This window comes from Pilimelia terevasa, assembly GCF_014647915.1.
Taxonomy (GTDB): Bacteria; Actinomycetota; Actinomycetes; order Mycobacteriales; family Micromonosporaceae; genus Pilimelia; species Pilimelia terevasa.
In genome coordinates this window covers 283894-340674 of sequence record NZ_BMQC01000003.1, presented here as the reverse complement: position 1 = coordinate 340674, position 56781 = coordinate 283894, and the positions used below count along the sequence as shown (strand labels likewise).

The 56781-nt window shown below is 73.3% G+C and carries 54 protein-coding genes, 1 tRNA gene and 1 pseudogene (2 of these 56 cut by a window edge); 30 read left to right on the top strand and 26 right to left on the bottom strand.

What is annotated here, in order from left to right:
- On the bottom strand, positions 1-225 hold the start of the coding sequence (locus IEY75_RS06770; RefSeq protein WP_189113322.1) for a putative bifunctional diguanylate cyclase/phosphodiesterase. 2514 nt of this gene lie to the left of the window's left edge; only the first 225 of its 2739 coding nucleotides appear in the window; the start codon lies at positions 223-225; its stop codon lies beyond the left edge, outside the window.
- A gap of 259 nt (positions 226-484) precedes the next feature.
- Between IEY75_RS06770 and IEY75_RS06765 the strand changes: the two genes are divergently transcribed.
- Positions 485-1435, top strand: a complete 951-nt coding sequence (locus IEY75_RS06765) for a TolB family protein (protein ID WP_189113321.1) — start codon at positions 485-487, stop codon at positions 1433-1435.
- 84 nt (positions 1436-1519) lie between these two features.
- The gene (locus tag IEY75_RS06760; protein ID WP_189113320.1) at positions 1520-2686 is read left to right on the top strand and encodes a YihY/virulence factor BrkB family protein; all 1167 of its coding nucleotides are present in this window, start codon (positions 1520-1522) and stop codon (positions 2684-2686) included.
- A 10-nt stretch (positions 2687-2696) separates the two neighbouring features.
- Here the strand turns inward: IEY75_RS06760 and IEY75_RS06755 are convergent, their stop codons facing one another.
- Positions 2697-3485 carry a hypothetical protein gene (locus IEY75_RS06755; RefSeq protein WP_229789403.1) on the bottom strand — a complete coding sequence of 263 codons (789 nt, stop codon included), beginning with the start codon at positions 3483-3485 and terminating at the stop codon, positions 2697-2699.
- Between the two features lie 587 nt (positions 3486-4072).
- Between IEY75_RS06755 and IEY75_RS06750 the strand changes: the two genes are divergently transcribed.
- Together IEY75_RS06750 and IEY75_RS06745 are read left to right on the top strand one after the other, a co-directional pair.
- Positions 4073-4300, top strand: a complete 228-nt coding sequence (locus tag IEY75_RS06750; RefSeq protein ID WP_189113318.1) for a hypothetical protein — start codon at positions 4073-4075, stop codon at positions 4298-4300.
- A gap of 364 nt (positions 4301-4664) precedes the next feature.
- A complete protein-coding gene (locus IEY75_RS06745; protein WP_189113411.1) occupies positions 4665-6170 on the top strand; it encodes a fused MFS/spermidine synthase in 1506 nt (501 codons plus the stop codon).
- On the opposite strand, the gene IEY75_RS06740 is transcribed toward IEY75_RS06745, so the two are convergent.
- From IEY75_RS06740 to IEY75_RS06730, 3 genes are read right to left on the bottom strand one after another with little or no spacing between them, the layout of a single operon-like run.
- On the bottom strand, positions 6167-7672 hold the full coding sequence (locus tag IEY75_RS06740) for an SDR family oxidoreductase (protein WP_189113410.1): 1506 nt from the start codon (positions 7670-7672) through the stop codon (positions 6167-6169). The two genes, IEY75_RS06745 and IEY75_RS06740, sit on opposite strands and share 4 nt — an antisense overlap.
- Positions 7672-8160: a TspO/MBR family protein gene (locus tag IEY75_RS06735; RefSeq protein ID WP_189113317.1), complete on the bottom strand. Its 489-nt coding sequence runs from the start codon at positions 8158-8160 to the stop codon at positions 7672-7674. The genes IEY75_RS06740 and IEY75_RS06735 overlap by 1 nt, the downstream gene beginning before the upstream one ends.
- Positions 8161-8189: 29 nt before the next feature.
- Positions 8190-9368 carry a cryptochrome/photolyase family protein gene (locus IEY75_RS06730; RefSeq protein WP_189113316.1) on the bottom strand — a complete coding sequence of 393 codons (1179 nt, stop codon included), beginning with the start codon at positions 9366-9368 and terminating at the stop codon, positions 8190-8192.
- 344 nt (positions 9369-9712) lie between these two features.
- On the opposite strand from IEY75_RS06730, the gene IEY75_RS06725 reads away from it, so the two are divergent.
- Positions 9713-10309 carry a hypothetical protein gene (locus tag IEY75_RS06725; RefSeq protein ID WP_189113315.1) on the top strand — a complete coding sequence of 199 codons (597 nt, stop codon included), beginning with the start codon at positions 9713-9715 and terminating at the stop codon, positions 10307-10309.
- Between the two features lie 104 nt (positions 10310-10413).
- On the opposite strand, the gene IEY75_RS06720 is transcribed toward IEY75_RS06725, so the two are convergent.
- Entirely contained in the window at positions 10414-11343 is a 930-nt protein-coding gene (locus IEY75_RS06720) for a M28 family peptidase (RefSeq protein WP_189113314.1), read from the bottom strand.
- A gap of 541 nt (positions 11344-11884) precedes the next feature.
- On the opposite strand from IEY75_RS06720, the gene IEY75_RS06715 reads away from it, so the two are divergent.
- The 6 genes from IEY75_RS06715 to IEY75_RS06690 all read left to right on the top strand — a co-directional run bounded on the left by IEY75_RS06715 (position 11885) and on the right by IEY75_RS06690 (position 20481).
- A complete protein-coding gene (locus IEY75_RS06715) occupies positions 11885-13546 on the top strand; it encodes a sensor histidine kinase (protein WP_373290220.1) in 1662 nt (553 codons plus the stop codon).
- Between the two features lie 519 nt (positions 13547-14065).
- Positions 14066-15373: a nucleotide sugar dehydrogenase gene (locus tag IEY75_RS06710; RefSeq protein ID WP_189113313.1), complete on the top strand. Its 1308-nt coding sequence runs from the start codon at positions 14066-14068 to the stop codon at positions 15371-15373.
- Between the two features lie 10 nt (positions 15374-15383).
- On the top strand, positions 15384-16802 hold the full coding sequence (locus tag IEY75_RS06705; protein WP_189113312.1) for a glycosyltransferase family 2 protein: 1419 nt from the start codon (positions 15384-15386) through the stop codon (positions 16800-16802).
- Positions 16795-18303 (top strand): polysaccharide deacetylase family protein, encoded by a 1509-nt coding sequence (locus IEY75_RS06700; protein ID WP_189113311.1) that lies wholly within the window; start codon positions 16795-16797, stop codon positions 18301-18303. The genes IEY75_RS06705 and IEY75_RS06700 overlap by 8 nt, the downstream gene beginning before the upstream one ends.
- A gap of 64 nt (positions 18304-18367) precedes the next feature.
- Positions 18368-19714 carry a polysaccharide deacetylase family protein gene (locus IEY75_RS06695; protein ID WP_189113310.1) on the top strand — a complete coding sequence of 449 codons (1347 nt, stop codon included), beginning with the start codon at positions 18368-18370 and terminating at the stop codon, positions 19712-19714.
- Positions 19711-20481, top strand: coding sequence for a polysaccharide deacetylase family protein (locus tag IEY75_RS06690; protein WP_189113309.1), 771 nt, complete (start codon positions 19711-19713; stop codon positions 20479-20481). The genes IEY75_RS06695 and IEY75_RS06690 overlap by 4 nt, the downstream gene beginning before the upstream one ends.
- A gap of 62 nt (positions 20482-20543) precedes the next feature.
- Here the strand turns inward: IEY75_RS06690 and IEY75_RS06685 are convergent, their stop codons facing one another.
- Positions 20544-21371 (bottom strand): hypothetical protein, encoded by an 828-nt coding sequence (locus tag IEY75_RS06685; RefSeq protein WP_189113308.1) that lies wholly within the window; start codon positions 21369-21371, stop codon positions 20544-20546.
- Positions 21372-21603: 232 nt separating this feature from the next.
- Between IEY75_RS06685 and IEY75_RS06680 the strand changes: the two genes are divergently transcribed.
- The gene (locus tag IEY75_RS06680; protein ID WP_189113307.1) at positions 21604-22398 is read left to right on the top strand and encodes a hypothetical protein; all 795 of its coding nucleotides are present in this window, start codon (positions 21604-21606) and stop codon (positions 22396-22398) included.
- A 65-nt stretch (positions 22399-22463) separates the two neighbouring features.
- On the opposite strand, the pseudogene IEY75_RS06675 reads toward IEY75_RS06680, so the two are convergent.
- The 3 genes and pseudogenes from IEY75_RS06675 to IEY75_RS06665 form a co-directional block, all read right to left on the bottom strand.
- Positions 22464-23087 (bottom strand): annotated as a pseudogene (locus IEY75_RS06675) (response regulator); the annotation flags it as partial.
- Between the two features lie 79 nt (positions 23088-23166).
- Positions 23167-23376 carry a ferredoxin gene (locus IEY75_RS06670; protein WP_189113408.1) on the bottom strand — a complete coding sequence of 70 codons (210 nt, stop codon included), beginning with the start codon at positions 23374-23376 and terminating at the stop codon, positions 23167-23169.
- Between the two features lie 17 nt (positions 23377-23393).
- Positions 23394-24602 (bottom strand): cytochrome P450, encoded by a 1209-nt coding sequence (locus IEY75_RS06665; protein WP_229789402.1) that lies wholly within the window; start codon positions 24600-24602, stop codon positions 23394-23396.
- A gap of 497 nt (positions 24603-25099) precedes the next feature.
- Between IEY75_RS06665 and IEY75_RS06660 the strand changes: the two genes are divergently transcribed.
- From IEY75_RS06660 to IEY75_RS06650, 3 genes are all read left to right on the top strand, one after another.
- Entirely contained in the window at positions 25100-26254 is a 1155-nt protein-coding gene (locus IEY75_RS06660) for a fatty acid desaturase (RefSeq protein WP_229789401.1), read from the top strand.
- 69 nt (positions 26255-26323) lie between these two features.
- A complete protein-coding gene (locus IEY75_RS06655; protein WP_229789400.1) occupies positions 26324-26770 on the top strand; it encodes a cobalamin-dependent protein in 447 nt (148 codons plus the stop codon).
- Complete coding sequence (locus tag IEY75_RS06650; RefSeq protein ID WP_189113304.1) at positions 26767-28167, top strand: methylaspartate mutase; 1401 nt, start codon at positions 26767-26769, stop codon at positions 28165-28167. The genes IEY75_RS06655 and IEY75_RS06650 overlap by 4 nt, the downstream gene beginning before the upstream one ends.
- A gap of 10 nt (positions 28168-28177) precedes the next feature.
- On the opposite strand, the gene IEY75_RS06645 is transcribed toward IEY75_RS06650, so the two are convergent.
- Positions 28178-29263, bottom strand: coding sequence for a helix-turn-helix transcriptional regulator (locus tag IEY75_RS06645; protein ID WP_189113303.1), 1086 nt, complete (start codon positions 29261-29263; stop codon positions 28178-28180).
- Between the two features lie 141 nt (positions 29264-29404).
- Here IEY75_RS06645 and IEY75_RS06640 point away from each other — a divergent pair, with 141 nt between their 5' ends.
- From IEY75_RS06640 to IEY75_RS06575, 14 genes are all read left to right on the top strand, one after another.
- Entirely contained in the window at positions 29405-30484 is a 1080-nt protein-coding gene (locus IEY75_RS06640; protein WP_229789399.1) for an N-acetylneuraminate synthase family protein, read from the top strand.
- A gap of 5 nt (positions 30485-30489) precedes the next feature.
- A complete protein-coding gene (locus IEY75_RS06635; protein WP_189113301.1) occupies positions 30490-31290 on the top strand; it encodes an SDR family oxidoreductase in 801 nt (266 codons plus the stop codon).
- A gap of 25 nt (positions 31291-31315) precedes the next feature.
- Positions 31316-33226, top strand: coding sequence for a thiamine pyrophosphate-binding protein (locus IEY75_RS06630; RefSeq protein WP_189113300.1), 1911 nt, complete (start codon positions 31316-31318; stop codon positions 33224-33226).
- A gap of 9 nt (positions 33227-33235) precedes the next feature.
- On the top strand, positions 33236-33910 hold the full coding sequence (locus IEY75_RS06625; RefSeq protein WP_189113299.1) for an RraA family protein: 675 nt from the start codon (positions 33236-33238) through the stop codon (positions 33908-33910).
- Positions 33907-34827, top strand: coding sequence for a dTDP-4-dehydrorhamnose reductase (rfbD, locus tag IEY75_RS06620; RefSeq protein WP_229789398.1), 921 nt, complete (start codon positions 33907-33909; stop codon positions 34825-34827). The genes IEY75_RS06625 and rfbD overlap by 4 nt, the downstream gene beginning before the upstream one ends.
- A 35-nt stretch (positions 34828-34862) precedes the next feature.
- A complete protein-coding gene (locus IEY75_RS06615) occupies positions 34863-36188 on the top strand; it encodes a D-arabinono-1,4-lactone oxidase (protein WP_189113298.1) in 1326 nt (441 codons plus the stop codon).
- Positions 36185-36901: an HAD family hydrolase gene (locus IEY75_RS06610; RefSeq protein ID WP_189113297.1), complete on the top strand. Its 717-nt coding sequence runs from the start codon at positions 36185-36187 to the stop codon at positions 36899-36901. The genes IEY75_RS06615 and IEY75_RS06610 overlap by 4 nt, the downstream gene beginning before the upstream one ends.
- Positions 36898-37869 (top strand): branched-chain amino acid transaminase, encoded by a 972-nt coding sequence (locus IEY75_RS06605; protein ID WP_189113296.1) that lies wholly within the window; start codon positions 36898-36900, stop codon positions 37867-37869. The genes IEY75_RS06610 and IEY75_RS06605 overlap by 4 nt, the downstream gene beginning before the upstream one ends.
- The gene (locus IEY75_RS06600; protein WP_189113295.1) at positions 37866-38876 is read left to right on the top strand and encodes a quinone oxidoreductase family protein; all 1011 of its coding nucleotides are present in this window, start codon (positions 37866-37868) and stop codon (positions 38874-38876) included. The genes IEY75_RS06605 and IEY75_RS06600 overlap by 4 nt, the downstream gene beginning before the upstream one ends.
- Positions 38873-39718, top strand: a complete 846-nt coding sequence (locus tag IEY75_RS06595) for an aldo/keto reductase (protein ID WP_189113294.1) — start codon at positions 38873-38875, stop codon at positions 39716-39718. The genes IEY75_RS06600 and IEY75_RS06595 overlap by 4 nt, the downstream gene beginning before the upstream one ends.
- A gap of 18 nt (positions 39719-39736) precedes the next feature.
- The gene (locus IEY75_RS06590) at positions 39737-40996 is read left to right on the top strand and encodes an ATP-grasp domain-containing protein (RefSeq protein ID WP_189113293.1); all 1260 of its coding nucleotides are present in this window, start codon (positions 39737-39739) and stop codon (positions 40994-40996) included.
- On the top strand, positions 40993-42264 hold the full coding sequence (locus IEY75_RS06585; RefSeq protein WP_229789397.1) for an ATP-grasp domain-containing protein: 1272 nt from the start codon (positions 40993-40995) through the stop codon (positions 42262-42264). Before IEY75_RS06590 ends, IEY75_RS06585 begins: the two co-directional genes overlap by 4 nt.
- Positions 42261-43517, top strand: a complete 1257-nt coding sequence (locus tag IEY75_RS06580; protein WP_229789396.1) for an MFS transporter — start codon at positions 42261-42263, stop codon at positions 43515-43517. The genes IEY75_RS06585 and IEY75_RS06580 overlap by 4 nt, the downstream gene beginning before the upstream one ends.
- Positions 43518-43594: 77 nt before the next feature.
- Complete coding sequence (locus IEY75_RS06575) at positions 43595-44935, top strand: glutathionylspermidine synthase family protein (RefSeq protein ID WP_189113292.1); 1341 nt, start codon at positions 43595-43597, stop codon at positions 44933-44935.
- On the opposite strand, the gene IEY75_RS06570 is transcribed toward IEY75_RS06575, so the two are convergent.
- The gene (locus IEY75_RS06570; RefSeq protein ID WP_189113291.1) at positions 44936-45664 is read right to left on the bottom strand and encodes a S1 family peptidase; all 729 of its coding nucleotides are present in this window, start codon (positions 45662-45664) and stop codon (positions 44936-44938) included.
- A 400-nt stretch (positions 45665-46064) separates the two neighbouring features.
- Between IEY75_RS06570 and IEY75_RS06565 the strand changes: the two genes are divergently transcribed.
- Positions 46065-46139 (top strand) — tRNA-Lys (locus IEY75_RS06565).
- A gap of 98 nt (positions 46140-46237) precedes the next feature.
- On the opposite strand, the gene IEY75_RS06560 is transcribed toward IEY75_RS06565, so the two are convergent.
- The 14 genes from IEY75_RS06560 to IEY75_RS06495 all read right to left on the bottom strand — a co-directional run.
- On the bottom strand, positions 46238-46858 hold the full coding sequence (locus tag IEY75_RS06560; RefSeq protein WP_189113290.1) for a DUF4360 domain-containing protein: 621 nt from the start codon (positions 46856-46858) through the stop codon (positions 46238-46240).
- 309 nt (positions 46859-47167) lie between these two features.
- Entirely contained in the window at positions 47168-47809 is a 642-nt protein-coding gene (locus tag IEY75_RS06555; protein ID WP_189113289.1) for a DUF4360 domain-containing protein, read from the bottom strand.
- Between the two features lie 4 nt (positions 47810-47813).
- On the bottom strand, positions 47814-48443 hold the full coding sequence (locus IEY75_RS06550) for a DUF4360 domain-containing protein (RefSeq protein ID WP_189113288.1): 630 nt from the start codon (positions 48441-48443) through the stop codon (positions 47814-47816).
- Positions 48444-48579: 136 nt separating this feature from the next.
- Positions 48580-49209, bottom strand: a complete 630-nt coding sequence (locus IEY75_RS06545) for a hypothetical protein (RefSeq protein ID WP_189113287.1) — start codon at positions 49207-49209, stop codon at positions 48580-48582.
- A gap of 64 nt (positions 49210-49273) precedes the next feature.
- Entirely contained in the window at positions 49274-49912 is a 639-nt protein-coding gene (locus tag IEY75_RS06540; RefSeq protein WP_189113286.1) for a DUF4360 domain-containing protein, read from the bottom strand.
- Between the two features lie 46 nt (positions 49913-49958).
- Entirely contained in the window at positions 49959-50486 is a 528-nt protein-coding gene (locus IEY75_RS06535) for a hypothetical protein (protein WP_189113285.1), read from the bottom strand.
- Between the two features lie 51 nt (positions 50487-50537).
- Positions 50538-50729: a hypothetical protein gene (locus IEY75_RS06530; RefSeq protein WP_189113284.1), complete on the bottom strand. Its 192-nt coding sequence runs from the start codon at positions 50727-50729 to the stop codon at positions 50538-50540.
- A gap of 3 nt (positions 50730-50732) precedes the next feature.
- Positions 50733-51353 carry a hypothetical protein gene (locus IEY75_RS06525; protein ID WP_189113283.1) on the bottom strand — a complete coding sequence of 207 codons (621 nt, stop codon included), beginning with the start codon at positions 51351-51353 and terminating at the stop codon, positions 50733-50735.
- 10 nt (positions 51354-51363) lie between these two features.
- Positions 51364-51864 carry a hypothetical protein gene (locus tag IEY75_RS06520; RefSeq protein WP_189113282.1) on the bottom strand — a complete coding sequence of 167 codons (501 nt, stop codon included), beginning with the start codon at positions 51862-51864 and terminating at the stop codon, positions 51364-51366.
- A 14-nt stretch (positions 51865-51878) separates the two neighbouring features.
- The gene (locus tag IEY75_RS06515; protein ID WP_189113281.1) at positions 51879-52508 is read right to left on the bottom strand and encodes a hypothetical protein; all 630 of its coding nucleotides are present in this window, start codon (positions 52506-52508) and stop codon (positions 51879-51881) included.
- Between the two features lie 413 nt (positions 52509-52921).
- Entirely contained in the window at positions 52922-53848 is a 927-nt protein-coding gene (locus IEY75_RS06510; RefSeq protein WP_229789395.1) for an outer membrane protein assembly factor BamB family protein, read from the bottom strand.
- A gap of 455 nt (positions 53849-54303) precedes the next feature.
- Positions 54304-55530, bottom strand: a complete 1227-nt coding sequence (locus tag IEY75_RS06505) for an amidohydrolase family protein (RefSeq protein WP_189113279.1) — start codon at positions 55528-55530, stop codon at positions 54304-54306.
- Between the two features lie 8 nt (positions 55531-55538).
- On the bottom strand, positions 55539-56759 hold the full coding sequence (locus IEY75_RS06500; RefSeq protein WP_189113278.1) for an MAB_1171c family putative transporter: 1221 nt from the start codon (positions 56757-56759) through the stop codon (positions 55539-55541).
- Positions 56753-56781 carry the 3' portion of a toxin gene (locus tag IEY75_RS06495; RefSeq protein WP_189113277.1) on the bottom strand. It continues 535 nt past the right edge of the window, so only the last 29 of its 564 coding nucleotides appear in the window; its start codon lies beyond the right edge, outside the window — the gene reads right to left on this strand; it ends in the stop codon at positions 56753-56755. The genes IEY75_RS06500 and IEY75_RS06495 overlap by 7 nt, the downstream gene beginning before the upstream one ends.

Here is a 56781-nt window from a genome sequence, read left to right as displayed (position 1 = left end):
GCGCCAGTACCGGCGCAGCAGCGCGGGCCCCTCGGCGTACGCGCCGGCCTGCCCGAACAGGCGGGCGGCGAGCAGGGCCGCGAGCGCGGCGACGAGCCAGCCGCCGAGCGCCCGGTAGGGCGCGGGCAGCCCGGGCACGGCGGCCACGCCGCCGGCGAGCGCGGGAAGGACCGCGCTCAGCACGACGGGCAGGCGCCGTCGCTCCAGTTGGGTCGCCACTGACACGGGTACCGCCAACCCCCATCGCGTACGGACAGTGCTCCAGTGCACTGCCCTTCGGCGGTCCCGGCCCGGACATGAGTGCACCCGGAACACCGCCCCTGTGGAGGTGTACCCGCCCGCGGGGGTCGCCGGCCGGGCTTCGGGAGAAGTCGGCCGTGTCCCCAGGAGAAAGTCGGACAGTTGCCGTCGGGGAAGAACTCAGGTGCACGCCGGTTGCGACGATGGGTCCTGGTACAGGTGCAGTAGGTCGGGGAGGCACGTCATGGTCGGAGCTCTTCGCGGCGGCTCCGGGGCCGTCCTCACCGCGGCGGCGGTGGCGGCCGGCCTGCTCGGCGCGCCCGCACCGGCCCGGGCCGCGATGCCGGTGTTCGACAAGCTCGTGGCGTATGTCCGCGACGGCGACGTCTGGGTGTCCCGGGGCCCGACCGAGCGCCGCGTCACCACCGGCGGCGGCCACCGGCGCCCCCGCTGGTCGCCGGACCACACGCGGCTGGTGGTCCTGCGGGGTGACCAGGTGTACGTGATGAAGGCCGACGGCACGGCCCGCACCCGGGTCACCGCCCGCCCGGTCGGCGGCGCCGCCTGGGCGCCCGACGGGCGGTCGCTGGCGCTGGTGTCGGCGGCCTGCCTGGGCGGGCCGGGCGTCTACCGCGCCCCCGCCACCGGCGGCGCCCTCACCGCCCTGTTCCCGGCGGCGTGCCGGGACCGGGAGATCCCGCCGGCCCCCGCGCCCGAGGCGGCCGGCGGCTCGCTGACCGCGCGGCTGCGCCACGACGACGGGGTCGCGTGGTCGCCCGACGGCGCCCGGATCGCCTTCCGGGGCGGCGACTGCGAGGCGGTCCTCGACGACTGCCTGACGCTGGGCAACGTCGCCACCGGCGGCGAGCGGCTGGTCGCCGGGTACGGCGGCGGCGGCAGCGCGCTGACCGGCTTCGCCGTGGTGCCCTCGTTCCGGCCCGACGGCGCGGCGCTGACCTACTCCGCGTACGCCGAGGGGCCGACGGCCGCCCAGGACCAGCCGCTGCACGTGGAGGAGCAGGACCTCGCCACGGGCGCGACCCGCACGCGGGGCGAACCCCTGGACCGCGAGTCGACCTACGTCGACGGCACCCGGCTGCTGGCCACGACGCAGTACCGGTCCTCGTCCTGGATCGTGCTGCTGGCCCCGGCCGGCCGCACCCTCGTGCGCAAGGGCTCCCAGCCGGCGTACTGACCCCACCGGAGCGCGGCCGCGGGATTTCCGCGGTTTTTCGGGGCCGCCCGCGGGAAAACCCCTGATTGCGGGTAAGGGGAATGCATGAGCCAGGGAGTGCGGAACAATCCGCGGCACGGCGACCGGGACGCACGGCACCTCGCGGCGGTCGCCGACGACGGGCCGGACGCGGCGGCGGCCGGGGGGCGCCGGCTGCCCGGGCCGGACGACGGGCCGGCGAGCCCGACCGAGCTGAGCGGCCGGTCGTGGTGGCTGGCCGCCAAGCGCGCCGGCCTGTCGATCTCCCGCCTCCAGCTCACCGACCGGGCCGCCGCCCTGACCTACTACGGCGTCCTCTCCCTGTTCCCGGCTCTGCTGATCATGGTGTCGACCCTGGGGCTGCTCGGCGACTCGACCGCCGACGAGGTGATCGGCCAGGTCGTCGCCGTCGCGCCCCCCGAGGTCCGCACCCTGGTCTTCGACGCGATGCGCGACCTGAGCGGCAGCCAGGCCGCCGGGCTGGCCGCCGTCGTCGGTCTGCTCGGTGCCGTCTGGGCCGCCTCCGGGTACGTCGGCGCGTTCATCCGCGCCGCCAACGCGATCTACCAGGTACCCGAGGGCCGGCCGCTGTGGAAGACGATCCCGCTCCAGGTCGGCGTGACGCTGCTGACCGGGGTGATGCTCGCGGCGAGCGTCCTCATCGTCGTGGTCAGCGGGCCGGTCGCCCGCTGGGTCGGGGAGCTGGTGGGCGTCGGGGGCGGGGCGGTGACCGTCTGGGCGGTCGTGAAGTGGCCGATCCTGGCCGTCCTCGTCAGCCTCGTCGTGGCGACCCTCTACCGGGCGACCCCGAACGCGCGCCAGGGCGGGCTGCGCTGGGTGTCGCCGGGCGGCCTGCTGGCGGTCGTACTGTGGGTGGTCACGTCGGTGGCGTTCTCGCTGTACGCGTCCACGTTCGGCAACTACAGCAAGACGTACGGGGCCATCGCCGGGGTGATCGTGTTCCTGGTGTGGCTGTGGATCTCGAACATCGTGCTGCTGCTGGGCGCGACCTTCGACGCCGAACTGGAGCGCACCCGCGTGGCGTCGGCCGGGTTCGACCCGACCCGGGAGCCGTTCCTGGCGATGCGCGACGACCGCGCGGTACCGGCCGCGCCGGCCTTCGACGACCCGGACGCCCGCGCCGCCGGGGATCCGGACCCCGCTGACGCGCCCGCCGCGGCCGACCGCGGCGCCAGCGCCGACTCCGACCGGTCCGGGCCGGCGTCCGGGTGAGGCGGCCCGATCAGGCGAGGGCGGCGACGATCTTGCGGGCCTTGGTCTCGTGCTTGGCGTAGGCGCTGGGGAACGCCGACCGCTGGACCGTCTGCGCCGCCCGGGTCAGCGGCAGCTTCTCCCAGCCCGGGGTGCGCTCCAGCCTGCCGAAGAAGGCGCCGGCCGCGTAGTGCGGGTCCATCAGCTCCGCCACCGAACCCCAGCCCTGGCTCGGCCGCTGCTGGAACACCCCGACGGAGTCGTGGTCGGTGCCGGTCCCGTCGTTCTGGTGGCGCAGCGACGCCGGTACACCCGGATTGGCGAGGTTGCGCAGGTTCGTCTCCTGCATGGCCGTCATCAGCCCCACCAGCATCGCCCGAGAGGGGAGCTTGCGCTTGCGGGCCGCCAGGACGATCACCTGCGCGTTGGCCATCTGCGTGCTGCTGAGGCCGGCGACCGGCCGGACCGGTTTGGCCGCCGGTTTGCCCGACAGCGCAGGGGCCGCCCGGCGCTGGCCCCGCGACGCCTCGGGGTTGTCCCGGCGACTGTCGTCCTGGCGGTTGCGGTCGATGATCGCTGCCTCGTCGGCGTTGGCGGCGAGGTCCCGCCCGGCGACGGTGGTGCCGGGAACGACACCGGCCAGCACCACGGCGACCACCAGGCCGAACGCGCACGCCAGCATGGTGCCGAGGACGAGCGGGCGGCGCCGCCGCCGGCCGGCGACCCGGTGTCGGCTGCTCGTACCCGGCGGGCGGGCGCCGGTGTGCCGCGGTAGCGGACGGTCAGGTGGACCCCAGTCACCGGAGGGCCGGTCGTGCACCTGTCCACCCGCCGTGCTGTTTCGCGACATGCGCACAGACGGGCGGCGCTCGGCGGTTTCGGCCGGACGCTCACGCGTGAGGGGGGCGTGTTCGCGGGACATGACGGCCACGCTATGCAGCGAGAAGACGACGGCCAATGGTTCGCATGGTCAGTAAAGGATCGACCATTCACCGTACTCATCCGGTTCAATACCTATTGTGGTTCCTCCCTTCGGGGTGTCGATAGCCTGTCAATTGCGGGTAATGCGGACAGAATTGCGCGCGGATTTGTCCGACTCGGTACCGCAGGCCGTCAGCATCGTGGCGATCCGGCCGACCGGGCGACGACCTCTCGTTGCGGATGGTGTCCGGAGGGACCACTAGTAGTGGGGTTCCAGGTATCTGTTGCTTCTCGCATAACCACGCCTACCGCCCACGCGGCCGGGAACCGGGACGATATTTCGGCAGTACCGGCGTCGTGGGGGAGTGTGCGCCGGCCGTTCGGTGACGGTACGTCATCGGATGAGCCCGGGTCGGGGTCACCCGACCCGGGAGACATTTCGCTGAACCCGCCACAGTGGATCCGCGGGTGACTACGGTCCGGGTCATGACCGCGCACCCGCCGCCCCGTCCGCGCGCCGCCTCCGCCACGACGCTGGTCGTCACCCTCGCCATGGTCACCGCCGCGGGCGGCGGCGTCCTGGCCGCCATGCTCCTCGGCGGCGGCCCGACGTCCGGCGTCACGGCCGGCCGGGCCCTGCTCCTGGCCGCCGCGGTCGCGCTCACCGCGGTGGCCCCGGTCGTCCTGGGCTGGCTCCTCCTTCGCCGCCGCTGACCCGGCCCGACCCCCGCCGCCGCTGACCCGGCCTGACCCCCGCCGCCGCGACCGCCGCGGGCACCCGCCACCCCACGGCTGCCACGCGGAGGAACCACGAACCCACGGGACACGCGGCCCGGCGCGGCGGTTGAGGGATCCGGCGGGCGCGGGGCGGCAGGATGGCGGCGTGGACAACCCAGCCGGCCCCGACGCCCGCCAGCCCGACCCCGCCACACCCTCCGGCGCCGCCGGACCCGCGCACGGCGCGGGATCGCCCGCCGCCCCCGGCCCCCCGGGACCCTCCGGCGCCGGGGGAACCGCCGCCCCGCCGCCCGCCGCGTCCCCCGCGGAGCGGGTCGCCGTCGCCGCGGCCGGCCGGGCGCTGCCGACCTGGCTGGCCGGCACGCTGGTGTTCCTCGCCAGCGGCGCCGTCCTCGTGCTGGAGGTCGTCGCGCTGCGCCTGATCGGCCCGTACGTCGGCGTCACCCTCCAGACCAGCAGCGCCGTCATCGGCCTGGCCCTGGCCGCCATCGCCTACGGCGCGTGGACCGGCGGCTGGTTCGCCGACCGCCGGGACCCGCGCCGCCTGCTCGCCCCCACCCTCGTGCTGGCCGGCGTCGCCACCGGCCTCACCCTGCCGATCGTCCGGTACGCCGGGGAGGCGCTGCGCGGCAGCAGCGCCCCGGGCGTCCTGGCCCTCACCGCCGCCGCCGTGTTCGCCCCGGCGGCCCTGCTCTCCGCCGTCACCCCGCTGGTCGTCAAGCTGCAACTGGCCGACCTGCGCCGGACCGGGCACGTCGTCGGGCGGCTGTCCAGCGTCGGCACGCTCGGCGCCGTGACCGCGACCCTCGGTACCGGGTTCGTGTTAGTCGCCGCGCTGCCCAGCAGCGTGATCATGCTGGTCCTGGCCGCCGCGCTCGGCCTGGCGGGCGTCGGGCTGGGGCTGTACCTGCACCGGGCGGACCGCGGCGCGAGCGACCCGGCCGTGACCGCGCGCGGCGTGACCAGCCTGGGGCTGGCCGTGGCCGCCGTCGGCGGCGCGGCGCTGACCGCGGTCGCGCCCAACCCGTGTACCCGGGAGACGGCGTACCACTGCGCCGAGGTGGTCGTCGACCCGCAGCGCGCGCAGGGCCGGACGCTGGTCCTGAACTCGGCCGCCCACTCGTACGTCGACCTCGCCGACCCGACCTACCTGCGGTACGGGTACGTGCAGTGGATCGCGGCGCTGACCGAGGCCGCCGCGCCGCCCGGTACCCCGGTGCAGGCCCTGCACCTGGGCGGCGGCGGGTTCACCCTGCCCCGGTTCCTGGAGGCCAACCGGCCGGGCAGCGACAGCCTGGTCCTCGAACTCGACGACCGGCTCGTCGCCCTGGACCGCGAGCGGCTGGGCCTGCGCACCGGGCCGCGGCTGCGGGTGCGCACGGGCGACGCGCGGGTGCACCTGGCCGCTGAGCCCGACGCCAGCCGCGACCTGCTGATCGGCGACGCGTTCGGGCACCTGGTGGTGCCGTGGCACCTGGCGACCCGCGAGCTGGTCGCCGACGTGCGCCGGGTGCTGCGGCCCGGCGGCCGGTACGCGCAGAACGTCATCGACCACCCGCCGTACCGCTTCGTCCGGGCCGAGGTCGCCACCGTCGCGGCGGTCTTCCCGTACGTCGCGCTGGCCTCCACGCCGGCGGCGGCGGCCGGCCGGGCCGGCGCGAACTTCGTCATCGTCGCGTCGACGGCGCCCCTGCCGATGGCCGACTGGACGCGCCGCCTGGCCGGCCTGGCGCCGGGCTCGGTGCGGGTGCTGGACGGCGCGCAGGCGCGGGCCTTCGCCGGCGGCGCGCGCGTGCTGACCGACGACTACGCGCCGGTGGACCAGCTCCTCCTGGCGGGCGGCTAGGTGGCCGCGTCCGCGGCGGCCGGCCGGTCCGGCCGGTCCGGGTGGCCGGCGGCCCGCCGGTCGTGGCGGCGGGCCGCGCGGGCGATGTTGCGGGCCATCCCCCCGAACACCACGGCGTGGAACGGCGACACCGCGTACCAGTAGAGGTGCCCGGCCAGGCCGCGCGGCCGGAACACGGCCCGCTGGGCGTAGCGGGTGCGGCCGCCGTCGGTGCGGACCCGCAGCTCCAGCCACGCCCGGCCGGGCAGCCGCATCTCCGCGCGCAGCCGCAGCAGCCGTCCGCGCTCGATCTCCTCGACGCGCCAGAAGTCCAGCGCCTCGCCCAGGTGCAGCCGGTCGGGGTCGCGCCGGCCGCGGCGCAGCCCGACGCCCCCGGCGAGCGTGTCCAGCCAGCCGCGCACGGCCCAGGCCAGCGGGAACGAGTACCACCCGCGCTCGCCGCCGACGGCCTCGATGACCCGCCACAGCCCGCCGGCCGACGCGTCGACCTCGGCGACCCGCACGTCGGTGTACAGCGAGCCGCCGGCCCAGTCCGGGTCGGTGGGCAGCGGGTCCGACGGCGCGGCCGCGCTGGACCAGCGGGTCTCCACCGCGCCGGCCCGGATCCGGGACAGCGCCAGGCCGATCGCGGCGTCCACGCCGGTGCGCCCGCCGGGCGGGGGCGGGACGAGGTCGGAGATCCGGTCGTCCCGGCACACCGCCTCGTGGACGAGGCTGGCCACCAGCGGCCGGGCCAGCGCGCCGGGCACGGGCGTGACCAGGCCGACCCAGTACGCGGACAGCCGGGGGGTCAGGACGCGGACCGGGACGATCACCCGCGGCGGCAGGCCCGCCACCCGCGCGTACCGCTGCATCATCTCGGCGAACGTCAGGACGTCGGGTCCGCCGATGTCGAAGTCCCCGTGCGTGCCGGCGGGCAGCCGCGCCGCGGCGAGCAGGTAGTGCAGGACGTCGCGGACCGCGATCGGCTGGATCCGGTTCTCCACCCAGCGCGGCGTGACCATCGCCGGCAGCCGCTCGGTGAGGTAGCGCAGCATCTCGAACGACGCGGACCCGGAGCCCAGGATCACGGCGGCCCGCAGGACGACCGTGGGCACGCCGCTGTCCAGCAGGATCCGGGCGACCTCGTCGCGCGAGCGCAGGTGCGCGGAGCTGCGCCCGCCCTCGGGCGCCGGCCCGCCGAGGTAGATGATCCGGCGTACCCCGGCGGCCCGCGCGGCGGCGGCGAACGCGGCCGCCCCGGCGCGGTCGGCGGCCTCGAAGTCGGCGCTGCCCAGGGCGTGGACGAGGTAGTACGCGACGTCGACGCCGGCCAGCGCCGGGCCGAGCGTGTCGGGGCGGGTCACGTCCCCCTCGGCGACCTCCATCCCGGCCGCCCAGGGCACGTCGGCGAGCCGCCGCGGCGACCGGGACAGGCAGCGCACCGCGTACCCGGCCTGGGCCAGGCGCGGCGCGAGCCGCCCCCCGATGTAGCCGGTCGCGCCGGTCACCAGGACGCGCATCAGCGGTTCAGCCACCAGATCGCGAGGTTGAGCGCACCGGCGAAGGTCACCCACGCCCAGTAGGGCAGGAGCAGCAGCGCCGCGCCCCGGTCGTGCCGCCGGAAGGCGTGCACGTTGGCGCCGATGGCCAGCCACAGCGCGGCGATGACCGCGACCGCGGCGCCGTAGGCGTCGGCGGCGAAGAAGACGGGCGTCCACGCGGCGTTGAGCGCCAGTTGGACGCCGTAGGGCCAGAAGGCGTTGCCGAAGCCGATCCGCCGCCAGACCAGCCAGCCGGAGACGGCGATCGAGGCGTACAGGACGGTCCAGACCGGGCCGAACAGCCACGAGGGCGGGGCCCACGAGGGGCGCTGGAGGGCGGCGTAGGTGGCGCCGGAGTCGGCGGCCGCCAGGGCGCCGCCGGCCGCGACGGCGGCGCAGACGGCGACGAAGGCGGCGAGTGCGACGATCCCGGTGCCGCGGGGCGCGCGGCGGGCGAGTGCGGTCATGGGGTCCCGGGTACCCCGCGCGCGCGACATCACACCCGATCCAGCCATCGCTGTCGATATCCGCCGCTGGGGTCGTAGCGCTCGGCCTGCCGGTGCGGGTTGAACTTGCGGTACGGCCGGGTGTCGTTGCCGGTGCCGGCCACCCACTGCCAGTTGCCGTAGTTGTTGGCGACGTCCCCGTCGACCAGCGCCGCCATGAAGTGGGCGGCGCCGCGGCGCCAGTCGACGCCGAGGTCCTTGGTCAGGTACGAGGCGGTGACCAGGCGCGCCCGGTTGTGCATCCAGCCCTGCGCGGCGAGCTGGCGCATCCCGGCGTCCACCAGCGGCACGCCGGTCTCGCCGGCCGCCCACCGGTCGAAGTCGGCGTCGGAGCCGCGCCACTCGTCGTGCGCGCCCGGGCGGTACGGGGTGTCGACGATCTGCGGGAAGGCGGCGCACACCTGGGCGTAGAAGTCCCGCCAGCAGACCTGCCGGACGAACTCCTCGGGCACGCCGGCCTTGCCGATCAGCTCGACCGGCGACAGGCAGCCGAAGTGCAGGTACGGCGACAGCCGCGACGTCCGGTCCCCGGCCAGGTCGTCGTGGCCCTCGACGTAGTCGCTGCCGTCCCAGCGGCGCATCCGCTCGCGGGCGGCCCGCTCCCCGCCGGGGACCGGGGCGCGGTCGGCGCCGCCGGGCAGCCGGCCGACCGCCACGCCCGCGGGCAGCTCCACCTTCGACGGCGCCGGCAGGACGGCGCGGTGCGGCAGCTCCCGCCAGCGGCGCCAGTACGGGCTGAACACCTTGTAGTGGTCGCCGCCGGCCGGCCTGAGCGCGAACGGCGCGACGACGGTCACCGAGTCGAACCCCTTGAGGGCGATCCGGTGCGCTCCGCACGCCTCGGCCAGCCGGTCGTACCGCCGCTGCGCGAACCGGGACACGTCGCGCGCCACCGCCACCCCTTCGGCGCCGACCTCGCGGGCCAGCCGGAGGGTCTCGGCCACCGGGTCGCCCTCCCGGACCACCAGGTCGCCACCGCGCTCCCGCAGCGACCCGCGCAGGTCGGCCAGCGCCCCGGCCAGAAACGCCTGCCGCGGGTCCCCGGCCCGGACCGCCCGGTCGCGGACGAACAGCGGGACGACGCGCCGCGCGAGCTGGCAGGCCGCCGCCAGGGCGGGGTTGTCGTGCACGCGGAGATCGCGGGTGAAGAGCACGATCGCGGTGTCCATGCCGGAGCCCTTTCCGTAATCGGCGGGTACGTCCGCCATCCTCCCGCGCCGCGCGGCCGCCGCCCGGTCGCCGCGCCGAGAGATCGTTATCCATGTCACTCGCCGGTTTCGCGGCGGAAACGCTCGGGAAGGGAGTGCAGGCACGGGACGACGCCCGTCATTCTCGCCCGCAGAGGTTGCTCGGGGCGGGATATCTGCTGGGAAAGTCGTCCAATTCGGTCGGTACCGCTTGTGGACTATGGCAAAGGCCGTGAAAACTAGTAGCCCACCGGCCTCTTGTGTCATATCGACGACATTCGTAATGTCGGCGATCGCAACCGCAACCTCAGAGGGGACCACACTTCATGAAGCTCCTGACCTGGCAGCGCGCGGCGCTCGTCGTCGCCGTTCCGGCCATCGGCCTCGGTCTCGCCACCCCGGCGCTCGCGGTCACCCCCGCGGCCCCGGTCGCGGTGACCGACCCGGCGGGCGACGTCTACAACGACGACGACGAGCTCGTCGACGCGCCGTACGCCGACATCACCAACGGGGACGTGAAGAAGTCCGGTGCCAACCTGGTGCTGACCTACAAGACCGCCAAGCAGCTCAGCCCGGCCGAGGACCCGAACTGGGAGAGCGAGTCCTCGCTCACCGACTTCCTGATCGACACCAACGGTGACAACAAGGAGGACTTCGACGTCGAGTACGGCCTGGACGAGGACGGCGACATCTACGCCGACGTCTACAAGCTCCCGGCCTCCGACACCGACGCCCCGGCCTGCACCGGCAACGGCGACTTCGTCAACGGGGTGCACACCATCACCATCCCGCTGAGCTGCATCGGTAACCCGGCCAAGGCCGGCTACCGCGTCGAGACCATGTACGACCTCGACGTCAACAACACCGAGTCGCTCGCCGGGTACGACAGCGTTCCCGACGAGGGCTTCGCCCAGGTCGGCTGACCCGCCGCACCGCCGCACACGAGAAGGCCCGCCCTACCCCCTCGGTAGGACGGGCCTTCTCTCGTCGGTGGGAACCGGCCCTCCCGTGGGCCGGGGACCGCGCCTCAGGAGCGGGCGGCCACCTTGGCGCCGGAGAGCTTCCACATCACGCCGGCGATCATGTTCGTCGCCAGGCCCAGGGCGTCGGGGCTCAGGCTGGTCTGGGTGTCACACGCCTTGTGGTAGCACGGGTCCAGGTTGCTGAGGCTGTCCTCGGAGATGACGCCGCTGGCGGCGATGCCGGCGCGGGTGAACGCCGCGTGGTCGGAGCGGCCGTTGATGTCCAGCGGGACGGTGGGGACGTTGCGCGCGTCGTACCACGCCTTGATCTCGGCGGCCAGGGCCTTGTCGCCGTCGCTGTAGACGCCCCACTTCTTGACCTTCTTGGTCGCCACCATGTCGAAGTTCAGGTACGACTTGATCTTCGACTTCTCGGCGGCGGGCAGGGCGCGCACGTACGCCGACGAACCGATCAGGCCGATCTCCTCGGCGCCCCACCACGCGAAGCGCAGGTGCCGGGTGGGCTTCAGGTTGGCCTTCGCGACCTGGAGGGCGACCTCCAGGATGGCGGAGGTGCCGGAGCCGTTGTCGTTGAGGCCGGGGCCCGCGGTGACGCTGTCGATGTGCGCGCCGACCATCAGGATGTTGTTCTCGTCGCCGCCCGTCCAGTCGGCGATGAGGTTCCAGCCCTGCGCGCCCGCGTGGTTGAACGGCACGACCTGGGTCTTGAAGCCGACCGCGTCGAGCTTGGCCTTGACCGCCTCGACGGACGCCTTGTGCCCCGGGCGGCCGTGGGCGCGGGTGCCGCCGTTGGCGTCGGCGATCTTCTGGAGGTCCCCGATGTGCACGAGCGGGGCGCTGGTCGGGATGGTCGGCGGGTCGGCGGCGACCAGCCGGACGGGTGTGGTGTCCGCCTGCGCCATGGTGGCGGTGAGGACGGCCGTCGCGCTGAGCGCGGCGACCAGGCCGGCGACGACGAGCGGGCGGTGGCGCATGGGCACTCCCAGGGTGTCGGAGCGGGATGGGTCGGGGTGTCGGGGCCGCCGACGACATGACTATGAGTGCCGTCGATGCGACTGTCCTCGACAGTAGGTCCCATGCGGGGGCGTGTATAGATGGAAATCCATAAATGGCGTACCGTGCTCGCGGCTTATAGTCCGCTTGGTCCGGGTTGTCGGCCCCGCCCGGCGGCCGCTCCGCGTGTCGTCGGCCGCCCGCCGGTACCGGCCGCGGGCGGCGCCGGGGACGACTCCGCCGCGGTGCCGGCGGGAGCCGGCGGGGTGCGTCGATCCGATCCGTTGTGGACCGCGGCACCGCGGTGATTGCGCCGTGGAAAGTCGGCGCGCGGTGGCGTCGCGCCCCCCCCCGGTACACCCGTCGGCCCGGGCAACCGGCCATGCGGCCCGGGCCACATGGCCGGTTGCCCCCGCGGGGTATGTGTCGACAGTGGTACCTGCCCAGGTGGGGGTGCGTCTAACCGGTGACTCGACGGGTGCGCGCGAGGCCCGCGGGTAATAGCATCGCTACGATCCGTGCGTGAACGTCGAGCCCAGAGTTCTCGGCGCCAGCGCGCTGTCGCTCGCGCTGACCCCGCTGTCCCGCGCGCGGACGGACGCGCTGCTGCACGGGATGTTGAGCCGGGTGGGCGACGTGCGGCTCAGTCGGGACTGCCTGCGTTCGCTGCTGGACGCGGTGGTGGCCAGTATCAGCTCGCGATTGGATCTTCGGATGACGCTGCGGCGGATCACCGAAGCGGCCTGCGACCTGGTGGACGCCCGGTACGGGGCGTTCGCCGTCCTCGGGGCGCCCGGCCAGCCGGTCCACCTCGTCACGTACGCCACCGACGGGTCCGCCCACCCGGGCTTCGACAGCCCCCCGGCGGCGGGCGGCCCCGCCGCCGGGGGGATCCTGCCGGTCCTGGGCGTGCCGGTCTGGGTGGGCGGCGCCCTCTACGGCAACCTCTACCTGGGCGAGAAGCGCGGCGGCGCGGGCTTCACCGACGACGACGAGGAGGTACTGGTCGCGCTCGCCGCCGCGGCCGGAGTCGCCATCGAGAACGCCCGCCTGTACGCCGCGGCCAGCCGCCGGGAGCGGTGGCTGGCGGCCACCGCCGAGATCACCTCGCTGCTGCTGGGCACGGTCCGCCGGACCGACGCGCTGACGCTCGTGGCGCGGCGCGCCCGGGAGGTGGCCGAGGCCGAGTGGGCGATCGTGCTGCTCTACGACGAGGACGGCGGCCAGTTCACCGTCGAGGTGGCCGACCACCCCGGGGGCGTGGTCGCCGGACTGACCGGCGCCGTGCTGCCCGCCGCGGGCACCGCCGTCGCCGACGTGGTGATCAGCCGTCGCCAGGTCGTCGTCGAGGACCTGGGTCGGGCGGCGCCGTGGCCGGTCCCCGTGGGCTCCTGCCCGGCGGTGGTGTCGCCGCTGGCGGCCGGCGACACGCTGCACGGCGTGCTGGTGGTCGCCCGGGCGGCGGACGCCGCCGCCCAGCCGCCGGAGGACCTGCCCCTGCTGGCCAGCTTCGCGGCGCAGGCGGCGCTCGCGATGGAGCGGGTCCGGGCGCAGGAGGAGCGGGAGCTGCTCGCCGTCCTGGAGGACCGCGGACGGATCGCCCGCGACCTGCACGACGTGGTGATCCAGCGGCTGTTCGCCACCGGCCTGCAGTTGCAGAGCGCGGGCCTGCTGGCCGCCCGGACCGTGCGCCAGCGCATCGACGCCGCGGTGGACGACCTGGATGCCACCATCCGCGACATCCGGCGGACGATCTTCGAGCTGCGCCGGCCGCCGTGCGGCGCGCTGCGCGGCGAGCTGTACGAGATCATCCGCGCGGCCGCCGCGAGCCTGGGGTTCGCCCCGCGGATCGAGATCCGCGGGCCGGTCGACAGCGCGGTCCCCGACGCCGTCCGGGCGGACCTGCTCGCGGTGCTCCAGGAGGCCCTGTCGAACGTGACCCGGCACGCCGGCTGCGGCGCCGTCGAGGTGGTCGTCGAGGTCGCGGACCGGGTCAGCCTGACCGTCACCGACGACGGCGTGGGCATCGACCCGGCGGACGCCCGCAGCGGCCTGGTGAACCTGGCCGAGCGCGCCGACCGGCACGGCGGCGGGTTCGTCGTCGCCCGGACGCGGCCCCGCGGCACCCGGCTGTACTGGTGGACCCCGCTGCACGCCTGCGTCGCCGCCGCCGCGGCGCGGTGACGGGCGGGGCCGGGGCGGGACCTCCGGCACTGGCGCCGTCCGGCGCATCCGGCAGGGTGGGGCCGGGTCGGCCCGGTCCGCAGTGGACGTCGACCGGACGGCCGCCCCGACGCCGGCCGGGCGGCCCGCGCGCGGGGCCGGACGTGCCGGGGTCGTGGGCCTTCAGGGCACCGTCCCGCGCGGCCGCCACGGGTGAATTCGCTTCCCCCGTCCGGGGTCGTCGCCTCCCTCGTCCGTGCGGTTCCCGTAACCGATGGGCCAGAGGGCGTCTGACCAGGCCAGGAGGTGTCGATATGGCCCGTTCGGTGACTGTTTGTACGACGTTCGGGCGCACGGTTCGGTAACGAAGCGGCGACCCTGATTGACCTAGCTCCGAAGTTGCTTTGTGTCGCCGATCCGTGCCACTTCCGTCCTCCTCGCGTTAGTCCACCGCATGGACAATTCGGGCATTTGCCGATATCGGTCAATGGGTGCCCTTGCTTGTCTCCAATCTGGACTCCTTCTGGAAGGGCTGCGGCCATGAAGTGCACACCACCCTCGCTGTCCCGGGTCGCCGTGGTCGGCCAGGGCTACGTCGGCCTCCCGGCCGCCCGGGCCGCCGTCGAGGCCGGGCACACCGTCGTCGGGTACGACATCGACGTCGCGAAGATCGAGGCGCTGCGCTCCGGCGTCTCGCCGATCGACGACCTCACCGACGGGGACGTCAGCGGCCTGCTCGGCACGGGCCGGTACCTGCCCACGCGCGACGCCCGCGACCTGGCCGGCTTCGACGTCGCGCTGGTGACGGTGCCGACGCCGCTGCGCGAGGACCGCCCCGACCTGACCGCGGTCCTGGCCGCCGCGGGGGACCTCGCCGCGCACCTGCGCCCCGGCTGCCTCGTGGTCCTGGAGTCGACCGTCGCCCCGGGCACCACCGACGGCGAGTTCCGCGAGGCCCTGGAGCGCAACGCGGCCGGCATCACCGTGGAGGACGGCGACCTGCTCGTCGGGTTCTCGCCGGAGCGGATCGACCCGGGCAACGCCACCTGGCACTTCGGCAACACCCCGAAGCTGGTCTCCGGCGTGAACTCGGCCAGCCGCCGGGCCACCGAGAGCTTCTACTCGGGCATCTGCGACACCGTCGTCGCCTGCCCCAGCGCCGCCACCGCGGAGATGGCCAAGCTGCTGGAGAACACCTACCGGCACGTCAACATCGCCCTGGTCAACGAGCTGAGCCGGCACGCGCACGCGCTGCACGTCTCCATCTGGGACGTGCTGGACGCCGCCGCCAGCAAGCCGTACGGCTACCAGCGGTTCAACCCCGGCCCGGGGGTCGGCGGCCACTGCCTGCCCGTCGACCCGGCGTACCTGTCGGACCGGATCGAGCGCACGCTCGGCCGCCGGTTCGACTTCGTGGACCTTGCCATGCGGGTCAACGCCGACCAGCCGCGGTACGTCTACCAGCGCATCGTCGAGCAGCTCAACGACGGGCGGATGGCCGTCAACGGGGCGCACGTGCTGGTGCTGGGCCTGGCGTACAAGCCGAACAGCGGCGACACCCGGGAGACGCCCACCACCGGGCTGATCGAGCAGCTCGTCCGGGGCGGGGCCGCCGTCTCGGTCGCCGACCCGCTGGTGCGGGACCTGCCGGTGCGGCTCGCCCGCGAGTTCCCCGGCGTCAAGCCGGTCGCCCCGGGCGACATCGTCGCCGCCGCCGCCCGCGCCGACCTCTGCGTGCTCGTGACCGACCACGACGCGTTCGACTACCCGGCCATCAGCGCCGCCGCGACGCGGCTGCTCGACACCCGGAACCGCTTCGCCCCAGCCCCGCACGTCTCCACACTGTAAGGGCGCCACCGTGTATCAACGCTCCTCCGACGGGCCGCCCACTCCGGTCGCCCGCGACCCCCACCCCGAATCCCTCCCCTTCGGCGCCCCGCGCGCCCGCGGCGACGGGCGACCGGACCGCACCGGCCCGGTCGCCGTCGCCGCGCTCCTGGCGGTCGGCGGCATCTGCGCGCTGATCGCCTGGCACCTCGGCGTCAAGGTCGCGTACCTGCGCGGCGACCTGTTCGCCGCCGGGTACACGATCGTCGTCACCGGGTACGTGCTCAGCCGCTTCGGGCTGGCGCTGTTCTACCGGCCGCCGCGCAACGTCGGCCTGGAGCCCGCCGTGGCGATCGTGGTGCCCGCGTTCAACGAGGGGGAGGCCGTCGCGCGGACGATCCACTCCTGCCGCCAGCTCGACTACCCCGGCCACAAGCTGGAGCTGGTCGTGGTCAACGACGGCTCGTCCGACGACACGTGGCAGCAGATGAACGCCGCCGCGCAGCTCTACCCCGCCGGGGCGGTCCGCTGCATCGACCTGGGCAGCAACCAGGGCAAGCGGGCCGCCATGGCGGCCGGGATCCGGGCCACCACGGCCGAGATCCTGGTGTTCGTCGACTCCGACTCGATGCCGGAGCCCGACGCGATCCGGCACCTCGTGCAGGGCTTCGACGACCGCCGGGTCGGGGCGATCTCCGGCCTGACCTTCGTCCGCAACGCGTTCGCCAACACCCTGACCCGGATGCAGGCCACCCGGTACTACATCTCGTTCCAGCTCCTCAAGAGCGCCGAGTCGGTGCTCGGGGCGGTCACCTGCTGCTCGGGCTGCTTCGCCGCGTACCGCCGCGAGGCCGTCCTGCCGCTGCTGGAGGAGTGGGAGCACCAGCGGTTCCTGGGCGTGGAGTGCACGTACGGGGACGACCGGGCGCTGACCAACCGGATCCTCAAGGCCGGCTGGACCGCCAAGTACGACTCGCGCGCCAAGGCCCACACCGACGCGCCCGAGGAGTACGGCAAGTTCTTCCGCCAGCAGCTTCGCTGGAAGAAGTCCTGGTCGCGGGAGGGTCCGCTGCTGCTGGGGCACATCTGGCGGTCGCGCACCCGGGCGCTGCCGGCGGTCGCCGTGCAGACGCTGGCCGGGCTGCTCAGCCCGCTGGTGCTGCTGTACAGCCTCATCCAGCCGCTCACGCACGGGCGTTTTCCGGTCGTGTACTTCGTCGGGTTGTACCTCATTTCGGGGGCTTACTCGTTGTTGTACCGGGCGCTGCGCAACGACGGGCTGTGGCCGTACGCGTTTCTCGGCGCGTTCTTCTACATCGCCTTCTCGCCGCAGCTTCTCTGGGCACTCCTACGCATCCGCGACGGCAAGTGGGGCACCCGCGACGCCGTACCGACCTCCGTGCCGTCCCCGCGGCCGGCCAGCACCCACCGGGCGGTGAGCCATGTCTGAGCGCAACAACAACGTCGTCGGCGGCCTGTTCCGCGTGCTGACCGCGGGGCTGGCCGTGGTCACCCTCGCCGTGGCCGTGGACGCCTGGGTGAAGCTGAGCAAGCCGTTCGACCCGCCGCAGTTGGCGGCGCTGTCGGCCGCGCCGGCGGCCCCGGCGCGCGCGGTGCCGATCGTCCCGGACACCGTGACCGTCCTGACGTACCACAGCATCACCGACAAGCCGCGGGAGTCCAGCGCGATCAGCCGGGACACCTTCGCGGCGCACCTGGCCGCGCTGGCCGGCGCGGGGTACCGCAGCGTCCGGCTCGCCGACGTCCGGGCCATGCTGGACGGCGGCCAGGTCGACCTGCCGCCGCGGGCGGTCCTGATCACCTTCGACGGAGGCTCGATCACCGACTGGACGACCGCCGACCCGATGCTGGCCCGGCACGGCTTCACGGCCGCGGCGTTCCTCACCACCGGGCGCCTGGTCAGCGCCGGCACCCCGTCGAAGTACCTGTCCCACCGCCAGCTCGGCGACCTGCGCGACACGGGCCGCTGGGAGTTCGGCGCGCGCACCCACGCGCTGGACACGATGGTCCCGGTACCGGGCAACCTGCGCCCGGGGCTGTCGCACCTGAAGCTGCGCGACGGCCGGGTCGAGTCGCTGGACGAGTGGAAGGACCGCGTCCGCGCGGACCTCGCCGCGAGCCAGGGGTACTTCAGGAAGCGCCTGGGCGGGCCGGCGGCGGCCTTCGCCTACCCGTTCGGCGACGCCGGCCAGGACGACGAGCAGCCGGAGCTGCGCAAGGCGCTGCCCGAGCTGCTGGCCGAGGCCGGGTACGGCCTGGCGTTCCTCGGCGAGGGAGTGCCCACCGGCCACATCGACGCGGTCCGCGCGCGGTCGCCGCGCTGGCACCTGCCGCGGATCGGCGTGCGCACGACGCTCGGCGCCGGCCGCCTCATGGAGCTGATCTACGGCGCCCAGCCGGTCACCCCGCCCGCGGACCTGGCCGACCTGGACCTCCAGCCGGACCCGACGAACCCGGTGCGCTGCCGCCGCTCGCCGCAGCTCATCGTCCTGGACGCGCGCCGCTCCGGCCTCTGCGAGGACCCGGACGTCAACACCACCCGCTGGCTGGACTACACCGTCTCCGCCGACGTCTCCGGCACCAACCCGCGGTGCACCGCGGTGATCGGCGTCCGGACCGGCACCGGCACCGGCCACTACGGCCGCGTGGAGGTCGCCCTCGGCAACGCGCGGGTCGCCATCCGGCAGCAGATCCTCAACGGCCCGCGGCGGACCCTGGCCGAGCGCGCGGTGCCGGCCGGCATCCGGCGGACCGTGCAGGTGCGGGTGCAGGGGCGCCGCGCCTGGGTCCAGGTGGCCGGGGGCGCGCCGCTGACCGCGGCCGTCGACCACCGCCTCGCCGCGGGCGGGGTCGCCTTCGGCGCCGAGACCACCGGCGGCTGTGTGCTTTCGCTCAACCGGGCCCGCATGACGGGGGTGACCACCGGCTGACCGGGAGGAGCAAGTGAGAGAGCCGGCCGGACACCTCCGGCCCCGAGTGATGGCAGGGACATTGATGCGAAAATTCCCCCGACTGCGAAAGGCCGTCTGGCCGGTCTCCATCGCGGTCGCCGCGAGCGTGGCGCTCATCGCGAGCGCCAGCTCGTACGCCCAGGAGGAGACGATGCCCACCGTGGTGTCGCTGACCTTCGACGACGGTGTGAAGAACCACCTCACCGAGGCGGCGCCGCTGCTGAACGCGCGCGGCATGAAGGGCACCTTCTACGTCAACTCCGGGCGGGTCGGCGCGGCCGGCTTCCTCTCCCAGGACGACCTGGAGGCCCTGGTCGCGCAGGGCCACGAGATCGGCGGCCACACCACCGACCACGTGGACCTCCCGACGCTGGTGACCGACGACCAGAAGCGCGAGATCTGCGACGACCGGGTCAACCTGATCCAGCGCGGTTTCCAGGTCAAGAGCCTGGCGTACCCGTACGGCGACGCCGACGGCACCACCCAGGCGGTCGCGGCCAAGTGCGGCTACAACAGCGCCCGCACCGTCGGCGGGATCGTGTCGCCGAACACGTGCGCGACGTGCCCGAAGTCGGAGAAGATGCCGGCGCAGAACGCGTTCATGACGCGCGCCAGCGACTCGATCAAGGACACCACGACGCTGGCCGAACTCAAGTCCTACGTCACCAACGCGGAGCAGGACGGGGGCGGCTGGGTCCAGCTCGTCCTGCACCACGTCTGCGCGAACGTGTGCGGCGGCACGTACACCATCAGCCCGACCCTGTTCGGCCAGTTCCTGGACTGGCTGAACGCGCGCAAGGGCTCCGGCACCGTCGTGCGCACCGTCGACGAGGTCGTCGGCGGCAACGCCCAGCCCGGGGTCAACGGGCCCAAGCTGCCGACGCAGCCCGGCAACCTGGTCGTCAACCCGAGCCTGGAGGCCGTCGGCGCGGTCAGCACCCCGAGCTGCTTCCAGAAGGGCGGCTTCGGCACCAACTCGGTCGTCTGGTCCCGGGTCACCGGCGGCCACACCGGCTCGTACGCCCAGCAGGTCCAGGTCACCAGCTACACCTCCGGCGACCGCAAGCTGATCACGCACCAGGCCGAGGCCGCGTGCGCCCCGGAGGTCACCCCCGGCAGGACCTACCGGGCGCAGGTCTGGCACAAGGGCTCCTGGGGTCCGACCACCAGCGTGCGGATGGTCCTCTACTACAAGGACGCCGAGGGCGCGTGGAAGTACTGGCGCACCGGGCCGGTGCGGGCCGACGGCCAGACCTGGTCGATGGCCGAGCTGGTCTCGCCCGCGGTCCCGGCGGGCGCCACGGCGCTCAGCTTCGGCCTCGCGCTGACCGGCCTGGGCACCGTGATCACGGACGACTACCACCTCGCCGAGGTCGGTGGCGCCGCGTGAGTCGTCGGGTCCGCCGCCAGAACGACACCCGCCCGGCCCGCCGGTCGGTCGTGCGCTCCGTCGCCGAGCTGGGGGTGACCGCCGCGGCGCTCGCGGTGGCCGCGGTCCTGCTGGTCCGCCCGGCCACCACGGTCGACGCGGCACCGGCGGCCTCGCCGGCCACCACCCCGCGGCTGGACCCGCCCGCGTCGGCCCTGGCCAACCCGTGCACCCGCGGGCAGGTGGCGCTGACGTTCGACGACGGCCCGGGTCCGTACACCGGCCCGGTCCTGGCGGTGCTGCGGGCGTACCAGGCGCAGGCGACCTTCTTCGTCCTCGGCGAGAAGGCGCGGGCCGACGCGACCACGGTGCGGGCGATGGTCGCCGACGGGCACACCGTCGGTAACCACAGCTGGGACCACCCGCACCTCGCGGACCTCGACGCCGCGGTCGTCCGGGACCAGCTCGTCCGCACCCAGGAGGCCATCACCGCCGCCGGGGCCCCCGCCCCGGTGCTGGTCCGGCCGCCGTTCGGCAGCGGCGGGCGCACCGTCGACACCGTCGCCAACGAGCTGGGGCTGCGGCCGTCCTCGTGGACGTTCGACAGCGAGGACTGGCGCGGCCGCCGGCCGGCCGACCTGGCCAACGCGGTGGTGCAGAACGCCCAGCCGGGCATGTCGGTCCTGCTGCACGACGGTACGGCCGACGCGCAGAACACCGTCGAGGCGCTGCCGGCGATCATCGAGGGGCTGCGTTCGCGCGGCTACTGCACCGCGGCGCTGCGCTAGCCGGGAGCACGACGAAGGAGGGGGTGGGCCGCGGCCCACCCCCTCCTTCGTCGCGTGCGGGCTCACTCGCCCGGTTCGGACTCCCAGGGGTCGACCTCGAAGTCGGCGAACGCGAACTCGGTGTTGTCGCCGCGGATGCCGACCTGGCCCGGCGACGTGATCGGCTCGCAGCCCACCCCGTCGTCGACCGCCCGCAGGACGAGCTTGTCCAGCCGGTACACGCCGATGGTGACGGAGCCGGAGGAGTTGTTGCGGATGGTGACGGTGAACCGCTTCCACTCGTCCTCGTAGATCGGGAAGCCGTCGATCTCGTCGCTCAGCTCGTAGTACCGGCCGCCGTTGATCCGGCCGCCGGGACACTTCTTCTTGATCACCATGCGGCCGTCGCGCCGGGCGAGGCTGGCGTAGTAGGTGTGCGTCTCGCTCTGGTGGCGCAGCCACAGGTGCACGCCGTCCCAGTCCGAGCGGGGCGTGGACCGGGTGCTGCGCTGGTCCGTGACCCGGATCTTGAGCCGGACGGTGTTGTTGCGGAAGTCGTCGCGCCGGCTGACCATGCGGAAGATGGCGGAGTTGGTGCTCCGGGCCGACAGCGCGTCGGGCTCCCGGTCGTCCACGTGGCCGCTGTAGTAGGCGGGGCCGTACGGCGAGTGGACGGCAAAGAGCGATCCGCTGCTCATCACCCAGTCCGGGGAGTACCGGGAGATCGAGAGCAGCGGGTTGTACGTGGCGAATTCGTTGGTTACCAGACCTTCGTCGATCGACGGGGTGGACCTCCACAGCGGCAGATTGATGAGGGCCGCCGAGGCGGGCGTCGGAGCCGGTACGGAAAGCGTGCCGACCAGCAGCGCCGCGGTCGCCAGCGCTGTGCGCGGGAAGTGCGGAAGGGACATCTACGCCTCTGGTTGATGCGGGGTTCCCGTGACAAACGGGATAAACATGACAGAACTCCCATTGTACCTCATAAGACCTTTTAAAAGCCTTATCTCTCATTTAGCGTTCGCTACCCGGCGTGCACCCGAGCTGCACTCCTTCCCCACTCGTCCGGTCCTGCGGCACCGCCGATGGGTCTGTTGACGCCGACGACCGCCACCGTTCGGCGCACGACCATGGGAGTCCCGCAGGATGCAGCACCGGATCAAGACCCTCGCCGTCACCGCCGCCCTCGCCTTCGGTGCAGCAGTCATGCCGACCCCGGCCGCCGCGGCCGTCACGACGCTCTACGCGCCGACGCCGGCTGCGGACACGCGCCTCGTCACCAACGAGTACGCGTACTGGAACCAGGGTGCGCGCGACGCGGTGCAGTCCCCCGACTGGCAGATGGACAGCGGCTCGCTGTTCACCCGCCCCACGGCGGAGGGCCCGGCCTACTGGAGCGGTCCGGTCAACGACCGGGTCCCCGACGGCGACTCCAACCCCGGCACCAACTCGGCGATCTTCCGCCTCACCACCAAGCGCGCCGACTTCGGCGACGTCCAGGTGCGGATGAAGCTCCTGATCAACAGCCAGACCGCCACCCGCAGCACCCCCGTCGTGGACTGGGACGGCCTGCACATCTTCCTGCGCTACCAGCACGAGGCGTCGCTGTACTACGTCTCGGTCGCCCGCCGCGACGGCGCGATCGTCGCCAAGAAGAAGTGCCCCGGCGGCCCCTCCAACGGCGGCACCTACTACACCCTCGGCACCGGCGCGGTGAAGTACAAGCCCACCCCGGGCCAGTGGAAGTGGTACTCCGCCAACGTCCAGAACAACAAGGACGGCTCGGTCACGATCGGGGTCAACCGCGCCGACGTGCCGGTCTTCTCGATCACCGACAAGGGCACCGGCTGCGCGCCGATCACCAAGCCCGGCCGGGTGGGCCTGCGCGGCGACAACACGGACTTCAACTTCTCGAACTACAAGGTCAGCACGCTGTCCTGACCCGCACCCCCGACGGCCGGTGGCCGGGACGCCTGACGCGTCCCGGCCACCGCCCGTTGGGCGCACAACTGGGTGGCCAGCACGGCGGCCTGGGTGCGGCGCTCCAGGCCCAGCTTGGCCAGCACACTGGACACGTAGTTCTTCACCGTCTTCTCGGCCAGGAACATCTCCGCCGCGATCTCGCGGTTGGTCATGCCCTGCGCCACGTACTCCAGGATCCGGCGCTCCTGCACGGTCAGCGAGGCCAGCTCGTCGGGCTCGGCCGCCGCGCCGCGCCGGATCCGCTCCATCACCCGCGCCGTGACCAGCGGGTCGAGCAGGGACTGGCCGGCGGCCACCCGCCGCACCGCGTCGAGCAGGTCGGTGCCCCGGACCTGCTTGAGCACGTACCCCGCCGCCCCGGCCATGATCGCGGCGAACAGCGCCTCGTCGTCCTCGTACGAGGTGAGGATCAGCGCCCGGATCGTGGGGTCGACCGCGCGGACCTCCCGGCAGGTGTCGATCCCGCTGCCGTCGGGCAGGCGCGCGTCGAGGATCGCCACGTCGGGCCGGAGGGCGGGGATGCGCCGGACGGCCTCCTGCGCGGACCCGGATTCGCCGACGACCTCGATTCCGCAGTCGGCTGCCAGCAGGTCGGTGATGCCCCGGCGGACCACCTCGTGGTCGTCGAGCAGGAAAACCCGAATCATAAGGACCTTTTTACTCTAAATCGGTCAGTCCGGGCAGGGGCGAAAGTCCCCCGTCCTTCCGCCGCGACCTCACGCTCCCTTAAGGTGCGCGCTCCTCCGGGACGAGCGCGAGGGCCTGGCCGGGGCAGAGCGCGACCGCCTCCGCCGCGGCCGCCTGCGCCGCCGCCGGCACCGTGTCGACCCGCAGGACGACCGTCCCGTCGGCGTCGTCCTGGTCGAACATCGCGGCGTCGGTCAGCACGCACTGGCCCGCGCCGACGCAGCGGGTCACGTCGGCGACGAGTCGCATGGCCACCCCGCCCGCGCTCACCACGTGACCGGCACCTCGTGCAGGCCGTAGACGAACGCGTCGTCCTTGAACGGCAGCTCCGCCATCGGCACCGCCAGCCGCAGCCCGGGGAACCGGCGGAACAGCGTGTCGAAGACGACCTGCAGCTCCAGCCGGGCCAGGTTCTGGCCGAGGCACTGGTGGATCCCGTACCCGAAGGCGACGTGGTGCCGGGCGCCGCGGTCGATGTCGAACTCGTGCGGCTCGGCGAACACCTCCGGGTCGCGGTTGGCGGCGTTGCCCAGCGCGAGCACGCCCTCGCCGGCCCGGATGAGCACCCCGCCGACCTCGACGTCGGCGACCGCGACCCGCGAGGTGGCGAGGTCGGCGATGGTGCAGTACCGCAGCAGCTCCTCCACCGCGGGCAGCGTCCGCTCCGGGTCGCGGCGCAGCCGGTCGAGCTGCCCGGGGTTCTCCAGCAGCAGGACCGTGCCGAGGGAGATCATGTTGGCGGTGGTCTCGTGCCCGGCCACCAGCAGCAGGAACGCGAGGCTGACCAGCCCCGCGTGGTCCACCTCGCCGGTCTCCCGCTGCCGCAGGATCTGGCGGCCGAGCAGGTCGTCGCCCGGCGCCGCCTCCTTCGCGGTGACCAGCGTGCCGAGGAAGTCGTTCAGCTCGCCGAACGCCTGCATCCGCTCCTCGTGCGGGGTGGCGCGGGCGATCATCAGGCTGGTCCGGCTCTGGAAGAAGTCGTGGTCGGCGTACGAGACCCCGAGCAGCTCGCAGATGACCAGCGACGGGACCGGCAGCGACACGTGCCGGACCAGGTCCGCCGGCCGCGGGGCGGCCAGCAGGTCGTCGAGGCAGCCGTCCACGATCTGCTGGATCCGCGGGCGCATGGCCTGCATCCGCTTGACGGTGAACTCGCCGACGACCGCGCGGCGGGCCGGGCCGTGCTCCGGCGGGTCCATGTTGATCAGTGAGGGCGCGGCGTCGGTGCTCACCCGCTCGCCCTTGACCAGGCGCGGGAAGAGCGGGTTGGTCCGGTCGGAGCTGAACCGGGAGTCGGTCAGCACCGACCGCACGTCCTCGTGCCGGCTCACCGCCCACGCCCAGTCGCCGTTGGGCAGCGGCACCCGGGCGACCGGCTCCGTCGCGCGCAGCCGGTCGTACTCGGCGGGCGGGGCGAACGGACAGGTGCGCGGCAGCGGAAAAACGGGTGTCGACTGTGTGGTCACATCGGTCACGGGGTCCCCCATCCTCACCCCGCGCCCAGGGCACGCGGGCCTGCCATCCACTCGCCGACCGCCACGCTACCCACGCGTAGGTCGGCCGTCCATGCCTGCCGCGCCGCCGACTTCCCGGCCCCGGTCGCCGACCCCGCGGCCGGCGGCCCGGAACGGATGTCCGGGAGTATCAGAATTGTCTGTCCGATGTAGACGATGATCCCATTCTTCGCCAGTTGTTTTTGTGTACCGGCGGCGCCGGAAGATCGGATGCCCTGTCCAGTTCCGGCCTGTCATATTGCGGCCATCGAGCCGCCGCCCGCCGACTCGACACCACAGTGCATCCTGTACCCGGTGCGGCCCGCGTGACTGCCGATCTGCGACAACCACACATGGGGGATCTCGGATGTTCACGGACAGGATGCATAACTGCGCACAGAACAGCACCCGCAGCGGCGACACCGGGTGGGATTAGTGATCGGCCACCGGAGATCCGCGCGAAAGTGGACGTAGGTGCGATGGAGATCGAGCCGCGGGAGACGATGCGGGCGCTGCCCGGATTCCTCCAGACTTCGCTCACCCTGCTCACCGGAAAACCACTGAGCGGCCAGCGGCCGCCGCGCTGGTCGCCCACCTACCACCTGGTCGCCGCTGTCACGGCGATGCTCGTGGGGACCGGCGGCGCCGCGGCCGCCTGGACGGCGGGCGCGTGGTGGCTGCTGGCGGTACCGCCGGGCTGGTGCGTCACCCTGCACGGGATGCGCAACCTGCGCATGATGGTGTTCCACCAGTGCTCGCACCGCAACATGTACCGGCACCGGCGCACCGACACCGCCATCGGGCGGGCCGTCGCGGCCCTCCTGGTGATCCAGAACTTCCAGCGGTACGGCCGCGAGCACGTCGCCGACCACCACGCGGTGCACCACATGACGCTGCGCGACCCGACGGTGCAGGCGTTCCTTATCGGACTCGGCCTGCGGGCGGGGATGACCCGCGCGCAGATGTGGCGCCGGGTCCTGGGGCGCATCGTGTCGCCGGTCTTCCACGCCCGCTTCGCCGTGTCGCGCGCCCGGTCGTTCTGGAGCCGGGCCGCGCCCGGCGAGCGCGCCACCGCGGTGGCCCTCTACGGCGGCGCGCTGGCGGCCACCGGCGCGACCGGGACCTGGGCGGCGTTCCTCGTCGCCTGGTGCGTGCCGCTGGTCCCGCTGTTCCAGGTCAGCAACACGCTGCGGCTGTGCGTCAAGCACACCTTCCCGCCGGCCGGGCTGGAGCCGCGGCGCGGCCGGGACTACTTCGCCGGCCTCACCAACGCGATCTTCATCGGGGAGGCGGCACCGGTCGGCGGCCGGCCGCGCGACTGGTGCCGGTGGGCCGCGCGGATGCTGTGCGTGCACGTGCCGAGCCGGTACCTGGTGCTCACCGGCGACACCGTGGTGCACGACTACCACCACCGGTACCCGACGGCGCGCGACTGGTACGACTACCTGTTCGCGCGGCAGCGCGACCTCGACGCGGGGCACCGGGGCTGGCCGCCGTACCGGCACGTCTGGGGCCTCGTCCCGGCCATCGACCTCGTCTTCGACTCCCTGCGCGCCGCGGACCCCGACGAGTACCACGTCGGCCGGATCGCCGCGGTCAGCAGCCGGGAGATCTTCGCCGCGTTCGACGACTGACGCGGACCAGCTACCCGGACCGCGGACCCGGACCCGGACCGCGGACCAGCTACCAGGACGGAGAGAGCTGTGCAGCAGCACGACGCAGCACCGCGGGTCGTCATCCTCGGGGTGACCGCCAGCGACGCCCACGCGGTGGCCAACCACCTCATCGCCCACGCCCTGCGCGGCCACGGCTTCACCGTGGTCAACCTCGGCACCTGTACCCCGGTCAGCGAGTTCGCCGCCGCCTGCGCCGCGCACCCGGCGGCCGAAGCCGTGATCATCGGCAGCGTCAACGGGCACGCCCTGGAGGACCTGCGCGACCTGCGCGACGCGAAGGCCACCGGCGCGATCGGCTGCCCCGTGATCCTCGGCGGCAACCTGTCGGTGGGCAGCACCAAGGACGAGGGCGTCCACAGCCGGCTGTACGACCTGGGGGTGGACCGGATCCTGGAGGACCCGGCCGAGCTGCCCGGCCTGCTGGACGAGTGGCGGGCCCGCCGGTCGGCCGTCTGGTCGCGCGCCGCCTCATGACCACCGAGCCCGCGCCGCCGCCGCTGGCCGAGTCCGTCGACTACATCCGGTCGCTGGGCAAGGAGTCGGCGGCGGACGTCCTGCGGCGGGCCGCGGCCACCGGCCGGGTGGCGGTCCAGCCGCGGTGCGGCGTCGGCGGGCACGACGCGATGCGCGCGCTGCTGGGGACGCTGGCCGACCAGGCCCGCCCGGACCTGCTCACGATCACCATCGACTCGCACACCCGGCTGGGGCACTTCGCCCAGGCCCGCCGGCTGGCCCACCTCAGCCCCCGCGAGCTGAACGGCTACCCGCTGGTGGCGCACGGCTGGCGCCGGGGCCGGGAGCTGAACGAACTGGTCGGCGTCCCGGTCCAGATCCGGCACGGCTCGCCGGACGCGCGGCTCATGTTCGAGGTGGCCGTGGCCTCGGGCATCACCTCGTTCGAGGGCGGGGGGATCTCCTACAACCTGCCGTACTCCAAGGACGTGCCGCTGGCGGACTCCCTGGCCGCGTGGGCCGAGGTGGACCGGCGGTGCGGCGAGCTGGCCGCGCTGGGGGTGACCGTCGACCGCGAGCTGTTCGGCACGCTGACCGCGGTCCTGGTGCCGCCGTCGGTGAGCCTGGCCGTCAGCGTCCTGGAGGGGGTCCTCGCCGCGCGGGCGGGCGTGCGCTGCCTGTCCGTGGCGTACCCGCAGGGCGGGCACCTGGCGCAGGACGTCGCCGCCCTGCGGGCCGTGCCGGTGCTGGCCCGGCGGTACCTGCCGGCGGGTGTCGAGGTGCACCCGGTGCTGCACGAGTTCATGGGGGTGTTTCCGCGCGAGCGCGGCAACGCCGAGGACCTGATCCTGTACGGCGCGCTGGTGGCCCGGCTCGGCGGCGCGTCCAAGCTGCTCACCAAGACCTACCAGGAGGCGTTCGGCATCCCGGACGCCGCCGCCAACGCCGAGGGGCTGCGGCTGGCGCAGCGGGCCAACTCGCCGCTGCTGGGGTTCCTCGCGGTGGACGAGGGAGCCGCCGCCGAGGAGCTGGCCTGGGTCCTGGCCGAGGTCGCCGAGCTGGTGGAGCCGGTCCTGGCCGAACGGGACACCGCGGGGGCGGTCGTGCGGGCATTCGCCGCGGGCCGGCTCGACATCCCGTTCAGCGCAAGCCGGCACGCCCGGTCGGAGGTCATCCCGCGCCGGGACCCGACCGGGGCGATCCGCATCCTCGCGCCGGGGCGGCTGCCGCTGTCGCCGGAGACGGTCCGCCGCCACCGCGCGCAGCTCCGCCTGGGCGACGGCCCGCCGGACCTCACCGCCCTGCACCTGGAGCTGACGGCGGACATCAACTACTTCCCGCTGCTGTTCGGCGAGCACCGGCCGGCACCGGCGCCGCGGGCCGCCGCGCCCGAGGCCGGCGTGCGCGCCTCGGCCTGAGCCGCGCGGCTCAGGCGGCCGCGCCCGCCCGCGCCGCCCCGGCGTGCTCCCGCCCGAGCTGCTGCCGGACCGGGGCGCGCGGTGCGTCCTCGCGGGGCAGCAGGCCCCGCTCCGCGGCCCGGACCCCGGCCTGGAACCGGCTCGTGGCGCCCAGCTCCTCCATGATCCCGGCCATGTACCGCCGGCAGGTCCGGGTCGCCATGCCCAGCCGCCGCGCGATGACGTCGTCCTTGAGCCCGGTGGCCATCAGCCGCAGGATCGAGTGCCGGATCTCCACCGAGGTGGTGCTGTACTCGGTGTCCTCCGGGTCGTACCGCTGGGCCGCCGACCACACCCGGTCGTGCAGGTGGCAGAGGAAGCCGACGACCGTCGGGTCGGTCACGACCGCCGCGCCGGGGGACCGCCCGGCGACCCGCTGCTGCGGCACGAAGGCCACCGACCCGTCGAAGATGATCAGGCGTTCGTGGATCTCGTCCGTGGTGCGGACCTCGGCGCCGAGCGCGGTCACCCGCCGCGCGTACGTGCGGGTGGTGAGGTTGGCGCGGGCCGTGTGCTGGTACAGGATCCGCATCGTCACCCCCCGCTCCAGCATGGCGACGTCCCGGCCGACCGCCTGGTTGAGCGCCGCCGGGCTGCGCGCGCCGCCGGGCTGGATCGTGAAGACGCTGCGCGCGCAGTGCCGCGCGGCGGCGTTCAGCTCGCGGCGCACCTCGGCCGGGTCGTCGATCAGGCGGACGGCGGCGGCGTCGTGCGCGTGCTGGCGGTGCTCGGCGTAGACGGGGGCGAGCGGGCGCAGGCGCTCGTGGATCTGCGTCAGCCGGTGCCGGCGGGCGGTGATGCCCGCCTCCAGCTCCGCCGACAGCTCGCCCTCGGCGATCTCCGGGTCGGCGGGCAGGTACACCCCGTCGTCCAGGCCGGGGGCCAGCAGCCGCATCCGGAGCAGGACCGCGCGGATCCGCAGCGCCTCGTCCTCGCCGCACGCCAGCTCCGCCGCGACATTCTCGGGGACGAAACCGCCACTGCGGACCGCCACCTGGTAGGCGGCCACGCAGGAGTCGTCCAGGTCGATCGGGTCCGTGGTGTTCAGTGTGGTCATAACCACCGATCCGTCCGTGTCCACTTTGGGCATGTCCATCATAGGACAGCGGATCGCGCACAACGACCGGCTTCTTCGCGCGGCATCATCGACGTGCAGCACACGTAGCGATTTCGAACGCATATGAAGGTCGGGGGCACTGTGCGCGAACTCCACATTTCTGACCGACGGATCGCCGATGACACTGCCGCTTATGTCATCGCGGAAATCGGCCACAACCACGAGGGAAAGCTGGAAAAGGCGGAGGAGCTGTTTCGGCAGGCCGCCGCCGCGGGAGCGTCCGCCGCGAAGTTGCAGAAACGGGACAACAAGGCGCTGTTCACCAAGCAGATGTACGACCAGCCGTACACCGGCCGCAACTCCTACGGCCCCACCTACGGGGCGCACCGCGAGTTCCTGGAGTTCGGCCGCGCGGAGTACGCCCACCTCGCCGCGCTGGCCCGGGAGCTGGGCATCGACTTCTTCTCCACCGCGTTCGACCTGCCGTCGGTGGACTTCCTGATGGACCTCGACCTGCCGGCCATCAAGATCGCGTCCGCGGACCTCACCAACACGCCGCTGCTGGCGTACGCGGCGAAGACCGGCAAGGCGCTGGTGGTCAGCACCGGCGGCGCCACGATGGACGAGGTCCGGCGCGCCGTCGACACCATTCTGCCGATCAACGACCGGCTGGCCCTGCTCCAGTGCACGGCCGTCTACCCCGCGGGCCCGGAGGACCTGCACCTGTCGGTCATCGGGACCTACCGCCGCGAGTTCCCCGGCGTCGTCGTCGGCTTCTCCGGCCACGACCTCGGCAACGAGGCGAGCTGCCTCGCCTACACCCTCGGCGCCCGGGTCGTCGAGAAGCACTTCACGCTCGACCAGTCCCGCCCCGGCAGCGACCACCACTTCTCGCTCGACCCGCCGCTGCTCGGCGAGCTGGTCGCGTCCCTGGCCCGCACCCGGCAGGCGCTGGGCGCGCCGGCCAAGGTGTGCAGCGACAAGGAGGCGCCGGCCGTCCGCAAGATGGGCAAGAAGCTGGTGGCCGCCCGGGACCTGCCCGCGGGCCACCTGGTCACCGCCGAGGACGTGGCCTGCAAGTCGCCGGGCGACGGCATGAAGCCGTACCAGCTCGACGAGGTCGTCGGCCTGCGGCTGCGTACGCCGCTGCCGGCCGACGGCGCCTTCGACGCCGACCTGCTCGTGACCCCGGCGCCGGTCGGCGCCCTGAGCGCGGGCTGAGCACCGTGCCGAGCGACCTCGCCGCCGCGACCGTCGTCGTCACCGGGGTGGCCGGTCGACTCGGCCAGGTGTGGGCCGGCGCCTTCCTGCGGGCGGGCGCCCACGTCTTCGGGCTCGACCGGGTCGAGCCCGAGGACGCCGCCCTCCGCGCGGCGGCGGCGCAGGGGGGCGGGCGGTTCGTGTACCACCACGGGGACGTGACGCACCTGCCCGGGCTGCGCGAGGCGCTCGCCGCGTGCCTCGTGGAGTGCGGCCCGCCGCACGTGCTGGTCAACAACGCGGGCATCGACCAGCCGCCGTCGGCCAGCGCCGCCGGCTACCTGTTCGAGGACCTGCCCGAGGAGCTGTCCGCCGCGGTGCTGGACGTCAACGCCGCCGGAGTGCTGCGGATGTGCCAGGTCTTCGGCGCGGAGATGGTCCGGCACCGGCGGGGGGCGATCGTCAACGTCGGCTCGCTGTACGCGACGGTGGCGCCCGACGTCCGGTTCTACGACCACATCGAGATGGACCCGCCGTTCCTCAAGCCGCCCGCCTACGGCATGTCCAAGGCCGGGGTGGCGGCGCTGACCCGGTACCTGGCGACGCTGTGGGGCCCCTACGGCGTGCGGGTCAACGTCCTGTCGCCCGGCGGCGTGCTCGGCGACCAGGACCCGCTGTTCCTGCGCAAGTTCGTCGACCGCGTACCCCTGGGCCGGCTGGCGCGGGCCGAGGACCTGATCGGCCCGATGCTGTTCCTGGCCTCGGACCAGAGCCGGTACGTCACCGGCACTGAACTCCTCGTAGACGGGGGCTTCGTGTGCTGGTGACGCCCACGAGCAACGGAGGCTGCACATGACCGACCCCCTTCAGTGGGTGGAGGCATCGGAGTTCGCCCGCGTCCGCGACGGCGTCGCCGACCCGGGCGACCGGGTCCGCGCGGTCGCCACGCTGAGCCGGATCAACACCCTCTACATGGTCATGCGGGCGGGCTCGGGGCACCTGGGCTCCAGCTTCAGCGCCGCCGACCTGGTCAGCCACCTGTACCTGCGGGAGCTGCGCCGGCCCTTCGAGGACGGCGGCGACGTCTACTTCTCCTCCAAGGGCCACGACGCGCCCGGCCTGTACGCCACCCTGATCGGCCTCGGCGCGCTGCCGGAGGCCGACGTGCACCGGCTGCGCCGCATCGACGGGCTGCCGGGCCACCCCGACGTGCGCACGCCGCACATGCCGTTCAACACCGGCTCGCTGGGCATGGGGATCTCCAAGGCCAAGGGCCTGGTCCTCGCCGACCGCCGGGCCGGCCGCGACCGGCGGGTGTACGTGCTGCTCGGCGACGGGGAGCTGCAGGAGGGCCAGAACTGGGAGGCGCTGGCCGGCGCCGTGCGGCACGGGATGCGCGAGCTGACCGTGATCGTGGACCACAACAAGATCCAGTCGGACACCTGGGTCCGCGACGTCAGCGACCTCGGCGACCTGGAGGCCAAGTTCCGGGCGTTCGGCTGGGGCGTCGTGCGCTGCGACGGCAACGACCCGGCCGACATCGAGGCGGCGTTCCGCAAGCGGGCCGGCGGGCTGGCCGGCCTGCCGGTGGTGATCATCGCCGACACCGTCAAGGGTGCCGGCTGCGCCACCTTCGCGGCGACGACCTCGATGCGCGAGGGCGACACCCTGTACCGCTTCCACAGCGGCGCCCCCTCGGCCGCGGACCACCGCAGCGCCCGCGCCGAACTCCTCGACGCGGCCGCGACGCTGCTGCGCCGCCACGGGCTGGACCCGCTGCGCCTGCGCGAGGAGACCCCGCCGGCCCCGGCCCCGGCCGACACGGTGCCGACCCGGCTCCCGCAGGTGTACGGCGAGGCGCTGCTGGACCTGGCCCGCCGCGACGCGCGGGTCATGGCCCTCGACGCCGACCTCGTGCTGGACACCGGCCTCATCCCGTTCGCCGCCGCGCTGCCGGAGCGGTTCATCGAGTGCGGCATCGCCGAGCAGGACATGGTGTCGGTCGCCGGGGGCATGGCCGCCGGGGGGCTGCTGCCGTTCGTGCACTCCTTCTCCTGCTTCCTGCACGCCCGGCCCAACGAGCAGATCTACAACAACGCCAGCGAGGGCCGCCGCGTCGTGTACGTCGGCTCCCTGGCCGGCCTGCTGCCGGCGGCGCCCGGCCACTCGCACCAGGCGGTCCGGGACGTCAGCGCCGTCGGCGGCGTGCCCGGCCTGCTCGTCCTCGAACCGGCGAACGCCGCCGAGGTCCGCGCCGCCGTGGACCTGTGCGCCGCGCTGCCCGACAGCGTGTACCTGCGCCTGGTGTCCGCCCCGGTGCGGGCCGCCGTGGACGCGCTGCCCGCCGGCCCGCTGGAGGTCGGCTGGGGCCGGACCGTGCGCCCCGGCGGCCGGACCGTGGCCGTGGGCGCCGGCCCGGTCGTCCTCGCCCAGCTCCTGGCCGCCGCGGACCTGCTCGCCGCCGACGGGATCGACCTCACGGTCGTCAACCTGCCGTGGCTCAACCGGGTCGACCCGCAGTGGCTCGGCGCGCTGGCCGACGCCGCCGACGCCCTCGCCGTGGTGGAGAACCACTACACCCACGGCGGCCAGGCCGACACCGTCGCCCGGGCGCTGCTGGAGCGGCCCGCGGACCGCCGGCCGCGGTTCCGGGGCATCGGCCTGACCGCGCTGCCCCGGTGTGGCACCGAGGCCGAGGCGCTCGCCGCCCACGGCCTCGACGCCCCCACGCTCGCCACCGCCCTGCGATCGCTCACCGCCTGAGGAGACCCGATGGAAACCGTGTACCACGACCTCGTCCGGCCCGAGCCCAAGCTCGTCGCCGCCTTCCAGGAGGTGCTGGCGGAGTACAGCCCGAGCTGCCTGGTCACCGACGCGCGCCGCCGCGTCGGTGCGATCGGCGGCTTCCAGACCGTCCGGCCGCAGCACAAGGTCGCCGGGCCGGCGCTGACCGTCAACCTGTCCATCGACGACCTGGTCGACTGCATGCCGGTGCTCTCCCGCGCCGAGCCCGGCGACATCATCGTCGTGGCCTGCCACGGCACGGCGATCACCGCGATGTGGGGCGGCCTGATGTCCACGCTGTCGCTGAAGGCCGGCATCGCCGCCGGGATCGTCGACGGGGCCGTCCGCGACGTCGACGAGGTCCGCGACCTGGACTTCCCGCTCTGGTACCGCGGGACCGTCCCCCGCCCCTCGCCGACCGCCGTGCACGACCGCACCGAGCCCGTCCAGGTCAACGTCCCGGTGGTGGTCGGCGGCCAGGTGATCAACCCCGGCGACATCCTCGTCGCCGACGAGAACGGCATCGCCGTCGTCCCGCCGGACCTGGCGCCCGAGGTGCTGGAGGGGACCCGGCGCAACATCGAGAAGGAGCGGCTGATCCGCGAGAAGATCTCCTCTGGCGCCACGGTGACGCAGCTCCTGCGCGAGTTCGGCCACCTGTGACGGCCGCGGTACCCCGGCCCCGCCGGCTCTACCTGACCGGCGCCGACGGGATGCTCGGCACCGCGCTGACCGCCGCGCTGGCCGCCGACCCGCGCACGGCCGACTGGTCCGTGCGCGGGGTCAGCCGGGCGGACTTCGACATCGCCGACCCGGCGGCGGTCCGCCGGTCGGTCGAGGAGCACCGCCCCGACGTCGTCGTGCACGCCGCCGCGCACGCCGTGGTGGACGACTGCGAGCGCGACCCGGCGTTGGCGCTCGCGGTCAACGTCGCCGGGGTGCACCACGTCGCCCAGGCGTGCCGGCGGCTCGGCAGCCGCCTGGTGTACGTCTCCAGCGACTACGTCTTCGACGGCGACGCGCCGCCCCCGGGCGGCTACCGCGAGACCGACCTGCCCAACCCGCGCAGCGTGTACGGGCTGACCAAGCTGGCCGGCGAGCGCACCACCGCGCTGCTGGGCGCGCGCGGGCTGAGCGTCCGCACGTCCTGGCTGTTCGGCGGCGCCGACGAGCGGGTCGACTACCTGGTCGCCGCGCTGCGCCGCGGGGCGCGCGGCGAGGCGGTGCCGCTGGTCGCCGACCAGTACAGCCGGCCCACGTACACCGTGGACCTGGCCGCGGCGCTGCTGCACCTGCTGACGGCGGACGAGCCGGCGCACGGGACCGTGCACGTGGCCAACGAGGGCCGGGCGAGCTGGTACGACGTGGGCCTCGCCCTGCGCGCCCTGCGCCCGGACCTGCCGGCGCCGCGCCCGGTGGCGACGGCCGACTGCGGCTTCGCCGGCGGGCGGCCGCGCGACTCGACCCTGTCGACCGCCCGCCTGGCGTCGCTGGGCTGGCGGCTGCCCACCTGGGACGACGCGCTGCGGCGGTTCTGCGCCGCGTACGACCGCACCCCGGCGCCGGCCGGCGCGCGCTGACCGTCCCGCACCGACACGACGAGGGAGGACCCACGGTGCCGCGATCGACCTGGCGGACGTGGTCGGGGACCGTCCACTGCACCCCGGCGCAGTGGCTGGTCCCGACCAGCGAAGACGAGATCATCGAGGCCGTCGCGGTCGCCGGCCGCAACGGCCTGCCGGTGCGGCCGGCCGGCACGGGCCACTCCTTCAACCGGCTGGTGCCGACCGGCGGCGTGCTGCTGGACCTGACCGCGTACACCGGCGTCGTCGGCGTCGACCGGGCGGCCGGCGAGGTGACGGTGCGGGCCGGTACCCGCATCGGCGCGCTGTGCGCCGCGCTGGACCGCCACGGCCTGGCACTGGCCAACATCGGCACCCTCGCCTACCAGACCGTCGCCGGGGCGCTGTCCACCGGCAACCACGGCACCGGCCTGGCCCACCCGCCGCTGTCCGGGCAGGTGCGGCGGGTCCGGCTGGTCACGGCCGACGGCCGCGCCCGCACCGTCGGGCCGGGCGACGACCCGGACCTGTGGGGCGCCGTCCGCACGGCGCTGGGCACTCTCGGGGTCCTCACGACGGTGACCTTCGCCTGCGTGCCGCAGTTCCGGCTGGGGCTGCGGCTGCGGGACGAGTCGTTCGACGGCTTCACCGACCGGCTGTCCGCGTGGGCGGGGGAGAGCGCGCACGGCAGCGCGAACTGGCTGCCGTGGGGTGACCGGGTGACGGTGCGCTCGGTCGACCCGACCGACGGGCCGGCGACGCCGCGGGCGGGCTGGCGGCGGTACGCCGGGGCGCTGGACGAGGTGGGCTGCGGCCTGGTCGGCCAGGCCGGGCGGCTGGGCGGCGGCGCCGTGCCGCGGCTCGCGGCGGGGTTCGGGGCGCTGTGGCCCGCCTCCCCCTACGCCGACGCCAGCCACCGGGTCTTCACCTTCCCGCAGCCGGTGCGGTTCCTGGCGATGGAGCACGCGCTGCCGCTGGAGGTCACCGGCGACGCGCTGCGGGCGCTGCGGCCGGTCCTGCGCCGGCTCGGCACCTACTCGCCGTACTCGGTGCTGGTGCGGGTCGGGGCCGGCGACGACGTCCCGCTCAGCCCGGCCTACGGGCGCCCGACCGGGTACGTGAACCTGACCGTCCCGCGGCAGGCCGGGCAGATCGAGATCCTGCGCGCCGCCGAGCACGTCCTGCGGGCGCACGGCGGCCGGCCGCACTGGGGCAAGGCGCACACGGCCACGGTGGAGACGCTGGCCGCCCGGTACCCGCGGTGGCGGGACTTCCAGCGGGTCCGCGCGCACCTGGACCCGGCCGGCATGTTCGCCAACGAGTACACCGACCGGGTGCTCGGCCCCGTCGCCGCGCCCGCCCCGGCGGTGACCGGATGACCCCGCGCGCCCTGCTGTTCGACTTCGACGGCCTCGTCTGCGACACCGAACGCGCCGCCCACCGGTCCTGGACCGACATCTTCGCCGCCCACGGCCACGCGTTCCCCGCCGCCCTGTGGGCCACGATGGTCGGCCGGGTCGACGGCGAGCGCCGCGCCGCCGCCCACCTGGCCGCCCTGGTGCCCGGCCTGGACCGCGCCGAGGTCCTGGCCCGGCGCAGGCGCCGCAAGCAGGAGCTGTGCGACCGCGAACCGCTGCGGCCCGGGGTCCGGGAGCTGCTGGCGGCGGCGGCCGCCGCCGGCCTGCCGGCGGCCGTGGTGTCCAGCGCCGCCCGCACCTGGGTCGGGCCGCACCTGGAGCGGCTCGGGATCCGCGACGACTTCGCGTTCCTGGCCACCGGGGACCTGACCGACCGGCACAAGCCGCTGCCGGACCTGTACGAGATCGCCCTGCGCGACCTGCGCTGCCCGCCGGGGGAGGCGGTGGCGTTCGAGGACTCCGTCGTCGGCGTCGCCGCCGCCGTGGCCGCCGGGATCCGCTGCGTCGCGGTCCCCAACGGCGTCGGCGACCCGGCGGAGCTGGGCGCGGCGGCCGTGGTCCTGACCGCCCTGACCGAGTACGACCTGACCGCCGCCCCGCCGGCCGGCGGCGCCGTCGGCGAGCTGGTCGGCGCCGACCACATCGTCCTGTCCGCGAAGGGGGCCGCCGCGTGACCGCCGCCGCCAGCCGGTCGGAGGCCCTGGCCAGCGCCGGGACCGCCGAGCCGGAGTGGCTGTGGCGGTCCGGGAGCCTGGTGCCGTGGCGCGAGGCGCGGGTGCACGTCAACGCGGTGGGGCACGCCTCCGTCGCCGCGGTCTTCGAGGGCGTCAAGGCCTACCTGGCCGCGGACGGCCGCCGCCTGCTGGTCTTCCGGCTGGAGGACCACCTGCGGCGGCTGTACGACTCGGCGCGGATCTGCCGGCTGGCGCTGCCGTACGACCTGGACACGCTGCGCGGGGCCGTCTGTGGGCTGCTCACCGCCAACGGGTACCGGCAGGACGCCTACCTGCGGCCGTGGGCGTTCCCGCAGGGCGTGATCCGCGAGCAGATGGTGCCGGCCGGCACCATCTGCGAGGTACTGGTCGACTCGTGGCCCTTCCGCAGCCTGCTGGAGGCCGGCGGGGGCTGCCGGGCCGCGGTCAGCTCGTGGCAGCGGATCAGCGAGGCCGCGATGCCGCCGCGGGTCAAGGCGTTCTCGAACTACCACAACGGCCGGCTGGCCCTGATGGAGGCGCGGGAGAACGGCCACGACTGGCCGATCATGCTCAACGAGCGCGCGAAGGTGAGCGAGGGCGCCGGGGCGTGCCTGGCGCTGGTCCGCGACGGGGAGGTCGTGACGCCGTCGCTGACCAGCGGCGTCCTGCCGGGGATCACCCGGGACACCGTGCTCACCCTCCTGCGCGACCTCGGGGTGCGGGTGCGCGAGCGGGAGGTCGACCGCAGCGAGCTGTACCTGGCCGACGAGCTGTTCTTCATGGGTACCGCCTGGGAGATCCTGCCGGTCACCGCCGTCGACGGGCTCACCGTCGGCGACGGCGTCCCCGGCCCGCTGTCGCGGCGGCTGGCGGCCGCGTACACCGACCTGGTGCGCGGCCGCGACGGCCGGCATCGGCACTGGCTGACGGAGGTACCGCTGCCGTGAGAGCGATCGTGGTCCGCGAGACCGGCGGCCCGGAGGTCCTGCGCCCGGCCACCGTGCCCGACCCCACCCCGCCCGCCGGGCACCTGCTCGTCGCCGTCGAGGCCGCCGGGGTCAACTTCGTCGACGTGTACCGGCGCTCGGGCGCCTACCCCGGCCCGCTGCCGTACGTCCCCGGCCAGGAGGCCGCCGGCACCGTCGTCGCCCGCGGCGCCGGGGTGTCCGCCGGCCCCGCGGTCGGCGACCGGGTGGCCTGGGCCAACGAGCCGGGCACCTACGCCGACCTCGCGGTGGTACCGGCGGACCGGGCGGTCCCGCTGCCGGCCGCGGTGTCGTGCGCGGGCGCCGCCGCCGTCCTGCTCCAGGGCATGACCGCCCACTACCTCACCCACGACACCTACCCGGTGCGCCCCGGCGACACCGTCCTGGTGCACGCCGCCGCCGGGGGGACCGGGATGCTGGTCACCCAGTGGGTGAACCGGCGCGGCGGCCGGGTCGTCGGCACCGTCTCCAGCGCCGCGAAGGCCGCCGTCGCCGAGGCGGCCGGCGCCGCGCACGTGCTGCGGGTCGACCGCGACGACATCGCCGCGGCGGTGCGCGCGTACACCGGCGGGGTCGGCGTCGCCGCCGTGTACGACGGCGTCGGCGCGCCCACCTTCGACGCCAGCCTCGACTCCCTGCGGCCGCGCGGCACCCTGGCCCTGTTCGGCCAGGCGGGCGGCCGGGTACCACCGGTGGACCTGCAGCGGCTGAACGCCGCCGGCTCCGTCTACGTCACCCGCCCCAACCTCGACCACCACATCGCCACCCCGGGTGAGCTGGTAAGACGCGCCACAGAAGTGCTCGACGCGGTGGCGGCGGGGCACCTCGTCGCGCACATCGGCGGTAGTTTTCCCCTGGAGCGGGCAGCGGCGGCGCACCGCGCGCTGGAGAGCCGCGCCTCCACCGGGAAGCTGCTTCTCACCACCGATCATCCGGCATCCGTGCAGACGAACGGAGAACACCCATGAGCAACCCGTCCACCTTCGCCATCGGCGGAGACCTGACGGTCACGCGCCTCGGCTTCGGCGCGATGCGGCTCACCGGCGACCTCAACTGGGGCCTGCCGGCCGACCCCGAGGCGGCGCTGAAAGTGGCCCGGCGCGCGGTCGACCTCGGCATCGACTTCATCGACACCGCCGACGCGTACGGCCCCGGCACCAACGAGGAGCAGCTCGCCGAGGCGCTGCACCCGTACCGCGAGGGCCTGGTCATCGGCACCAAGGCCGGGCAGAGCCGGCCCTCGGCCCGCGAGTGGGTCCCGCTGGGCCGCCCCGAGTACCTGCGCCAGCAGTGCGAGCTGAGCCTGCGCCGGCTGCGGCTGGAGCGGATCGACCTGTTCCAGCTCCACCGGATCGACCCGAAGGTGCCGGCGGCGGACCAGTTCGGCGCGCTCGCCCAGCTCCAGCGCGAGGGCAAGATCCGCCACATCGGGCTGTCGGAGGTCACCGTCGCGCAGTTGGAGGAGGCGCGCCGCACCATCGACGTGGTCAGCGTGCAGAACATGTACAACCTGACCGACCGCCGGTACGACGACGTCGTCGACTACTGCACCCGGGAGAACATCGCGTTCATCCCGTGGCTGCCGATCGCCCGCGGCGAGCACGCCGGCCCCGGCTCCCCGGTCGCCGATATCGCCGCCGAGCTGGACGCCACCCCCGCCCAGGTGGCGCTGGCCTGGCTGCTGCACCGCTCGCCGGTCGTCATCCCGATCCCCGGCACGTCGTCGCAGTCCCACCTGGAGGAGAACTTCCGCGCGCTGGAGCTGACGCTCGGCGACGCGCACCACGCACGCCTGTCCGCACTGGCCTGACCCCGAAGGCGGAGACCCATGAGCATCCTCGTCCTCCACAAGAAGAACGCGAGCCGGCGGCGCCACCTGGCCCGCACCCGGGAGTACGCCCGGGCGCACGGCCTGCGGGTCCTGCTGGTGATGAAGGATCCCGACTGGGAGGTCGAGTACGCCGACCGGGTCGCCACCGCCGACACCAGCAGCATCGAGGAGACCCTCGCCGCCGTGCGGACGCTGGTCGCCCGGGAGGACGCGCCGATCAGCGCGGTCGTCACGTTCTCCGAGGCGCCGGTCCCGTCGGTGGCGAGGGTCGCCGCCGAGTACGGGCTGCCCGGGGTCAGCGAGCGCACCGCCCGCCTGGCCCGGGACAAGTGGGCGATGCGGGAGGCGCTCGCCGCCGCCGGGGCGCCGCAGCCGCGGTACGGGCTGGCCCGCACCGTCGCCGAGGCCGCGCAGGTCGCGGCCCGGGTCGGCTTCCCGCTGATCGTCAAGCCGATCCTCGGCACCGGCAGCAACCACGTGCGCAGCGTCGCCGACCAGGCGGAGCTGGACCGGCTGTTCGACACGTTCCGCGAGGGGGCCTGGGCCGACTTCCGGTACGACCCGCTGCACCGGGAGGCGCACGAGGCCTACGGCGGGGCGCTGCTGCTGGAGGAGTTCGTCCCCGGCGCCGAGATCTGCGTCGAGTCGCTGGTCCACGACGGCGTGAGCCGGACCGTCGCCATCCACGACAAGCCGCTGCCGACCGGCCCGACGTTCGAGGAGGTGTACGCCTGCACCCCGACCCGGCTGCCGGCCGCGACCGTGGCCGCGGTGGACGAGGCCACGGCGGCGGTGCACCGGGCGCTCGGCATCGCCACCGGCGCGACGCACGTCGAGTTCCGCCTGCGCGGCGACGACCGGCCGGTCGTCCTGGAGGCCGCCGCGCGGATGGGCGGCGGACCCATCTACCGCTCCGTCGAGCTGTCCACCGGCGTCGACCTGGTCGCCGCGAGCCTCGACCTGGCGACCGGCCGGGCGCCGCGGATCACCCCGCGCGAGCGCGCCTCGGCCGTCGGCTTCTGGAACATCTTCCCGGAGCGCGCCGGCACCCTCACCCGCGTCGCCGGCCTGGACGAGATCCGGGCGGACCCGCGGGTGGACGAGGTCGAGATCTACCGCGAGCCCGGCGAGGAGCTGGCCGTGCCGCCGCGCACCTTCCAGGGCCACGGCCACCTGATCTTCGTGGTGGACGGCACCGACGAGCTGGACGCCGCCTTCGACGAGATGACCACCACCCTGCGATTGGAGACCGCATGAGCGCCGACCGGCAGCGCGTCGCGGTGGTGGGCGGCCACGCCCACGCGGTGATGTCCGCCCTCGACCTGGACCTCGACGTCGTCCTCGTGCACGCCCCGGGCATGTACGAGGAGATGCTGCACGGGTACTGCGAGCGCATCGTCCACGCCGACCTCGGCGACCCGGACTCCCTGCTCGCGGCCCTGTCTCCGCTGCACGCCGAGCGGCCCTTCGTCCGCGTGCTGACCACCAGCGAGGTCGGCGCCGTACCGACCGCACAGGTCGTGGCGAAGCTGGGCCTGCCCGGCAACAGCGTCGAGTCCGTCCGCGCCCTGTACGACAAGGCGCTCACCCGGCAGGCCCTGGACCGGGCGGGCGTCAGCCCCGTCCGGCACCGGGTCGTCACCTCCGCGGCCGAGCTGGCCGCGTTCGCGGAGGCGGTCGGGGGGCGGATCGTCGTCAAGCCGGTCGACGGCACCGCCAGCGCCGACGTGCACCTGCTCGACGACCCGTCCGCCGCCGCGGGGGCGTGGGCGTCGATGGCGGTGGCCGGGTACGCGCGGGCGCTCGCCGAGGAGTTCCTCGACGGCCCGGTGATCAGCGTCGAGTCGTTCTCGGCCGACTTCCGGCACCTGCCGGTGGCGCTGATGACCTCGGTCCTCAACGAGCACCTGGTGGAGATGCAGCACTGCATCCCCGGCGCGTACGGCGCCGAGTGGACGCAGGAGCTGTTCGCCCAGACGGTGGCGCTGCTCACCGAGGTCGGCCTGCGCGAGGGGCCGACGCACACCGAGTTCATCCTGACCGCCGACGGCCCGCGGATGCTGGAGTCGCACAGCCGGATGGGCGGCGGCGGCACCTCGTCCATCCTGCTGCGCGCGCACCGGATGGACTTCTCGCGGATGTTCCTGTCCGTGCCGATGGGCATCGAGCAGCTCCCGCCGCGCGCGCCGGACGCCGTCGCGGGCGGCGCCATCCAGTTCTTCGCCCCGCCGCCGGGGGAGATCGTCGGGTTCGCCGGCCTCGACGCGCTGCGCGCCGACGGCGTCGTGGTCCGGCACGCCCCGGCCGGCTCCCGGCTCCCGGGCGTCCCCGGCCTGGTGGAGCTGAACGACGCGCCCGTCGGGGTGATGCTCCAGATGAACGTCGGCGACGTCGTCCCGCCGATCCGCGCCGGCTGGGACCGGATCATGGGGTACGTCATCGCCACCGGCGGCGACACCGCCGAGGCGGTGCGCCGCTGCGCCGAGGTGGACGCGCGGCTGCGCTTCCAGGTGAAGGACGCGTGACCCCTACCGCCGCCGGGGAGGCGGTGACCGCGCCGTCCCGCCTCCGGGACAACCCCGACTTCCGCCGCCTGTTCGCCGCCGCGGTGGCGAGCAAGGTCGGCACCCACGTCGGCTATATCGCCCTCCCGCTCGTCGCGATCGAGACCCTGCGCGCCTCCCCGGGGCAGGTCGGCCTGCTGGGGATGCTCAGCACGGTGGCCTTCCTGCTCATCGGGCTGCCCGCCGGGGCGTGGGTGGACCGGATGCGGTACCAGCGGGTCATGGTCGTCACCGACGTGGTCCGCGCGCTGCTGATGAGTACCGTCCCCGTCGCCGCCTGGCTGGGCGTGCTGCGCATCGAACAGCTCTACGCGGTCGTCCTGCTCGCGGGCGTGGCGACGGTGTTCTTCGACGTCGCCGCGCAGAGCTGCCTGCCCGGCGTCGTCGGCCGGGACCAGCTCGTCGCCGCCAACTCCCAGCTCAACAGTTGGGACGCCGCCCTCCAGGTCGGCGGGCGCGGCGGCGGCGGCTTCCTCGTCCAGGCGCTGACGGCGCCGCTGGCGGTCCTGACCAACGCGCTCGGGTACGTCGTCTCCGCCGCCTTCCTCGTCGGCCTGCGCAGCGGCCCCCGGCCCGACCGGGCCGCCCGCCGGCACCTCGGCACCGAGGTCGTCGAGGGCGTCCGGTTCGTCGCCGGGCACCCCATCCTGCGCCCCGTGGCCAGCGCGGGCGCGCTGACCAACCTCGCCGTCATCACCGTGACGACGATGGTGCCGGTTGTCTTCCGGGACGACCTCGGCCTGCCCGTGTGGAGCATCGGCGTATTCCTGTCCATCGGCGGCGTCGGCGTCTTCCTGGGCGCCCTCACCGCCCGCCGGGTCCAGGACCACCTCGGGGCCGGCCGCGCACCCTGGCTGCTCGGACTGGTCACCGCGCCGCTCGCGCTCCTCGTGCCGCTGGTCGGCCGCGGCGGCTGGCTGTGGCTGGCCGGCGTCTGCTGGCTGCTCGTGACCTACCGGGTCGGCGTCGCCAACGTGCTGCTGGTCAGCTTCCGCCAGCGGGTCACCCCCGACCGGCTGCTGGGCCGCATGAACGCGACCATGCGGTTCGTGTTCACCGGCGCGCTCGCCGTCGGCGCCGGCCTGGCCGGCCTCGTCGGGGAGTTCGCCTCCGCCCGGGCGGCACTGTGGACCGGCGCCGCGATCCTCGCCGTGGCCTGGCTGCCCATCTTCCTGTCCCCGCTGCGCCGGATGCGCGACCTGCCCAGCGCCTGACCAGCACCGACCACCCGCCCCGACACCCGGCACCCGACCCGCACCGCCCCGCGCCGGCCGAGCCCGAGGAGCGACCCATGACCGACGCCGTCACCGCGCAGTTCAACGCCCAGTGCCTGGGCGGCGACCGCGGCCTGCTCACCGCGGTCACCCGCGCGCCGTACCCGCCGCTGTTCCACGCCTCGTGCGGCACCCGCCTGCTGCCCCGGCCGTTCTTCGTCGACGAGGCCCAGATGCGCGGGTTCGCGGCGGACGTGCGCGCGCTGTTCGACCTGCTGGTCGAGGTGCCGCAGCGGCTGTTCGGCGGCGACCTGGGCGCGTACTGCGACGCCCTCGGCATCCCGCCGGCGCAGGCGGCCCTCATGCGCCGCTTCGGCGACGCGCCCCCGGTGCCCTACGGCCGCGCCGACATCTACCACGACGGCACCGGGTTCAAGCTGCTGGAGTTCAACATCGGCAGCGAGCTGGGCGGCACCGACCGGGCGGAGATCCAGCGCGCGCTGCTCCAGGTGCCGGAGTTCGCGGACTTCGCCGCCCGGCACGGGCTCACCTACGTGCACACCGGCGAGCGGGTCGCCGCCGCCCTGCGCGCCGCCGCCGCGCCCGTGGCCGGGGACGCACCGCCGGTGGTGGCGCTGCTGGAGGCCGACGGCGGGCTGTCCTCGTACCTGCACCTGGTGCTCTCGTTCCAGGAGATGATGCGGGGCCTGGGCATCGAGCTGCTGGTCGGCGAGGTGGGCCAGGTCAGCGAGCGCGGCGGCCGGATCCTGCTCGACGGCCGTCCCGTCGATGTCGTGCTGCGGTACTTCTCCACCGCGCAGATCGCCCGCGCGCCGGGTGCCGCCGACGCGATCGCGCCGATCCTGCGCGCCCACGAGGAGGGCCGGGTGGTCCTGTACACGACCTTCGCCAGCTCGCTGTACGCCAACAAGGGCTGCCTGGCGCTGCTCTCCGACGACCGCGGCCGGGCGGCCTGCACCGACGCCGAGCGGGAGCTGGTCGACCGGGTGCTCCCGTGGACCCGCGCGCTGACCGCGGCGCAGGTCGAGCGGTGCCGGGCCGAGCGCGACCAGTTGATCGTCAAGCCGCGGGCGGACTTCGCCGGCACCGGCATCCACGCCGGGTGGGAGTACGACGACCGGGAGTGGGCGCGGATCCTGGGCGAGTGCGCCGACGCCGGCTTCGTGGTGCAGCGGCGGGTGGTACCCCGCCGCGAACCGGTCGTCGACCCGGACACCGGCGAGGTGGCCGACTGGAAGGCGGCGTGGGACGTGTTCCTGACACCGGACGGGTACGCCGGGTCGCACATCCGCGCACTGCCCTACGGCGACGGCGCGGTCGTGGGGATGGGGGCCAACCCGGCGTGCCGCACCACCGGACCGTTCCTCGTACCGGGCGCCGCCGGTCGCGCCGCCTGATCAGATGCCGGTGGTCGACCGGATCCACGCGCGGTGCGGCGGGACCGGGGAGTACATCGCCGGGTTCTTGCCCTGCGAGGCCACCCCGACGACCTTCCCACCCAGGAACAGCGGACCGCCGGAGTCGCCGTTGGTCGGGTGGCCGTTGCCCTTGGACACGGCCAGCGCCCCGGCGTTGCCCTCGTAGTCGTAGCCGTGCGGGCCGACGTAGTTGACCGTCGCGGTCTTCAGCCGCGCCGCCAGCGGGCAGTCCGGCTCGGCGCAGACGTAGCCGTAGCCATAGACGGCGCCGGGACCCGCGGTCGGGACGGCGTCGGCCAGCGGTACCGGGCTGGGGTCGGTGATCGGCCGCGTGAGCTTGAGCAGGGCCAGGTCGCCGACGGTCCGCCCGTCGCCCTTCTTGGCCAGCTCGACGGCCTTCTCCACGACGATGACCTCGCCTCTGGCGTGCTCGGGGTGCCCCACCCGGGCGATGATCGGCCAGGTGCCCGCGGCCCCGGGGACGACGCCGGGCAGGCAGTGCCGCGCGGTCAGCAGCCACCCGGCGCCGATGACGCTCGCGGTACACCGGACGCGGTCGACGCCGGTCCACAGCAGCGCGGCGCCGAACCGCACGTCGTCGCCGACCTCGGCGCCGCCGACGATGCGCTCCGGCGGGGCGGCGGGCGCGGGGGCCGCGGACAGGGCGAGTGCCAACGCCACCGACACGGCCATTGCCTTACCCAGCATGGGACTCCCCTCAACGGCCACAGGTCATCGACCAACCCCGATGCTAGGGCACCCAGGGGTGGGAGAGAGGACGGAGAAGGCGAGCACATTTGCGCGCTGCCGACAGCGCGCTCCGCGCCCGCCCGACCCGAACGGTCGCCGAACCGGGATGCTGGCGTAGTGCCGGCAGCGGCACGTCCAGGACAAGACCGACCCCGACCTCACGCGGGCCTGTGCCGGGCGACCGAGACGATCACGAACGACCACACCCCGGCCGACGAGGTGCCCGAGACGACGGTGCACGTCCGAAACAGCAGGCCCGGATGATCTACCGCGGTGCGGTACGCTGACGCCATTCCTGAGCGATCAGAAGACGCGGACACCTCCGTGGTGGCCTCGGAGTTCAGGAACAGTAGCGTCGGGGCTGCTAGCTCAATGGCAGAGCTGCGGACTTTTAATCCGTAGGTTCAGGGTTCGAGTCCCTGGCGGCCCACCAAAGGAACCCTCTGAGCTGCACGAACTTTAGGCGAAGATCATCCGACACAACCGGGGCGCGACTCCGGCAGTCGCCACGGCCCGAGGGGCGCTCCAGATTTATCGGTCGCCGCACTTCTGCCAGCGGAAGTCGGACAGCGACATGTCCCACCGGGAGATCTCGATCGCGGCAGGGGCCTGCGGCCCGTCGGGCTGAGCCGCGTCCGCCCCCACGAAGATGCTCAACCAGCTCGTCGGCACACAACGGACCGCGATCGGCGGATCGAAGGACTGCTGCCGGCTCCACAAGGCACCGGAGTCCGCGGCCCCGAACGTGATGGTGCTGCCGGAGGGAAGGTCCACGATCTCGCGGCGCAGCGTCGTCGACGCCCGGACCACCCGCTTTCCGTCCACCCAGGCCGTCCCGGCGACCCGGGCCCCCAAGGGAGTGAACCGCCAGCCCTCTGGGCTGTGCACCATCAACTGGATCGCGCACTTCCTGACCCGCTCGAGCCCGTTCGGGCCGTTCACCGCACGCAGTCCGCGGAAGCCCGCCACCAACCGGGTGCCCTTTGCATACACACCGATGGTCGTGTCGTCCTTGTTGCACCCCTCCCGGCCGAAACCGGCCAACTCCATCCGGGCTCCCGAGGGAACGAACCCCGCCCCCACCCGGCCGACCAGGGCCGCACCCGCGGCAGCCGCCGGGATGCCGACAATCGCCGGGGCGAGCAGAACCACCAGCAGGCGTGTGCTAGCGCGTGGCATACGAACCTCCAGTCGGCGTGCACTTCTCGAACACGCCCGGAGCCGGTGGCGGCCTGGAGCCGGTCTGACGGCTACCGGGCTTCACCACCCTGGCCGGCCTCGCCGCCGTGGTTGACGGCTACCTCTACCTCTACGCCGTCGCCCTCCTCTCCTGCCACGACGCGCGGATCGCGCACCGCCCTCATCCGACGCCTGCCGACGGGCAACCCAGCGGCTCGTCCGGTAGACGTGGACACTCTGGCGGTGATGAACCACGAGTTGCGGGTGCCGAAGCCCGGCAGATCAGCACTCCCGCCACTCGAGGTCGGACAGCGATACATCCCACCGGGAGATGTCGAGCCATGCCGGTGCGGCGGGGTCGTTCTGTTTCGCTTCGGCGCTCACCATCATGAGATAGTGGATCGGTACCCCGCACTCGGTGAAGACGCGATCCCCGAGCTGGTGTTGGCGGGTCCAGATGGCGCCTGAGTCATCGGCTGTCAGGTACGACTGACCGATGCTCATCTTCACGCGGGGGCTGTAGAACGCTGTCTCCGCCTTCACTCTGCCGGCACCGACGACACTGGACGCTCCCGCCACCCGGGCGGTGCGGGGCGCGAACCGCCACCCGGCCGGAACGGCGAAGTTGGCCCGGATCGCGCAGGTACTGCGGTACTCCCTGGGGCTGGTGCCGTTCCGCACGCGCAGACCACGAAACTGGGCGACGATACGAGTCCCATCTTCTGTCACGTTGACATTGGTGTTGTCCTTGTTGCATCCCTCTCTGCCAAAGTGCGTGAGCGTGATCGATGCGCCGGGCGGTACTGCGGTGGTGGTGCGCGAACCCTCGACGGTTGCCGCCGCCGCGGCAGGAATCACCGTCGTGACCGCGGCGGCCGTCGCGACGACCGTGACCACTACCCGCCCAGCGATGTGATGTCCCATCTCTCTAACCCTTCTGGGTGATGCATCGCTGATACCTCAGTGCATAGGTGGTCGCCGATGCGTGGGTAAGCCAGATCTGAGCCCGGACGTCAGATCCACCGGTCGCCGTGGCCGCGACCCTGAGGTCGAAGGCGATTTTCTCCGCGCACGGGCTGACACCGGTGCTGGCATCCGGGTCGGAGTCCACGCTGAATGGCCGGCTCTCGACGTTCTGCTCCATGACGGGAGTCGCGGCCGACACGATTCGACCGCCAGATGGCCCGGCGATGGCGATTTGCCCCTTGGCTTCCGCGCTACCGCCGCGGATGGTGGTCCGGCCGCTCAGGGTGAGTTTGGTGACCTCAAGTTGCCATCCCGGAGAGATGTTGATCCGACCGATCACCCAGCAATCGATTTTGCGGGGAGTCGGCGTGGTGGAGACGGGGTCGACGTGGAGGTAGCCGATGTGAAGACTGCGCTTGTCTGGCGTCACGCCACCAATGATCGACTGCGCGTCCTTGCAGCCCTCACCGATGAATCTGAAGGTCTCCGGCTTGAACTCGACTACCGGTGGAACATCATCGGGTCGGGAAGAGGCGACTGCGGCCTGGGGCGCCGCAGTTATCATCATGCCCACGCTGAAAACGATTGCCAATGTCCGCATCATGGTCCTTTCGCTCGGCCTACCGTGTGGTGCATGGGTGCCAGTTCAACTCGGATACAGCAGGATCGAGTCGAATGAAAGCAACCGCGGCGTCGCCGACGGTGATCCCCAGGCCGTCATGGAGCGCTCAGCACTTCCTGGCATAAAGTCCCACTTTGCTTGCCGGATCGCGGGAGTCTGCGTGGAGGTCGCTGATCGTTATATGTGCTTCTCCCGGCTTGGCGTCGAAGTACGTGGTGGCCGTTGTCTCCATGACAACCTCCACCGCCTGTCCGTCGCACGGCGTACCGCTCATCTGCTGCGCCTGGCCAGGCGTGAGCCGGCCGAAGCCCGGCTCCGTTCGCCGTGCCCCGATCCCGGCTACCTGAGTGGAGCCGTCAGCACCTGGATACCGCAACTCCATGCCGACCGTAGCGCGCCCGGTCTCCGGCAGGGCCGTCTCTGCGTATAGGGAAAGATACTGGCCGACAATCTGCCAACCCTTGCTGATTTTCATGTGGTACACGATGATGCAGTTGGCGAGCGTCTCTCTCTGCGCCTCGTTCGTCCACGAATAAAAATCAGTGTAGACGACCCGGAGTAGATTGGTTGGTTTGTCAAACTCCCAGATGACATTTTCGTTTTTGCAGTGGGAACCCATCGCGCCGACTTTGGCGACGTTGATTTCCGGATTGGCGAAAGCGGCATCGGCGGGGGCACTAGACGCGACAGCGAGTGTGAGAACGCAGAGAGTGGCGAGTACTCGGAGGCTTTTCATGCTTTCTCCGCGGCGTCGCGGGAAGCACCTCGGACGTAGGATAAAGTTCCGAGACGCCGATTTTCTAGCAATTTCTCATCTCGATTCCCAGTTCGCTGCTCGCCTTGTGTTCGGCGTAGTTGAGTGAGAGCATCGCTTTGTCCTCAGTGGGCTGTGCGCCAGGGTCGACAGTGAGTGTCGTCCTCAACGTAACGGTGGTGCTCCTCGATCCGCACGGCGCGGGCGTCAATTCGGTCGCTACCTGGCTGCCGTTCCAGCTCTGGCCGGGCAGGCTGCTGCCGAATCGCTTGAGGTAGATTCCGAGGGGTTGGTCCGGCCCAAAATAGTAGGTGGCGTTCAGCTCGGCTTTGGCTCTCGCATGCGTGGCCACGTAGCCGATCCACCTGCTGTCCTTGACGATGAACGTCTTTCCCTGTGGGTAGGTGACCTCAAGGATCACGTTGCAGGAAACACTGCGCTGACCGGCTGGGACGGGAGTTACGGCGAAGAAGCCGGCGTACTTGATCGAAATTCCTTTCTTGTCGTCGGTGATCGCGGGAAGCGGCGTCTTGTTTCCGTCCGTCTCGGCGCAGCCAGAGCCGAAGTTTCTTTTGAGTGACACGCCCAACTCGTCGGCCGGGGAGGCCGCGGCACTGGAAGCTGGGAGCGCCGCGGTGCCGAGCAGGGCAGCGGCGAGTGCGCCACCGATGAACGTTTTTTTCATTGTGCTCTAAACCCTTTCATATAGATGTTGCGTGGGTCTTCCAAAGTTAGGTCAGGGTGGTCCAGATGGCGACGCAGGCGGCGACAGTGAACGTGACCACCGTCGTGGTCACCAACTGCCGATGACGGTCGTCCCAGTCGTCGCTCCACTGGCTACCGTCTCGCGTGTACAGCGCGCTGGCGACGGCCATGTATCCGCGACCAAGACCGAAGCCGATCCCAGCAAGAGCGGCAAGCGGTATGTCAGCGAAAAAGGCCACTGCCAGTGCGACGACGTAGGGCAGTCCGCTCGGAAGGTAGGTCCGAGCCCCGGTGCCCATCTCAAGGCCAAACTGAAAGGGGCCGAACACATCCCCGAAGCGAAATACCGTGATAGGGACGAGGCGGCGATTCTCGGGCATCCGAACATGGGAGAAGTGACCGTACTCACGGAGCAGGATGAAGACGAGGAACGGCGCAATGAGACCGAGCCGCGCCCACACGGGCAGAACCGGCCGCAGCAGCGAACCGACAATCAGGTAGAACGCCGCAGCCACCAGGCCGCCGGCTACCAGGCCAACGCAGAAGGATGACACCTGACGACCTCGCCGGACCGACGAGCTCAGCACTGCGGCCGAGTTGCGCGATCAAGTGGAGCCGCTGGTCGCGAATCCGGCGACGAAGGCGGCGACCGTCCAGGTGGCCGGTGCCGCCCACGGAGACCCGGACCAGAGACTCCAGGCGGCGATCGACAGGCCGACCCCTCCGGTGATCGCCGTGGTGGTGACGGTGCTCCACAGGGGCCGGCGCACGTTCCCGGCAACCGGGTCGGCGCCCATCCGTTAGCTCGCCCGGCCTTGACAGATGGTGAAGATGGCGATCTCGGACACGCCGTTCTTGTGGCGGTCCTGCCAACCGTCCGAGCACCGGTAGGTGTTGCCGTCGTTGGGCTGGTTCGGCTTGGTGCCACCGGGCTTCCACCGCCAGGAGTTCATCCCGTTGGCGCTGTCACACGCGCGGATCTGGGGATAGGCGTTGATGTCGAAGCCATTTTCCCTGTAGGCGCGGGTCTGATGCCATCCCTCAGAGTCGCAGTTCTTGGGGCCGACGCGCGGGCCCACGCAGGCCCACGGCATCTGACTCGGTGCCATCGGCGGCTCGGTGATGGGGCTGCCGCCACCGTAGCCTGTCTCCGCGCAGTTGGGGCTGGTCCAGCCTTGTAGGCCACCCGAACTGGTTTCCTTCGGTCCGAGGGCGGTGCGTCGCCCCGCTGCCGTTGCCGGCGCGGTGAGGCGGTCGCTGAGGCCGGCTACCAGCGCGCCGACGGTCACGGCGCCGAGAGCCATTCCGCGCATCAGGGTTCGGCGATCCGCCGGACGGTCGATCAGCTTGACCGAGGTAGGCTGCGCGTCCGGTGTCGGCTCGGCCTCGTACAGCGGCATTTCCGTTAGCGACAGGGTCATGCGATGCCTCTCACTTCCAGGAGTCGTGGGTGGCCGGCAGCCAGGTCAGCAAGGCCTGCCGGGCCGTGTCGTAGTCGGGTGGTGACAAGCGTTCGGTGACCCTGCCGTCGGCCTCCACGAGCAGGAGTTGGGGCGGTGGCAGATGCGAAATCTTCTGCCACTCCTGCGCAGAGGTCACTACGTCGAGTTCGGCTGTCACCTCAGGCGGGAGGTCCGCGGCATCGTCCGGGGTGAGCACGACAGCGCGTTCTCTGCCTTCGGCGACCACCGACAGGGCACACTGGAGAATCACCAAGCACCGCGGACATGTCGCGGTGGCGGCGACGACGACGCGGCGACGCCCATCGACGAGTTCGGGTGCGAACGCCACATCGGGCTCGGTGACGGTGTAGCCCTGCTGGTCAACGATTTCGCGGAGCAGCTTCATCTGCCGGACTATGGCGCCGAGCGCAAGAAAGAGCAGGATGATCGCCACCCAGGTGACGATCCACAGCGCGGTGACCGCGTCCATGGCAGTATCTCCGGTTATCCGATCTTGATGTTTTTCAGCCAGGTGAGCTGTTCGGCGTCGCTGGCCTGCGAGTACGGCGCGACGAACACCTCGGCGACGCCGCCAGACGAAGCGACAACGTAGGAGTGGTCGCCCGGGCGTGTATGGGCGGTCCGGTCCGTAAGCGGGACCCGCCAGATCTCGCCATGGGTGGTGCGCTGCCCGGCGTACTTCGGCAGCATCGCCTTCGCCCTGTCGTGGTCACCGACGAGTATGTGCCCATAGCCGGGGACGGTCACCAACGTGGTATGGGAAACGATGGTCCACAAGGTGGAGCGCGCGCCGTTGACGGTCATTCCGCCGGGTGAGTCGACAATCGTCAGTTTGTCGTACACGGACTTCACCTGGCCGGGGCTGGGGGTTCCGCCGAAGATCGAGAGCAGATCGTGGTAGTCCCCCCGGAAGGACGCGAAGGACCATGCCCCAGCTTCGGCGGAAGCAATCCAGACCTCTTTGCCGTGCGCGTTGGTCTTCGCCACCTCTCTGCCGCCCGTCACGGCGGCAGTGCGGTACTTGTCGTGGTAGCCCTTCTTTCCGACGGTGAAGGCGTAACTGTCATTTCCGCTGGTGAGTCGGACCTGTTTGATGTCCTTGGGCTCGGCCAACGGAGCTACGCCGAGATCGATAAGCAATTGCTCACCGGTCGGGACGGTGGTCCTGTATATTGAACTCCTCATGGATGGCAAGCTCCATTTCGTCGCAGGGTGCGGTGCCTCGCGGCCACATTGGAGTGATGTGAGGAGCTTGCCATCGACCCTCATGAGTTCCCAGATGAGTGTCGGATACCTGACAGTCCGTGCGGCCCGCACGCCGCCTCGTGCCGTGCACCCTGAGGTGGCGGGAGACGCCTGTCGTCACCTCAAGTCAAACTGCTGGTCAGGCAAACGTCATTGCGGAGCAGCGCCGGCAGCGGCGGGTGGACAAGTCCGCCGACCACTGAGCAGTCAGAGAACGCCTGCCGGCTGCCGGCTGCCGGCTGCCGCCCACGACTACGTGACGACCTCCACCATGCTCAAGGTCAGTCCAGGGCGTGGAGCCAGGTGGCGCCGTCGGCCATGTGCGCAAGCCGGCCGGCGGCGTACGTCAGTGGCTGGACCTTCGCGGGGAACTGGACCTGCGCCGTGATCGAGCCGTCTGCAGCGTCCAGCACGGCCAGCTCGCCTCGACCGGTGAGGCAGACATAGTCGTCGGCCAGCGTGGGCAGCCACCGCCTGCCCGGCGGTGCGGGGTCGGCGCCGACCGGCGGGGGCGGAGTTACCCGCCACCGCTCGATCCCGGTAGCGGCCTCGACGCACCACACGCGGGTGTCGGTCGCCGCGCAGTACTCCGTCGGGCCGACGCCGATCTGGCCGTCGAGCGGTGTCCTGGTGGACCAGCGCTGACGCCCGGTCGCGGTGGCGAGACCGTAGTACCGGCCGTCGGGGCCGAACGTGTAGCAGTGCCGGCTGTCGCCGGCCACCAGGTGGGTCCAGTGGTCGGCGAGCTGCCACAGCTTCTCGCCACCCGCCACCCGGTACGCCGCCAGGGCCGTGCCGCCGGTGGACTGCGCCAGCAGCACCCCCTGCACCAGGGCACTCCTGAAGCCGGCGACGCGGTCGAGGGCGAGCATTTCCTTGCCGGTGGCCGCCTCGAACACGGTCACCGATTCGCCCCCGTCGCGCTGCGCCGCGATGGCGACGTACTGCCCGCCGGATTCACCGCGCAGCAGCGCCGGAACTGGCCGCCGCCAGAGTTCACGGCCGTCCGCGATGGCGAGGGCGGTGATACCACCGGCCGCGCCGGCGACCGCCGGCCAGATCGCCAGGACCGTGTCGCCCGAGCGGCAGAGCGTCACCTCGGCGCCCTGCGCCGGAACGTTCCGCTCCCAGCGGGTGGCGCCGTCCGCCAGGGCAAGCAGCCGAACCACACCCCCGGCCTCGGCCACGACGCCCAGCGGATGTAGCACCGGCTCCGAGGTGCCGCAGAATCCGTCGCGCCGCCAGAGCCGCCGCACACTGCGTCGTGGACCTGCCGCGGAGGCGCCGGGCGGTGCCGCCAACGCACCGAGGGTGGTGGCTACCGCAAGGGTCTGGAGAAGGGTCCGTCTCGTCGTCGCCATTGCTCCCCCTAAGTCACCGGCGGGTACGCACCCGCCATAGTGGACCTGTTGAGGATAGGTCAGCGGCGCGGACCTCGCCGTCCTCGGCGGGACCCGATTGTGGCTGAGGCACCCAGACGCATGTGACAGATCTTGGGCCGCTGGTCGGCGATGCGCGGAGCCAGATCATTACCGAGGCCGTGGTGCCTGTCGTCTGGTACTGGCTTCGAGTTGTTTTAGCAGGGCCGTCGTGGCGTGGAAACGGAAGGCTGTTGCGTTTCGGGAGGGCGTGTGCACGGCCTCCGCGGGGTCCGGCGACGTACTCAGTTGTCCGCGGTGGTGGGAGTGACGTGCCGGCCCGCCCGGTATACCGCGCGGACGTCGCGGAGCCGGTCGAGGTCCGCGAGCGGATCGCCGCCGACCACCAGCAGGTCGGCGGCGAGGCCCGGGGCGAGGCGCCCGGCCTCGTCGGCGATGCCGCAGGCCCGCGCGGCCACCGACGTCGCGGCGGCCAGCGCCTCGGTCGCCGGCAGTCCCAGCCGGCCGAGGTGCGCCACGCCGTAAGGCAGGACGCCGTGCGGCTTGCGCGGTACCACGCCCGAGTCCGAGCAGCAGACGAGCGGAACCCCGGCGGCGTGCATCCGGACGAAGTTGCGGCCGCGCTGCTCCAGCTTCGCGAACACCGCCGGGTTGCGGATCTCGCCCTCGGGCAGCATCGCCTCGGTGGCGCCGACGGGTACCCCGGCGGCGGCGATCGCCTCGACGGTCGGCCAGTCCACGGCCACGCCGTCGGCGGTGAAGAACGAGACGTGCTCCAGGCCGGCGACTCCGGCGGCCAGCGCGTCGGCGATGCCGGCGGGACCGTGGGCGTGGGCGGTCACCGGCAGACCGTGGCGGGCGGCCTCGTCGACGACGGCAGCCAGCGCGGCGGCGTCGTACTGCGACTCGTGGGTACCGAAGCCGGGGGTGATGGCGCCGCCGGTCGCCATGATCTTGATGATGTCGACGCCATGGGCGGCGCGCCGCGCGACGGCGGCCCGGAGCGCCGTCTCGCCGTCGGCCTCGCCGCCGAGGAACCAGCAGTGCCCGCCCACCCGGGTCAGCGGCGGCCCGGAGGCGAGGATCCGCGGCGCCGGAGCGTCCGCGGTGCGCACTTCGTCGCGCAGCGCCACGGCCAGGTAGTCGCGGTCGCCGAGGTCGCGGACGGTGGTGACGCCGGCCGCCAGGTGCCGGGCGGCGTTGCGGCGCACCCGCGCGCGCAGCAGGTCGGGCGGGGCCCCGGCGAGTGCGGCGGCGTTCTCCTGCGGGTCGAAGGCGAGGTGGACGTGGGCGTCGACCAGGCCGGGCAGGACCGCGGCGTCGCCGACGTCGACGACCGGCAGGTCGGTCGGCGGGTGCGCGCCCGTGGTGTCGACCGCGGCGATGCGGGCACCGTCGACCACGACGAGGACGGGGCCGGGGAGGGCGGCGCGTCCGTCGAAGCCGAGGGCGGCGCGCAGCGCCCAGCGTCCGGTCGCGGGCAGGGGCGCGGACAGGGGCGCGGCGGGCATCGGGCTCCTCAGGAGGGGACGGGGTCGGCCGGCGCGGTCGGCCGGTCGCGGGGCACCGGCGGGCGGGAGCGCGGCGCGGGCGGCGCGGGCCGGCGGTAGTGGTGGGCCACGGCGAGCAGCCACGCCAGCTCCCGGTCGAAGTCGGCGGTGGTGTCCCCGGCCGGGCCGCCCGCCGCGGCGGGGCCGGGCGGTCCGGCCGGGTCGGGTGCCCGGGCGCCCGGGGCGGGCGCGAGGAGGAGCTGGCGGAGCCCGGCGGCCACCGCCACCGGCGGGTCGGCCGGGGTCGGGGCGGCGCCGGTGGCCAGCAGGCCGTCGCGGATCTCGATCACCCGGCGGTAGCGGCGGAACTCCAGGTCGCGGGGGTCGCACACGTCGCGCAGGGGGCCGTGCGGGGTGAGGGCGATGGCGGGGTACCGCCGGTGCAGGTCGCGCCACAGCGGGTAGAGGCGCCGCAGGTGCCCACGCCGGCCCCAGGCCCGCGCGGCGGCCGACAGGCTCGGTCCCCAGTGCGGCATCGTGAGGCCCAGCCCGAGCAGGACGATGCCGGTGAACGTACAGGTGACGGTCACGACCTCCCAGCCCAGCGCGTCGACGCCGAGGATCGCGGCGAGGAGGGCGGAGAGCCGGTTCAGGCCGAAGACGACGTACGTGGCCGCGCCGGCCGCCGCCGTCCACAGGCCGCGGCGCAGCCACGGCTGGGCGGTCGCGCGCGCGGACCGCCAGGTCGTGCGGGCCATCGCGTACATCGAGACGATGATGCCGCCGACGTACAGCAGCAAATAGGCGGCCACGACCGGGCGGCCCGCGTTGGCCAGCAGGTAGTGCCGGTCGCGGGTGGTGGCGCCGAGGTTGGCGACGAGCCACAGCGCGACCATCGCCGCGCCGACGACGGCCAGCGCGAGCACCCACCCGCGGGCGCGGGCCGGCGCCCGGTCCGGCGGGCAGGTCCAGTAGGTGACGGCCACGAGCAGCGCGGCGGTCGACAGGACGCCGCCGGCCAGGTGGATGCCGAGCGCGCCGAGGTTCGGCACCCCGGTCGCCCGGTCGACGGCCGCCGAGCCGCCCGGCGTGGACAGCCCGAACGCCAGGCCCTTGAGCAGGAACGCGGCCGTCAGGGTCGTCAGGGCCAGGTCGGGCCCGCGGCGCAGCCGGCGGACGGCGAGGTAGCCGGCGACCAGCAGGCAGACGTACAGGCCGGCGGTGAAGACGACCGCCTTCGCGGTCAGCACGGCGACCACCGGCGGCGCGGGG

Bases quoted from the DNA above. Each gene is read 5' to 3' on its own strand.
- IEY75_RS06765 (WP_189113321.1), top strand. From the start codon at position 485: ATGGTCGGAGCTCTTCGCGGCGGCTCCGGGGCCGTCCTCACCGCGGCG.
- IEY75_RS06760 (WP_189113320.1), top strand. From the start codon at position 1,520: ATGAGCCAGGGAGTGCGGAACAATCCGCGGCACGGCGACCGGGACGCA.
- IEY75_RS06750 (WP_189113318.1), top strand. From the start codon at position 4,073: ATGACCGCGCACCCGCCGCCCCGTCCGCGCGCCGCCTCCGCCACGACG.
- IEY75_RS06740 (WP_189113410.1), bottom strand. From the start codon at position 7,672: ATGCGCGTCCTGGTGACCGGCGCGACCGGCTACATCGGGGGGCGGCTC.
- IEY75_RS06735 (WP_189113317.1), bottom strand. From the start codon at position 8,160: ATGACCGCACTCGCCCGCCGCGCGCCCCGCGGCACCGGGATCGTCGCA.
- IEY75_RS06730 (WP_189113316.1), bottom strand. From the start codon at position 9,368: ATGGACACCGCGATCGTGCTCTTCACCCGCGATCTCCGCGTGCACGAC.
- IEY75_RS06725 (WP_189113315.1), top strand. From the start codon at position 9,713: ATGAAGCTCCTGACCTGGCAGCGCGCGGCGCTCGTCGTCGCCGTTCCG.
- IEY75_RS06720 (WP_189113314.1), bottom strand. From the start codon at position 11,343: ATGCGCCACCGCCCGCTCGTCGTCGCCGGCCTGGTCGCCGCGCTCAGC.
- IEY75_RS06710 (WP_189113313.1), top strand. From the start codon at position 14,066: ATGAAGTGCACACCACCCTCGCTGTCCCGGGTCGCCGTGGTCGGCCAG.
- IEY75_RS06700 (WP_189113311.1), top strand. From the start codon at position 16,795: ATGTCTGAGCGCAACAACAACGTCGTCGGCGGCCTGTTCCGCGTGCTG.
- IEY75_RS06695 (WP_189113310.1), top strand. From the start codon at position 18,368: ATGCGAAAATTCCCCCGACTGCGAAAGGCCGTCTGGCCGGTCTCCATC.
- IEY75_RS06685 (WP_189113308.1), bottom strand. From the start codon at position 21,371: ATGTCCCTTCCGCACTTCCCGCGCACAGCGCTGGCGACCGCGGCGCTG.
- IEY75_RS06680 (WP_189113307.1), top strand. From the start codon at position 21,604: ATGCAGCACCGGATCAAGACCCTCGCCGTCACCGCCGCCCTCGCCTTC.
- IEY75_RS06670 (WP_189113408.1), bottom strand. From the start codon at position 23,376: ATGCGACTCGTCGCCGACGTGACCCGCTGCGTCGGCGCGGGCCAGTGC.
- IEY75_RS06660 (WP_229789401.1), top strand. From the start codon at position 25,100: ATGGAGATCGAGCCGCGGGAGACGATGCGGGCGCTGCCCGGATTCCTC.
- IEY75_RS06650 (WP_189113304.1), top strand. From the start codon at position 26,767: ATGACCACCGAGCCCGCGCCGCCGCCGCTGGCCGAGTCCGTCGACTAC.
- IEY75_RS06645 (WP_189113303.1), bottom strand. From the start codon at position 29,263: ATGACCACACTGAACACCACGGACCCGATCGACCTGGACGACTCCTGC.
- IEY75_RS06630 (WP_189113300.1), top strand. From the start codon at position 31,316: ATGACCGACCCCCTTCAGTGGGTGGAGGCATCGGAGTTCGCCCGCGTC.
- IEY75_RS06625 (WP_189113299.1), top strand. From the start codon at position 33,236: ATGGAAACCGTGTACCACGACCTCGTCCGGCCCGAGCCCAAGCTCGTC.
- IEY75_RS06610 (WP_189113297.1), top strand. From the start codon at position 36,185: ATGACCCCGCGCGCCCTGCTGTTCGACTTCGACGGCCTCGTCTGCGAC.
- IEY75_RS06595 (WP_189113294.1), top strand. From the start codon at position 38,873: ATGAGCAACCCGTCCACCTTCGCCATCGGCGGAGACCTGACGGTCACG.
- IEY75_RS06590 (WP_189113293.1), top strand. From the start codon at position 39,737: ATGAGCATCCTCGTCCTCCACAAGAAGAACGCGAGCCGGCGGCGCCAC.
- IEY75_RS06585 (WP_229789397.1), top strand. From the start codon at position 40,993: ATGAGCGCCGACCGGCAGCGCGTCGCGGTGGTGGGCGGCCACGCCCAC.
- IEY75_RS06575 (WP_189113292.1), top strand. From the start codon at position 43,595: ATGACCGACGCCGTCACCGCGCAGTTCAACGCCCAGTGCCTGGGCGGC.
- IEY75_RS06570 (WP_189113291.1), bottom strand. From the start codon at position 45,664: ATGCTGGGTAAGGCAATGGCCGTGTCGGTGGCGTTGGCACTCGCCCTG.
- IEY75_RS06555 (WP_189113289.1), bottom strand. From the start codon at position 47,809: ATGGGACATCACATCGCTGGGCGGGTAGTGGTCACGGTCGTCGCGACG.
- IEY75_RS06545 (WP_189113287.1), bottom strand. From the start codon at position 49,209: ATGAAAAGCCTCCGAGTACTCGCCACTCTCTGCGTTCTCACACTCGCT.
- IEY75_RS06540 (WP_189113286.1), bottom strand. From the start codon at position 49,912: ATGAAAAAAACGTTCATCGGTGGCGCACTCGCCGCTGCCCTGCTCGGC.
- IEY75_RS06530 (WP_189113284.1), bottom strand. From the start codon at position 50,729: ATGGGCGCCGACCCGGTTGCCGGGAACGTGCGCCGGCCCCTGTGGAGC.
- IEY75_RS06525 (WP_189113283.1), bottom strand. From the start codon at position 51,353: ATGACCCTGTCGCTAACGGAAATGCCGCTGTACGAGGCCGAGCCGACA.
- IEY75_RS06520 (WP_189113282.1), bottom strand. From the start codon at position 51,864: ATGGACGCGGTCACCGCGCTGTGGATCGTCACCTGGGTGGCGATCATC.
- IEY75_RS06505 (WP_189113279.1), bottom strand. From the start codon at position 55,530: ATGCCCGCCGCGCCCCTGTCCGCGCCCCTGCCCGCGACCGGACGCTGG.